The sequence below is a fragment of the Paraburkholderia graminis C4D1M genome (assembly GCF_000172415.1).
Taxonomy (GTDB): Bacteria; Pseudomonadota; Gammaproteobacteria; order Burkholderiales; family Burkholderiaceae; genus Paraburkholderia; species Paraburkholderia graminis.
In genome coordinates this window covers 55678-112378 of record NZ_ABLD01000023.1, presented here as the reverse complement: position 1 = coordinate 112378, position 56701 = coordinate 55678, and the positions used below count along the sequence as shown (strand labels likewise).

Genomic DNA, 56701 nt, shown 5'->3' with positions numbered 1-56701 from the left:
CCGTTGCATCAGCACCGAGCCCGAGCGCACCATGCTGACGCTTTCCGTCGACACCAGTTCGACATTGATGAGCGCCAACGTGCCCGCGACGCCCGCAAAAAACGCCGAGATCACGACGACGCCGTGGCGAATCCGTCGCGGATAGCAGCCGATGGCCGCGGCCCGCGCGGGGTTGTCGCGCACCGCATTGGCAAGCCGCATGAACGGCGAGCGCGACAGCGCGAACATCGCCGCGCTCGCGAGCAGGCACCACAGCGCGATCAGCGCATACGCCTCGCGAGCCGGGCCGAATGTGAAGGCGCCGAGCGGCGGACCGCTCGCGCGATCGATCGCGACGCCCGCCTCGCCGCCGAACCAGTCGGGCAAGGTCCACGCGGCCGCCGCCACGAGTTCGCCGATGCCGAGCGTGATCATCGCGAATGCGGTGCCGGCACGCCGCGTCGAGATGAAGCCGAGCAGCGCGCCGCATACCGCGGCCCCTGCTCCGCCGATCAGCGGCAGCAGTACGAGCGGCACGCCGGCGCGATTGAACAGATGCGCGGCGATCAGCGCGCCTAGGCCGGAATACGCTGCGTGTCCGAACGACAGCAATCCCGTTTCGCCGAGCAGCAGATTGTAGGAAAGCGCGAAGACGATCATCGTCGCGGTCTGCGCGAGATAGGCGAGCAGCCAGCTTTGCGGCGACAACAGCGGCGGCACAAGAAGCAGCAGGATTAGTGCGAGCCACGGTAATAGACTGCGCCAGAGTGCGCGTTGGGGCCGCATGTCGGATTCGGCGGAGTCGGCGGGCGTTATCGTCGAGGCGACTGCAGTTGCTGACTTCGAGACCTTACGCATGATCGTCGCGCCGTCCGAAGAGTCCGCGCGGGCGCAACGCCAGCATCGCGACGAGCAGCAGATACGGGATCAGCGGCGCAAGCTGCGCGAGCGTCAGCGCGTCCCATTCGCGCGGCAGCGAGGCGTCGAAAACGGCGAGCACGTCGCCGAGCGAAACGTCGCTCGCGACCGCGAGCGTCTGAATGCAGCCGATCAGCAGCGACGCCGCGAGCGCACCGCCGAGCGACCCGAGCCCGCCGATCACCACGACGACGAACACGATCGAGCCGAGCGATTCTGCCATCGACGGTTCGATGACGGAAAGCGGCGCGCCGATCACGCCGGCCAGCGCGGCCAACGCCGTGCCCGCCGCGAACACGCCGGTAAAGACGCGCGGCACGTTGTGGCCGAGCGCTTCGACGGCGCTCGCGTGCGTGAGCGCGGCGCGCACCACGAGCCCCGCCTTCGACACACGTAGCACCGCGTACAGCGCCGCCAGCATGACGAGTGAGAGCGCCATCATGAACGCGCGATAGCGCGCGAAGGTCGCGCCGTAAAGCGTGAAAAGCGGACCGTCGAGTACAGCCGGCACGCTCGCGCCGAGCGGGCTCAAGCCCCAGCCGAGCTTGACGAGTTCGCCGAGCACGTAGGCCGCGCCGAAGGTCAGCAGCAACTCGGCGAGATGTCCGTGACTTCGCACGCGACGCAACAGCCAGCGCTCGAGCGCCGCGCCGATCAGGCCGACGACGAGCGGCGCGATCACGAGCGCGGCCCAGAAACCGAAGCGCGCCGCCACCGAATAGCCGACGTAAGCGCCCAGCATGTAGAAGCTCGCGTGCGCGAAGTTGAGCACGCCGAGCATGCTGAAGATCAGCGTCAAGCCCGCCGACAGCATGAAGAGCAGCAGGCCGAAGCTGATTCCGTTCAGCAGATTGATGACGAACGACTGCACGCCTAGTCCGCGGTGCCGATGGCAACGCCGATCGGCTCGAGCGCCGCGCGCAGTGCGTCGGGCAGATTCACCGGACGGCGCGTCACGCGATCCACGTACACATGCACGAAGTGGCCTTGGGCGGCGGCTTCGTCGCTGCCTTCGCGGAACAGTCCGACTTCATAGCGCACGCTCGACGCACCGAGCCGCGTCACCCGCAAGCCTGCGTCGACGCGCTCCGGAAACACCAGCGGCGCGAAGTAGTTGCAATGCGTTTCCACCACGAGTCCGATGGTCGCACCGCGCTCGAAATCGAGCACGCCCGCGCGGATCAGATACTCGTTCACCACCGTATCGAAGTAGCTGTAGTAGACGACGTTGTTCACGTGACCGTAGACGTCGTTGTCCATCCAGCGCGTGGTGATGGTGAGGAAATGCGGATAGGCGCTTCGTGCGGTGGGTTGGGGTTTGGATGCGGTCGTGGACATGGGCGTTGGTTCGAACGAAGGTGGCTGTGGGGCGCTTTTGTTTATCGGTGCATCGCGGAGAGTCGTTGCTGTGGTGCCATTGGTGCCATTGGTGCCATTGGTGCCATTGGTGCCATTGGTGCCATTGGTGCCGTAGTGCCGTTCGTCGACGCCGCTGCGAGACCTGCTTGCGGCGAACTCGGCGAACGCGGCAAACGCACTTACTGTCCCGGCTTGTCGACGAATTCGAACGGCAGACCGCGCCGCCGCATCCATTCGCCGAGCGCCTGACCGGTGCCCGCGCGCCAGGGACGCAGATTCTCCGGTTCCACGAGCCGGTATTCGAGCAGTTCGGGCGACAGCGAAATGGTGCCATGCGCCTTCACGTGATACGCGATGATCAGTTCGTTCTTGCGGATGAATTCATACACGCCGATCAGTTCAACCGACTCCGCGTGCAACGACGTCTCCTCCCACACCTCGCGCGCAATGCCCTCCTCCGGCGTCTCGCCGTTTTCGAGGAAGCCGGTGATCAGCGCGAACACACCCTCGGCCCATGCGGCGTTGCGCGCGAGCAGAATCTTGCCTTCGTATTCGACGATCGCGGCAACCACCGGCAGCGGATTGTTCCAGTGGACGTAGCCGCATTGCTCGTCGGGACAGGTCTGGCGGATGCGCCCGCCTTCATGCTCGGCGTCGGCTCGCTCGATCAGAGGCGTCGAGCAGCGCGGGCAGAATCGGTAGTCGGTCATGGTGAGTGGTTTTTTGTGGGGTTTGTCGCGGTCGGCGGTGGGTATGTTGGGTGCGTTGGGCTGCGTGGGCCTCGGTCGCTATTGTGCGGGCCTCGCCGGTTCACGGGCTCTGCGGACTGGCGAGGCCGGCTTGGCGCAGCGCAGATCGTGTGGCATTGTGGGTTGCGCGGCTCGTCGCTTTCATGGGTTGAGGCAGCATGGCCCGAGGGTTTGCGTGCGTGGTGTGCGTAGCTTGTGCGGCCTGCCGCGCGTGGGTGGCCTGCATGGCTTGCATAGCTCGCGCACCTTGCATCGCTTGCGCACCTTGCATCGCTTGCGCACCTTGCATCGCTCGCGCACCTTGCATCGCTCGCGCACCTTGCATCGCTCGCGTGGCTTGCATGGCCTGCGGCGCTCGCCGCCGCGCCCACTTCGCCCACCTGCAGCGCCCTCCGCGCCTTACGCGACGCACGCCATCTTACGCCGCGCATAGCTCGCGCACTTCCGCTACGAAGCGCTCGACCGTTTCCGGCTGCGTGTCCCACGCGCACATCAGCCGGCAGCCGCCCGCGCCGATGAACTCGTAGAACTTCCAGCCGCGCTCGCGCATGGCCTTCGCGGCTCGCGCGGGCAACTGCGCGAACACCGCGTTCGACTCGCGCGGAAACATGATGCTCACGCCGGGAATGTCCTGCAAGCGCGTTTGCAGCAGCTCGGCCATCGCGTTCGCATGACGCGCGTTGCGCAGCCACACGTCGTTATCGAGCAGACCGAGCCACGGTGCGGAAATGAAGCGCATCTTCGACGCAAGCTGGCCGGCCTGCTTCAGGCGGTAAGCGAAGTCGTCGGCGAGCGTTCTGTCGAAGAACACCACCGCCTCGCCCACCGGCAAGCCGTTCTTGGTGCCGCCGAAACACAGCACGTCGACGCCCGCGCGCCACGTAATCTCCGAAGGATGCACGTTCAGCGCGGCGACCGCATTCGCAAAGCGCGCACCGTCCATATGCACTTTCAGACGATGCCGCCTCGCGACCTCCGCGATCGCGCGCACTTCGTCGACGCTGTACACGGTGCCGACTTCCGTCGACTGCGTCAGCGTGACGACCTTGGGCTTCGGATAATGGATGTCGGCGCGGCGCGTGACCACGGCCTCGATGGCGTCCGGCGTGAGCTTGCCGCCAACGCCCGGCGCCGTCAGCAGCTTCGAGCCGCCGGAGAAGAATTCGGGGCCGCCGCACTCGTCGGTTTCGATGTGCGCGAGTTCATGGCAGATCACCGAGTGGTACGACTGGCACAGCGACGCCAGCGCGAGCGAGTTGGCCGCCGTGCCGTTGAACACGAAGAACACCTCGCAGTCGGTCTGAAACAGATCACGCAGACGGTCGCAGACCTGGCTGGTCCAGGAGTCGTCGCCGTAGGCCGGTTCGTGGCCGCTGTTATTGGCGGCGATCAGCGCGTCGAGCGCCTCGGGGCAGATGCCGGCGTAGTTGTCGGACGCGAAATGTTGCATGCTGGGCGGCGCGGCCGGCGACAGGCGCGCGGGGATGACGGAAAGCGCTCATTTTAGTGCGCCCGGCGGCCGTTTGTTGTATCGGTTCGCTTCGCTGAAGTGGCAGCGGGGCTGAGGCGGGGCCCAGGGTTAGAGAGGTATCGGTGCGCGGGTCGGGTACGGCCGCGTCGAGGAAGCCGAATCGCCGTTCCGTCGTGGGACGACCGATGGGACTTCCTCTAGCCGAAGCACTGGGCGCAAAGCGCTAGGGCTTTTCGCCGTAGGGCGTCGCCGATAGCAGTTGGCGGTTGGCGTGTCGCTCCTTTTTGTTCATCAACCGTAGCCGACATGGCCGCCAAGTCCGACCCGCAGCAGCAAAAGCCTGCAGACGGACAATTCCGCCTTCTTCCTGGGCGGCATCGTTGCCGCGGCCGCGTGCGTTCAACCGCAGCCGCAGTCCGGCATCCGCCCTCGCCCACGCGGCATCCGCGCGACGACGACAAGGCCCGCCGCGCCCACCAGCAGCGCGCCGGCGGCCAGCCACAACGCGAGCGAAAACGAGCCGGTGTGCGCGGCGATCGGCGCGGCGACCAGCGGGCCCACGATCTGACCGAGGCCATAAGCGGCCGTCGCGTAGCCCATCAGGCCGGCTGCATCGTCGCCGCGCAGACGCCGCGCCTCGCGCATCGCGAACAGGGTGATCGCGGTGAACGGCACGCCGATCAAAATGCTGCCGAGCGAGAAACCGCCCGCCGTCGGCCAGACGATCCCAAGCGCGATACCCGCGGCTTGCAGAACGTAGCTGCCCGCCAGCAGCACGCGGTTATCGAGATGCAACGGCAGGCGCGCTGCGAGCAATGCGCCGACCATCAGCGCCGCGCCGAACATCGGCCAGAACAGGTCGGGCCACGGCGAGCCGGGCAACGCGTGACGCGCGATAACAGGCAAAAACGTCGCGGTGATGATGTAGCCGAAGCCCGGCACGCCGTACAGGACGACCAGCCAGAAGGCGTCCGCGCGATGCGTGGCAGGCGCGCTGTTGACGGTTGGATGTCGCGTTGTGGCGGCGCCCGCACGGCTTGCGCCGGTTTCGTCCGACGTCGCGGCGGCCACGTCGCTGGCTCTCCGTTCTGTCGCAGATGACGCCGACGCGCGCCCTGCCGCCTTACGATCAGACGCGGCCGCATTGCCGAACGCCGGCCACACCGCTGCCGCCAGCACCGCCGAAATCAGGCCGAAGCCGATCCAGCCCGCCGTCGCGCCATAACCGCCCGCCGCGCTCACCAGCAGCCCCGTTCCGACGATGCCGACGCCCGGCCCCGTATAAATCACGCCGCTCCACGCAGGTTGACGGAGCTCGGCGAGCCGCCGCAAGCCCCACTGCGACGCGAAAACGAAAGTCCACGCGCTGACCGCGCCCGCGACGAAGCGCACCACCGCCCACACCCAGAACTGGCTCGTGACGCCCATCGCGAGCGTCAACAGCACGGTCAGTGCGAGCCCCGCGCGCACCACCCGTGCAGGTTCCACGCGCAACGCCGCGCACGTGAGCGCGCCGACAAAGTAGCCCGCGTAGTTGAACGACGCGAGCCAGCCGCCGTGCTCGATGTCGATTGGCGGCTGACCGAACGCGCCGCCGTGCAGCATCAGCGGCAAAAGCGGCGTGAAGGCGAACCGCCCGACGCCGAGCGCGACGGCGAGCGTCACCATGCACGCAAGCGCCGCACGCCGGGCCGCATGAGATTCGGTGGGAAGGCGGTGGGCGTCGGAAGCGAGATCGTTCATGGGCGGCCATTCGAAAGGCGAGGGAGCGGTGGAAACCGCGTCGGGATCGCGGGCCCGGTGAGTCGCACCGGTAGTCTCATATTAGCTTGACGATCCAATCATGAAAAATGAATAATTTGGATACCATCCATCGCTAGGAGAGAATCGTGGACCTGGCCGCCTTGACGATTTTTCGGGCCGTCGTACGCGAGAACGGCGTGACGCGCGCCGCCGCGAAGCTCAACCGCGTGCAATCGAACGTCACCACGCGCATCAAGCAGCTCGAAGAGCAGCTCGGCGCGGAACTGTTTATCCGCGACGGGCGGCGTCTTGTGCTGACGCCCGCCGGTGAAACGCTGCTGCCCTACGCCGAACGCCTCCTCGCTCTCGCCGACGAAGCGCGCCACGCGGTGCGCGCCGACCGTCCCCGCGGACGCCTGCGTCTGGGCACGATGGAGAGCGTCGCGGCCACGCGTCTTCCGGGCCTGCTCGCGCAGTATCACCAGCAATGGCCGGATGTCGCGCTCGAACTGGAGACCGGCACGACCGGCAAGCTGATCGAGCGCGTGCGCGAATTCGACGTCGACGCCGCTCTGGTGGCTACGCCGTTCGACCCGGCGGTCCTCGGCGATGTGTTCGAGACGGTGCCGGTGTTCAAGGAGGAACTCGTGATGCTGACGCCGCGCGGGCATCGGCCGATCCGCGAAGTGCGCGACATCGCGCTGTCGACACTGGTTGCGTTCGAGCGCGGCTGCGCGTATCGGACCTACATCGAGAACTGGTATCTGGAGCACGGCGTGAGGCCGGCGCGCGTGCTGGAACTCGGCTCGTATCACGCGATCGTGGCTTGCGTCGCGGCGGGCGCGGGCGTTGCGGTGGCGCCGCGGTCGGTGCTCGGCTTGGCCGCCGACGCGAGCAATATCGCCGTGCATGACTTGCCGGACATCGGCGCGATCGAAACGCTGCTCGTCTGGCGACGCGGACATTTTTCGTCGGCGCTTAATGCGTTGAAGCAGACGCTGTTGGGGCAGGAGAATGTGCGGGGTTTGGGGGAAGCCGGGGGCGTTGATGTGGCGGATGTGGCTGGCGATGCCGAAGCGCATGCACGCGTTCAGGCTGACGTGGGCGCGGACGTCGCGTGATTTTGCGCCGAAGGAAGCGCTGCGTGGTTTGCGGCTGTTTCAGTGAGCGATTGCGGTTCACGCCGAAGTGAGGCGTTCACAACCGGCTCCGAACCGGCAAGCAACCGCTTGCGCAAAGCCGCTCGTGCAAAAAAATCGGGCCACGCACCACGCCGACAATCCGGCGCGCTACGTGGCCCTCTTTCTGAACTCTACAGCCGGCCTTAAAACAGCCAACCGCAGCTCACCAGCGAATCAGAATCAAAGCTGCGCTTCGACCCAGCCCTTCACGCCAGCCAGCGCTGCCGGCAGATTGGCCGGCTCGGTGCCACCGGCCTGAGCCATATCCGGCCGGCCGCCACCCTTGCCGCCAACCTGCTGCGCGACAAAATTGACCAGTTCACCGGCCTTGACCTTCTTGCTCGCGTCCGCCGTCACGCCGGCAATCAGACTGACCTTGCCGCCTTCGACGGAAGCCAGCACGATCGCCGCGCTCTTCAGCTTGTCCTTGAGCTTGTCCACCGTTTCGCGCAGCGTCTTCACGTCCGCGCCTTCCAGCGTTGCCGCGAGAACCTGCACGCCGGCGACTTCGATTGCCTGACCGGCCAGTTCGTCGCCCTGGCTCGACGCCATCTTCGACTTGAGCGCGCTCAGTTCTTTCTCGAGCTGCTTCACCTGGTCCTGCACCTGCGTGATGCGTTGCGTCAGCTCGGACGGCTGCGCCTTCAGCACCGCAGCCGCGGCGTTGATGCGCGCGTCGAGGTCCTGCACGAAGCGCACAGCGTTATCGCCGGTAATGGCTTCCACGCGACGAATACCCGCGGCCACACCGCCTTCCATCACGATCTTGAAAAGACCGATGTCGCCCGTGCGATGCACGTGCGTGCCGCCACACAATTCGCGCGAGAAGCCGAGATCGAGCACGCGCACTTCGTCGCCGTATTTTTCGCCGAACAGCGCCATCGCGCCGCCCTTCACCGCTTCGTCGAACGGCATGACGCGCACGATGCCCGGCGCGTTCGCCAGCACCTCGGCGTTGACGATTTGCTCGACGCGGCGGATCTGTTCGTCCGTCATGGGCGCGTTGTGCGCGAAGTCGAAGCGCGTCTTGTCCGGATCGACGAGCGAGCCCTTCTGCTGCACGTGCGAACCGAGCACTTCGCGCAGCGCCTTGTGCATCAGGTGCGTGGCCGAGTGATTGCGAGCCGTGCGCGCGCGGCGCACTGCGTCGATCTCGGCCTTCACCACGTCGCCGACCTTCAGCGTGCCCTGTTCGAGCGTGCCGTGATGACCGACCACGTCGGCCTGGACCTTCAACGTGTCCGCGACGGCGAAGCGCACGCTTGCGTTGGCGAGCAAGCCCTGGTCGCCGACCTGGCCGCCCGATTCCGCGTAGAACGGCGTATGGTCGAGCACGACGACGGCCTGCTGGCCGTGCGTGACTTGCTGCACCGACGCGCCGTCCACATACAGCGCCACGACCTTCGCGTCGTCGAAAACGATTTCTTCGTAGCCGTGGAACGTGGTCTTCGCGCCCGAGTATTCGAGGCCCTGCGCCATCTTGAACTTGCCGGCCGCGCGCGCCTGTTCGCGCTGACGCGCCATGGCTTCGTCGAACGCTGCTTCGTCCACCGTCACTTCGCGCTCGCGGCACACGTCGGCCGTGAGGTCGAGCGGGAAGCCGTACGTGTCGTGCAGCTTGAACGCCAGTTCGCCGTCGAGCGTCTTGCCGCCCTTCTTGTCCAGCTCGGCGAGCGCGTTGTCGAGGATCGACATGCCATGCTCGATGGTCTCGAAGAAGCGCTCTTCTTCCTGACGCAGCACGTCGGTCACGCGTTGTTCCGCGTCCTTCAGTTCGGGGTAAGCGCCGCCCATTTGCGCGACGAGGTCGGCCACCATGCGATGAAAGAACGAACCCTTCTTGCCGAGCTTGTAGCCGTGACGGATCGCGCGGCGCACGATACGGCGCAGCACGTAGCCGCGGCCTTCGTTGCCGGGAATCACGCCGTCGACGATCAGGAACGAGCACGCGCGGATGTGATCGGCGATCACCTTCAGCGAGTTATTCGTCAGATCGCTCACGCCGGTTTCGCGCGCCGCAGCGTTGATGAGCGCCTGGAACAGATCGATTTCGTAATTGCTGTGCACGTGCTGCAAGACAGCGGCAATACGCTCGAGGCCCATGCCGGTGTCGACGCACTGCTTGGGCAGCGGCGTCATGTTGCCTTGGGCGTCACGGTTGAACTGCATGAACACGAGATTCCAGATCTCGATGTAGCGGTCGCCGTCTTCGTCCGGCGATCCCGGCGGGCCGCCCCACACGTCCGGGCCGTGGTCATAGAAAATTTCCGAGCACGGGCCGCACGGGCCGGTGTCGGCCATTTGCCAGAAATTGTCCGACGCGTAACGTGCGCCCTTGTTGTCGCCGATGCGGATGATGCGCTCGACCGGCACGCCGACTTCTTTCGCCCAGATGTCGTGCGCTTCGTCGTCTTCGTGATAGACGGTGACCCACAGCTTGTCTTTGGGCAACTGGTAGACGCCCGTCAGCAACTCCCACGCATAGTGGATTGCGTCGCGCTTGAAATAGTCGCCGAACGAGAAATTGCCCAGCATTTCGAAGAACGTGTGGTGACGCGCGGTGTAGCCGACGTTTTCGAGGTCGTTGTGCTTGCCGCCTGCGCGCACGCTGCGCTGCGCGGTCGTGGCGCGCGAATACGGACGCGATTCCGCGCCGAGGAACACATCTTTGAACTGCACCATTCCCGAATTGGTGAAGAGCAGTGTCGGGTCGTTGCCGGGCACAAGGCTCGACGAGCGAACGATCGTATGGCCCTTCGATTCGAAGAACTTGAGGAATTTCTCGCGGATTTCGGCGGCTTTCATGGCGTGCGGGGGACGGTCCTGACTATTCCAGACTTCTACCGGCGGCATCGTGAGATGCGCCAACTGTTTGTTTCTTAAACGACTGATTATACGGGATCGGCGCCCTTGCGCGGCAGCGCGGCGGGCCCGTTAGCCATTCGGCCAGGTTTGACCGGGCAGCATGGGACATCGGCATGCGTCTGATGCGTCTGATGCGTCTTATGACGTTCGGCCGACTGCGCCAGCCCGCGCCAATCGCTTAAGATTGCCCACATCCGCGGTGCCTCGCGCGCCGCCCAACTGGATTGGAGACATCGACAAACATGGGCGCTCTCAGTCATATCCGCGTGCTGGATCTCACCCGCGTGCTCGCCGGTCCCTGGTGCGCGCAGACGCTTGCCGATTTCGGCGCCGACGTGATCAAGATAGAACGGCCGGACGTGGGCGACGACACGCGCCACTGGGGGCCGCCGTACCTGAAGACGCCCGACGGCGCGGACACGCACGAGGCCGCGTACTACCTCGCGGCGAACCGCAACAAGCGCTCGGTGACCGTCGACATCGCATCGCCCGAAGGCCAGCGGATCATTCGCGAGCTGGCCGCGCAAAGCGACGTGGTGCTCGAGAACTACAAGGTCGGGCAGTGAAGAAATACGGCCTCGATTACGCGTCGCTAAAAGAAGTGAAGCCCGATCTCATCTACTGTTCGGTGACGGGTTTCGGGCAAACTGGACCGTATGCGCAGCGCGCGGGCTACGACTTCATCGTGCAAGGCATCGGCGGATTCATGAGCATTACCGGCGAGCGCGACGGTCAGCCAGGCGGCGGCCCGCAAAAGGCGGGCGTGGCGATTGCCGACCTGATGACCGGCATGTATTCGACCATCGCGGTGCTCACCGCGCTCACGCACCGCGACCGCACGGGCGAAGGCCAATATATCGACATGGCGTTGCTCGACGTTCAGGTCGCGATGCTCGCCAACATGAATTCCAACTACCTCGCGAGCGGTCAGCCGCCGGTGCGCTGGGGCAATGCGCATCCGAACATCGTGCCGTACCAGACCTTCCAGACGAGCGATGGCTGGATCATCGTCGCGGTGGGCAACGACGGGCAGTTCCGCAAGTTCGTCGAAGTGGGCCGGCGTCCCGATCTTGCCGATGACGAGCGTTTCGCGACCAACCCCGCGCGCGTGCGCAACCGCGACGTGCTCGTGCCGATTCTCGCGGAGATGGTCCGCCTGCAGGGCAAGCAACACTGGATCGCGGCGCTGGAGGCCGCGGGCGTGCCGTGCGGTCCGATCAACGATCTCGCCGAAGTGTTCGAGAACGAGCAGGTGGTGGCGCGCGGCATGCAGGTCGATCTGCCGCATCCGTCGGGCGGCACCGTCAAGCTGGTGCGCAATCCGATCAATATGACGGGCACGCCGCCGCAGGCGCTCACTCATCCGCCGACGCTCGGCGAACACACGGAGAGCGTGCTGCGCGAGGTGCTCGGTTACGACGATGCGCGGATCGCGGCGTTGCGGAATCAGGCGGTGATTTGAAGCATGCCGTCGACGGGCGGTTGCGATCGAGCGATGTAGTCGCGATTGCGGCGAGCGTCGTGTCGACGGTTCGGCGCGCGTGCTACGGAGAGCCGCGCGGACCAATGTCTCGACGCATCTAGCGCGGCTGCCTCGCGTTCACGCTTATGGCGGCCATGCGCTTTCATGCTCACTTGCCGAGCGACGCCAGCCAGTCGCGCGCGTCCTGCCAGTCACCGAGTCCGCTGTCGGCATTGATGTGCCCGCGCGGGCCGACGTCGATCCAGCGGCTGCCCCAAGCTTTCGCGCAGGCTTGCGAGAACGGCACGCCGCCGTACGGGTCGTCCGTACTCGCGACGACGATGCTCGCGAACGGCAGGCGCTCGAGCGGTACGGGGGCAAAGCCGACGGCGTCCTGCGGAAAGTGCGCTTCGGCGGGATCGGGTACGGCGACCAGCAGCACACCGGCGACCTTGGCGAGCTGCGCGGCGCTCGCGTACTGCGACGCCCAGAACGCGACTGTCAGGCAGCCGAGGCTGTGGGCCGCGAAGACGATCGGCGCGTCGGCGGCAGGGACGGCTGCGACCGCGGCGTCGAGCGCGCGGCACCACGCGTCGCGCACGGGATGATCCCAGTCAGGCATCTGCACGCGAGTGAATGCCGGATCGAGCGCCTCCCAGCGAGTCTGCCAATGCCCGGCACCGGAGTTCTGGTAGCCGGGCAGGATGAGTGCGTTGAGTTTTCGTGCGTTCATGGTGTTCCCCGTCGTGTTGTTTTTGGCTAGGCGATCGTGAATGCGGCCGAGCGCGCTTAACGTCGCGCTTAACGTCGCGCTTACCGTGGCATTTAACGTATCACGCGCCCCACTCCTATACCGCGCGGATCGGCAGCGGGCTCGGGCGTCGTGCCGTCGATGCGGATCATCTGCACGTCGCCGTTGAACGATTGTGCTTCGAGCGCGTAGCCCATCGCTTGCAACTGCTCGGCCAGTTCGCCGGTAATCGGCCGGTAGGGCTCGAAGTAGATCGTCTTTTGCGGCAGCAACTGGTGATGAAAGCGCATCGCCGCGAGCGCGTCGGCGGGCGTCATGTTGAAGTCGTACAGATCGGTCATCACCTGGAAAATCGAGGTCGGAATGCGCGAGCCGCCAGGCGTGCCGATCACGAGCGACACTTTGTTGTCCTTGAGGACGATGGTCGGTGTCATCGACGAAAGCGGGCGGCGGCCCGGCAATATCGTGTTGAGTTCGGCGCCGGACTGGCCCGCCGTGCCGGGCTTCGTCACGAAGTCGTCCATCGCGTCGTTCAACAGGAAGCCCGCGCCGTCGACCACCACGCCGGAGCCGAATTCGCCGTCGAGCGTCGTCGTGTTCGACACCGCGTTGCCCCATTTGTCGACGACCGAAAAGTGCGTCGTCTGCGCCTTTTCCGGCGGCGCTTCGCCAAGGCCCGGCTTGACGGGCGTCGCGCCCGGCACCTCGTCGGCTTTGACTTCGTCGGCGCGTTGGGCGAGGTAGGCGTCGTCGAGCAGCTTGTCGACCGGCGGTTTGTACGAGTCGGGGTCGCCCAGGTATTGCTGCCGGTCGGCGAACACGCGGTCCTCGATTTGCGCGATCAGATGAATGTACGGCGCGGAATTCACTTCAAGGCCGTCGAAAGCCTGCTTCAGATTGGCCTTCATCTTGAGCATCTGTATCAATCCGACGCCGCCCGAACCCGGCGGCGGCGCGGTGAGCACCTGATAGCCGTTCCAGTTCGCGGCGAGCGGCTGGCGCCAGACGGCCTTGTATTGAAGCAGATCGGCGCGGGTGACGAGGCCGTGGCCGTACATCTGCTGCGCGATCAGATCGGCGGTGCGCCCTTCGTAAAACTCGCGGCCGCCGTCGCTGGCAATGCGCGCGAGCGTTTGCGCGAGTTCCGGCTGTCGATACGTGGCGCCGGCCTTCAGGCTCGAGAAATAGGCATCGAAGTTGGTCTTGCCGGCAAAATTTTTCGCCGTGGCGTCGCGCCGCTGCTGAAGCCAGGGGTCGACCTGAAAGCCGTCGGTGGCATAACGGATTGCGGGCGCGAGCACCTGCTTCCACTTGAGCTTGCCGAAACGCTGCTGCGCCTGCCACATACCGTCGACGGTTCCCGGCACCGCGACCGCGCGATGCCCGACGACGCTCATGCCCGGCACCACGTTGCCCTTGTCGTCGAGATACATGTCGCGGGTCGCCTGTTGCGGCGCGCGCTCGCGGTAATCGAGGAAATACGGCTTGCCGTCGACGAAGAGCGTCATAAACCCGCCGCCGCCGAGATTGCCCGCGTCGGGGCGCGTGACGGCCAGCGTGAAGGCGATGGCTACCGCGGCATCGACCGCGTTGCCGCCCGCGGCAAAGATCTGCTGCGCGGCGTCGGCGCTGAAGCGGTCCGGCGTCGCAACGGCGGATGCATCGAAGACGGCTTTGGGCAGTGGCGTTTTTGCGAGCGCCGGAGCGGGCGCGAGTACGCCGGCGGTGAGCGTGGTGAGCGCGGCGAATAGCGCCGCGGCCGCGGCCCGCCGCCAGAAAAAGGTGAAAGGCGCGCGAGGCGCGCCGTGCGTCGGCATTGGCATCCGAGAAACTCCGGCATTGAGGACGAACTGAGGGCGCCATGTTGCACGAACAGCAACGGCCGGTGCAAGCCGGCGATAGCCGGCGCGGTTCGCGCGCGCGGCGGCGAACGAGGGGCACATGCGCCGTGAGGCCGTGAAGCCGTGAAGCCGTGAGGCCGTAAAGCCGCGAGGCCGCGAAGCCGTCAAGCCGCGGGGCCGCGAGCCCAGCGGCCACCACGCCTCCGACGATCGGCCCCGTGTCAGCGAGCCGACGGCCGCGCACCCGCCCGCGAGACCTGCGCAAAAAACAAAAAAGCGCAGCATTCCCGCCGGCCTCAGCGCTTTCCCGCGCGCCCTAGAATCCCCACAACCGCACACGAACCGCGCTCAAACGTCGGCCACGGCCCGCACTCGCCTGCCGCATCGAGCCTCGTCAGGTAGAATTGTCGGATAAGTGAGCGCACCGCGCGCCCCCGACAGACTTTCACCATCTCGCATGAATACCGAACGCAACGACGCGCCAGCGGCATCCAATTTCATCCGCAACATCATTGACGACGACAACCGCACCGGCAAGTGGAGCCAGCGCGTCGAAACGCGCTTTCCGCCCGAGCCGAACGGCTATCTGCACATTGGTCACGCGAAGAGCATCTGCCTGAACTTCGGCGTCGCGCGCAGCTATGGCGGCGTGTGCCATCTGCGCTTTGACGACACCAATCCGGAAAAGGAAAGCGTCGAATACGTCGAGTCGATCATCGACGCCGTGCGCTGGCTCGGCTTCGAGTGGCAGAAAGACGGCAAGGAACACCTGTACTACGCGAGCGACTACTACGACAAGCTGTACGAATTCGCCGAGCTGCTGATCCAGCGCGGCAAGGCGTATGTGGACAGCCAGTCGGCGGAAGAAATGCGCGCGAACCGCGGCTCGGCCACCGAAGTCGGCACGCCGTCGCCGTTCCGCGAGCGTTCGGTGGAAGAGAACCTCGACCTGTTCCGCCGCATGAAGGCGGGCGAGTTCAAGGAAGGCGAGCACGTGCTGCGCGCGAAGATCGACATGTCGTCGCCGAACTTCAACATGCGCGACCCGGTGCTGTACCGCATTCGCTTCGCGCATCATTACCGCACCGGCGATACGTGGTGCGTGTACCCGATGTACGACTACACGCACTGCATCTCGGACGCGCTCGAAAACATCACGCATTCGCTGTGCACGCTCGAATTCGAAGACCATCGTCCGTTGTACGACTGGATTCTGAACGAGCTCGCCGATGCCGGCATTTTCACGCGTCCGCTGCCGCAGCAAATCGAATTCTCGCGACTGAACCTCACGTACGCGATCACCAGCAAGCGCAAGCTGCTGCAACTCGTGAACGAAGGCCACGTCGACGGTTGGGACGACCCGCGCTTGCCGACCATCGTCGGCGTGCGCCGGCGCGGCTTTACGCCGGAGTCGATCCAGTTGTTCTGCGAGCGCATCGGCGTGACGAAGGTCGATTCGTGGATCGACATGAGCGTGTTCGAAGGCGCGCTGCGCGACGATCTCGACGAGAAAGCGCCGCGCATCGCCGCGGTGCTCGACCCGCTGAAGCTGATCATCGACAACTTCCCGGTTGGCCTCACCGAGCCCTGCAGCGCGCCGGTGCATCCGCATCATCCGGAACAAGGCGTGCGCGAGTTTCCGATTTCGCGTGAGCTGTGGATCGAGCGCGACGACTTCACCGAGACGCCGCCGAAGGGCTATTTCCGCCTGTTCCCCGGCAACAAGGTGCGTCTGCGCTACGGTTATGTGATCGAGTGCACGAGCGCGGAGAAGGACGAGAACGGCAACATCGTCGCGGTGCATTGCAATTACTTCCCGGACAGCAAGTCGGGCACCGAAGGCGCGAACAACTACAAGGTCAAGGGCAACATTCACTGGGTCAGCGCGGCAGCCGCGTGCCCGGCCGAAGTGCGCATCTACGACCGTCTGTTCAAGGAGCCGCAACCGGACGCCGGCGGCCGCGATTTCCTCGAAGCGCTGAACCCGGATTCGAAGCGCGTGGTCAACGCGTACCTCGAGCCGGGCGCGCACGGTACGTTGCCGGAGCAGCGCTATCAGTTCGAGCGGCACGGCTACTTCGTCGCGGACCGCGTCGATTCGAAACCGGGCAAGCCGGTGTTCAACCGGATCGTGAGCTTGCGCGATAGTTGGGGCAAGCCGGCCTAAGCTGCTATGGCCTGAGAGCGCGCTAGTCGCGCATCTGGTGGTCCACTAAGGCGTGCATCGGTTTCATCCGATGCACGCCTTTTGTTTTTGCATCTGTCGGCGCTCGCCGCTACAGCGCCCGATGCAGCGACCGATGCAGCTCCGTCAGCGAAAGCGTTGTGTGAAAGAGCCGCGCGAGGCTGCGGCTCGCGTACTTGTCCACTTCGTCGGGTGCGGTCCAGCGATACGCGTCCATCTCGGGAATCAGCGTGCCGTCCGAGCGGCGCGGAAACAGCGACGTGCAGGTGCATGAACTCAGATCGAGTTCGTCCGCGGTCGCGCGCGCCGCAAACAGATGCAGATCCTTGTCGCGGCGATACACAAAAAGGCCCAGGTCTTTCAGACGCTCGGGCTCAATGGCGATTCCCGTCTCCTCGACCATCTCACGCAGCGCGGTGATGTGCCGCGCCTCGCCTTCCTCGCCGTGACCTTTGGGAATGTCCCAGTGCGATGTTTCGGTGGCGTGCGCGAGCAGCACGCGCCCCTCTGGATCGAGCAGGACGATGCCGCACGAGACGACCCGCGGACTCATCGCCGCGCGCGCCGCGCCCGGCTTGCGGCTTGCCCGCGCGTGTGGTCGATCAGCACTGCCTGCATGCTCAATGCTTTTTCTGCAATTGCCAGGTGCCGCTGCCCTGTTTGCAGAATTGCGGGTGCAGGTTCATCGACTGCCCCTTCGCGTTCAGAACGATGCCGAGGTCGCGACAGGTGCGCGCGCCTTCCTTGGACGTCTTCACGACCTGAATGGTCGCGTCGATCTTCACGCTGTTGCGCGTGCCTTCGTTGACCCAGGTGGTGGTTTCGCCGTCCTGCTTTTGATCGAGCGTGGTAAAGACGGCCTGCCTGACCGAGTCGACGTCGCGCTGCTTCATGTAGCTGATCGGCGTGTCGTTCAGGAAGCCCAGATTCGCTGCCTGGGCGCCAATCGCCGCGCCAAGCAGCAGACCGGCGGCGGTCAGTTGACGGAAAGCACGGGTTCGCATCGACATGAAGGGTTCTCCTCGGAAACGTTTCGGGCGGTCATGAGCGCAGCTTGTACGGCTTGTGAAGCTTATGCGGCTCTTGATCTGGACCCCAAAAGCATAGCATGTCCGTTTCCAACAGCCTGGCGTCGCGTCGCCTCATAGGCCGCAATGAGCCCGTCGGCAGCGACAGTTGGCCGCAAGCACGCAAAGGTCGGCATTTTTAGGATAGCTCCCATATCCCCGCGTAACCCGCATTCCTATGATTGGCCGTATTGCGTCTTCACGCTGAACGACTTCAAACGCCCCATGATGGAACTCTCCGTTGCGCTGGAAACCTCCGCTGTCTCACTCGCGCTGCTTTGCCTTGCGCTCGTGCCCGTCGCGATTCGCCGCGACCCCGGTCTCGCGCGCCCTATCGTCCGCATCGACGGACTTCGCCGGCCGCGCTGGCCCAACTTCGTGACGCGCGCCGGCATTGCGTGTCTGCTCGTCTCTTTTGCGATGCTGCTGTCGGCCTGCTACTTGATGCTCGCTGACGCACGCGTCTAAATCCGGCGCGCTGCCGGCGCCAATCGATTCATGCGGGCCACGCGCTCGCACGCAAGTAGCACTTCCATCCCGCAAGGCCCGTCGCTTTAATTCCCCGCTTTATACCCATCGGTGAGCGTATTCAGAAACGCCACCACGTCCTTGATTTCCGCATCGTCGAGCGCGGGTTTGTCGCCCGGCTTCCGATCGAACGGCGGCTCCGTGTTCAGATTCGCCCAATAGCGCCGCGGCAAATCGTCGAACTTCTGCACCTTGCCTTTGACAACCGGATAAAACTTCTCCGGATTCGTGTCGCGCTCGGCATAGAAGTGCAGCACGTCTTCGAGCGAGTGATAGATGCCGTTGTGAAAGAAGCTCTTTTTCAACGCGACGTTGCGCAACGTCGGCGTACGGAAGATGCCGCAGAACTCCGAGCGTCCCTTCAGATCGGTACGCTCCGGGCCGCACGCGCCGAGATCGTAAAAGCGCGAATCGCGATTCACCGGCAGCGCGCGATTGCGCGGCACGCCGATCGCGATCAGGCCGAAGTCGCTGAACTGCGGCGGCGCGCCGTCCATCGTGCGCTGACTGATGTGGCAGCTCGCGCAGTTGCCCTTCTTCTCGTCGTTGAAAAGTTGCAGGCCGTGCAGCTCGGCTTGCGTGAGCTGCGCGTTGCCCGCCAGATAGGCGTCGTACTTGCTGCTGTACGGATAGAACAGCTCGGGCGTCTGCTCGAAGGTCTCGAGCGCTTGCAGCACCGCCTTGAAGGTCGCGTCGTCGTTATCCAAAACGTCTTTGCCGAACGCGTCGCGGAAATCGCCGGCGTACGGCGCGGCCTTGACCGCCGCGGTGACTTTCGCCGGCGAGCTGCCCATTTCAAACGACGACAACAGCGGAATTCGCGCCTGGTCGCCGCCGCGATCCACGCGGCCGTCCCACGTCAGTCCGCCGGTCGGGCCCGCGTCGACGCTTTCGTCGCCTTCGTCGTCGGACTCGTGATAGTGCTCGGCGAACGCGGGCACCGATTGCAAGTATTTGAGCGTCGGCGCCGCACGCATGCCGACGCGATGCATGTCGCTGCCGCCCAGTTGCACGGACAGCGCGTTGGCAGGCGAGAACGCGTGGTCGGGACTGTGGCACGACGCGCACGCGAGCTTGCCCGAGCCGGATAGCGACGGATCGAAGAACAGTCGCTTGCCAAGCGCGCTCACCTTGCGCACCGATTCGTAGACTTGCGCGCGCGTTTGGCCGCCGGCCGGCGCGGCTTCATGTGCGGCCACTTTCATCGGCTGCGCAGCGGAGGCGGCGGCCGACGCCGACGCGGAACCCGACTGCGCGTTCGCGCCCGAATCGCAACCTGCAAGCCCCGCGCTTACCACCACGGCTGCCAATGCAACCGTCGACGCCAATCCAGACCCCAGCCCGCGAGCACCCGCCACCGCGCGCTCAGCGTGGACCGCATCGGCATCCGCTTGCACGCCGCGCCGCGCCGTCACGCGCCCTACCGTCTTCCTGATCCCCGACAAACCGAGCCGCATATGAATGATGTGAATGTGCGCTATTGAAGTCCGCGAGGGTATTTCATCTGTATGTCGTCGAAATGACATCCAGCCGACGGCCATCGCCGATTCAAAGCGATCCGTAATGAATACATCTTTCTGTCAAATTGCGTTGCCACACTTTTGCGCGCGGTCATCGGGTTAAGGAATGCCCGAGGCCCGTCCCCAACGCGAGAGAGAGAATCCAGATAAATGAACAAGAAACTGATCTGCGCCACGCCGTTGGCGATCGCCGCAGCGTTAAGCCTGTATGCGTGCGGCGGCAACGAGGTCGCGCAACCCGACATCGCCTCGATCAAGACGGTCGTCGTGATCTACGCCGAAAACCGCAGCTTCGACAATCTGTATGGCAACTTCCCGGGCGCGAACGGTTTGCAGAACGTCAGCGCGACCGCTGCGAAGCAGTTGGACCGCGACGGCTCGACACTCGCGACGCTGCCGCAAGTCTGGAACGGTCTCACGCAAACGGGCGTGACGCCGGTCGTCACGCAAGCGATGACCGCCAACTTGCCGAACAGCCCGTTCGCCATCGACGACCCCAACGGCTTCAACACGCCGATCACGAAGACGACGCGCGATCTGTATCACCGCTTCTATGAAAACCAGATGCAGATCGACGGCGGCAAGAACGACAAGTTCGCCGCATGGGCCGATTCGGGCGGCCTGGTGATGGGCCACTACACGCTCGACGCCGACAAGCTACCGCTGTGGAAAATCGCCCAGCAATACACGCTGGCCGACAACTTCTTCATGGGCGCATTCGGCGGCTCGTTCCTGAATCACCAGTGGCTCGTGTGCGCGTGCACGCCGGTCTATCCGAACGCGGACAAGAGCCCGGCGGCCGGCTCGATTTCGGCAGTCGAAAGCGACGGCGTGACGCTCAAGCTCGCGTCGAACTCGCCGGCTTCGTCGCTCAACGGCCCGCCGAAGTTCGTGCTGTCGGGCAACCTCACGCCCGACTTCTTCGCGATCAACACGATGCAGCCGCCGTATCAGCCGAGCGGCAACAAGGCGGCCTCGGGCGGCGACGCGAATCTCGCCGACGCAGGCGCGGCCACGACGTTGCCAGCGCAGACGCAGCAGCACATCGGCGATCTGCTGAACAACGCGAAGGTGTCGTGGGCGTGGTACGGCGGCGCGTGGGGCGCGGCGTTGTCGGCGGCGCAGAACGGCACGTCGAATGTGATTTACGGCGCGAATCTGACGGCGCCGAACCTCCAGCCGCATCATCAGCCGTTCAACTACTTCGCCGACCTCGCGCCGGGCAGCGCGAACCGCGCGCAGCATCTGCTCGACGGCGGCCTCGGCGGCTCGGAGTTCATTAAGGCGATCGACAGCGGCACGCTGCCGCAAGTCACGTTCTACAAGCCGCAGGGCAACCTGAACGAGCACCCTGGCTATACCGACGTCGCGTCGGGCGACCAGCACATCGCCGATGTCATCTCGCATCTGCAAAAAAGCCCGCAGTGGAACAACATGCTGGTGGTCGTGACTTACGACGAAAACGGCGGCTTCTGGGATCACGTCGCGCCGCCGAAGGCCGACCGCTGGGGTCCGGGCACGCGTATTCCGGCGCTCATCATCTCGCCGTTCGCGAAGAAGGGTTTCGTCGATCACACGCAATACGACACGACGTCGATCCTGCGCTTCATCACGCATCGCTTCTCGCTGCCGACGCTGCCGGGCATCGCGGCCCGCGACGCCGCGCTCGTCGCCAACGGCGGCAAGCCGATGGGCGACCTGACCGCCGCGCTGAACATCAGGCAGTGAAAGTGAACGCGCGAAACATGCGGAACACGCGATAGCGAGCCACAACGGTAAGCAACAGCCGGCCTGCGCGGTGCGGCTTTCGACGGGCAGCTTCGGCTGCCCTTTTTTATTGGCGCAAGGGTTGACGAAAACGCGGGCGAAAAAAAATCCCATCGCCGGATAGTCGGTAGATGGGATTCTTCATGCAGACGATGGCGCGGCGGGCGAGGATCGAACTCACAACCTCAGGTTTAGAAGACCTGTGCTCTATCCAATTGAGCTACCGCCGCACACGACTGGGCCCGGATTATAACCGATCGCCCCGCGCCCGCCAGAACGCGGCGGGCATCCTTAACATTATCAGACCGGCTGCGGATGCAATGCGAACCAGCCGAGGAACACGATGCCCGCGATCACGCAGTACACGCCGAACGAAGCAAGGCGTCCGCGGCCTTCGAAATAGCGCATCAGGAAACGCACGCTCAGATACGCGGCGATAGCGGTCAGCACGCCGCCGAGCAGTGCGTCCGCAAGCTGGCCCGGCGCATGGAAGAGCTTCGGCAGTTCGAGCAGCCCGGCCGCGAAAATGATCGGCGTGCCGAGCAGGAACGAGAACTCCGCGGCCTTCTCGGCGGTGAGACCCGCTGCGTTGCCGGCGATCATCGTGAGACCGCTGCGCGAGAAGCCCGGAATCAGCGCGCCGACCTGCGCGAGGCCGACAAAAAACGCCTGGCGGAAGGTCATCTTCTCCGGCGCCTGATGCGCGCGCGAGCGTTGCAGGCGGTCGCCCACCCACAACAGCACGCCGTTGACGATCAGCGCGATCGCGACAATGCGCAGATCGTGAAAGATGCGCTCGAGCCGCTTTTCCAGCAGCAGGCCGACGAGTCCCGCCGGAATCGTGCCGATGATGAGCGCCCACATCATGTGCGCGTCGTCGTTGCGGCGTCCGCCGAATGACGCGAAGAAGCCGCGCACCAGCGCGCACCAGCGCTCGCGGAAATACCACAGCAGCGCGAACGCCGTGCCCAGATGCAGCGCGACGAGAAACGGCAGCAACTGCGGCGCGTGCTTATCGATATGCATGCCGAACAATGCGGGAATGAGCAGCGTATGCCCGAGACTGCTCACGGGGAAGAGTTCGGTCACGCCTTGCAGCACGCTCAGGAAGATCAGAAACGACAGATTCACGCGGCAGTCCTTGTAAGGAAGATGTCGGGGACAGCGCGCCGCACAACGAATCAGCCGGCGCGTCAAAAAGCGCACCGATTATGCCTGGGTGGCAAGTCAGCGCCAAGCGCCTCGGCCACATTCGGGGAAATTTTGACGCGCTGCGTCACAACTCGATACAGTTGTCAGCCAAACGCAAACGAAAAGGGCCGCCGACCAGCAGCAGCCCTTTCAATCGTCTGACGGCGAGACGTGCGATCAGCGCGCCTGGAAGCGCGCGAAGCTTACGGATCGCAAGCCGCGCGTCGCGCAGCGAGCGGACGCCCGGATCAGCGCTCGAGCTTGTAGAAGAAGTAGACGGTACTTGCGGTGAACATGCCGAAGAGCGCGACACCCATTGCCATTGCGAGATCCATGACGCCTCCTGAGCGATCTCGCCCGGCGGTAGAAGTCACCGGGCAGTGAGACGGATTATCGGCAACAACCGCCAACTCGCGACACTCGCAATTTCCCGAGAAGGGTTTCCCCGTACGCCAAAGCAGAGCAAAATCGTCGTCTCGGCCGGCGGGGCTTGCGCCGGCTCAACACTTACTGATCACGCCATCGACCATGCCTCTTTCTCCGCAGCAGGACATTCTCGAAATCGCCCAGGACGCCTCCGTGCTCCGTTTTGCGCCGCAAGCCGGCGGCCGTCTGCTTTCGTGGCTCATCGACGGCGAGGAGGTGATTCATTGGCCGGAACACGCCGACTGGAGCCAGCCGGCGCGCATCCGCGGCGGCAATCCGCTGCTGTTTCCGTTTCTCGGACGCCATCGCGTGGACGGCAAGATCGGTTATTGGCGCGACGCACAGGGCACGGTGCGCGAGCTGCCCATGCACGGCTTCGCGCGCGACCTGCCGTTCGACGCCCACGCCGACGTGCACGGCGCCGGCCTGCGCCTCGTGCTGACCGACAGCGAGGCGACGCGCGGCGGCTATCCGTTCGGCTTTCGCTTCGAAGCCGCGTACACGCTGATCGACGCGCAAACGCTCGACGTCACGCTCACCACCACCAATACCGGCGATGCCCCGTTGCCCTACTACGCCGGCCATCACTTTTACTTCACGCTGCCGCACACGCAGCGCGGCGAGACGTCGCTGGAATTGCCGCCCACCGAGCGGCGTTTCCAGCAGGCCGACGGTTCGATCAGCGCCGCCGAGCCGGGCGAAGCGCGCTACACGCTCGACGAAGCGCGCATTCACGACCGCTTCCATTGCCTGACCGGCGAGCCGAAGCAACCGGTGCGGCTGATCGCGCCGGGCCTCGGCCGCGTCATCACGATCGATCTCCAACGACCGAACTCCGTGCCCTGGTATGCGGTGACGACCTGGACGGAAGCGCCGGAGTCGGACTTCTATTGCGTCGAGCCGTGGCTCGGCTTGCCCGATGCGATTCACAACGGCATGGGCCTGCGCTGGCTCCAGCCGGGCAAAACCGAGGCGGCTGCTTTGCGCATCCATGTAGGCAAACTGGGCTGAGCGCGGCGGAGTTTGTGGCCTGAGCGGGACGGAGCATGCGTCGTTAGAAGGTGGGCGACGTCATCCTTCCTGGCCGCTTTTCCGATGCTGCAACGCAAAACCGTTAGAATCGGACGCTTTGTATCCACCTGCCGCGTGATCGGGATCGGCGCGCGGCAGCGCTTTGCGAGGTCCAATGCCTGAAACAACAAGAATGATCAAACGACTCGCGTGCGTGTCGTTGGTGGCGCTCATCGCCGCGTGCGGGTCTGCGCCGGTGGGTCCGGGTTTTTATCGCGTCGAACGGGGCGACACGCTGTCGAAGATCGCGCGCAGTCACCGGCAATCGGTGCAAAGCATCACGCGCTGGAACAACCTGACGAACCCCGACAGCATCGAAGTCGGACAAGTGCTGCGTGTCGAGCCGCCCAACGGTGTGGCCTCGACGAGCGGCGCCGTGCGCAGCAACGGCAACGGCAATGGCAGCGCGAGTGCGTCCGCCGCGCCGCGTCCCGCGCCGGGCGACAATGCGCCGTCGTCCGCGCCGGCGTCGTCGATTTCGCTCATCTGGCCGACGAGCGGCAGCGTCATTCGCGGCTTCGACGGCTCGAGTTCGAAGGGCATCGACATTGCCGCGCCGGCGGGCACACCCGTCGTCGCGGCGGCGGCCGGCACCGTCGTCTATGCCGGCAACGGACTGCGCGGCTACGGCAATCTGCTGATTCTCAAGCACAACGCCGAGTATCTGACCGCCTACGCGCACAATCGCGCGCTGCTCGTGAAGGAAGGCGAAACCGTCACGCAAGGTCAGAAAATCGCGGAGATCGGCGACACCGATACCAACCGCGTGATGCTGCATTTCGAGCTGCGTTATCAGGGCCGCTCGATCGACCCGTCGCGCGCACTGCCGCCGCGCTAGGCGCGCCGCGGCGTGGGTGGCGCGGGGACCCCGCGTGCTATAAACGCTCAATCCGGCAGACGTGGCCACCCGTCACGTCTGCCACGTCATCTGTAAGGAAAACCGTAATGAAGAGCGCATTGGCGTCCGTGGCGACGGCCGCGGCGATCGGTGTCGGCGTGCTGACACTGGGCAGCCTGGCCGGCTGTTCCACGACCACCACCATGACCTACTTGCCGAGCGGCGACACCGGGTTCGCGATCAACTGCAGCGGCAGCGACGCGAGCACGAGCTGGGCCGAATGCTATAAACGCGCGGGCGAAGTCTGCGGCAATTACGGCTACGACGTCGTCTCGAAAGATGTGGATAACGGCGCCACCTCGGGCGGCACCGTGGGCGGCATTTTCGGCGCGAACGTGAAAAACCGGTCGATGGTCGTCCGCTGCAAGCAATAAGCCGCGCTGGCCGCGCCGCCCGATTGCGGTGAATCCAGCCGACGGCGCAGCCAGCGCCCTGAACGCGGTTCGATGCGTGCAGCGAAGGCCAGCAAAGCCGCGAATGCAATCGGCCACAGCGCGACGAAAATGATTACCCCGTTCATAATCGACGAAAGGAAAGGTAAGTTTAATGATCCGCGCGAGGTATGTCGTCGCGGTGACCGCGGTTAAAAAGCAGGCAAAAAAAAGCCCGGCGCGAGGCCGGGCTAACGGGGGTTCGGCGCATATCGGCAAAGGACCGGTTCACCATGCGCCAGAACGAAATTTAACAACCGGCTTTTACAAGCGCAATATATTAATTATCCGAACAGTGTGATGCGACGCACGGATTCCGCATTATGTGAACGCAAAGCTCGGTGAATAAAAGCCGTGCACGGGGCTCTTATCTGTTGATCAACGGGCTCTTTAATTCATAAGCTAATTTGCCTAATGCGCCCGAGACCCGCATGGAGCAATGCTCGTGCCGGGCCGCGCGTATTGGGCTGAGGAAAGTTTTACAGCGATCGTGAGCGGACACGCCGGACGTGATCTCATCGGGCAGTGCCGCGAAAAGCGCTTAGTGCGCCACCGCACCATTTCTATTAACTAGCGTGATTGACCGCGCCTGTGCCGACCGAATATCCTCCACAGAAGTTCGCAATTGGCGAAATGTCCCAATTTTAAATAGACAGAACCGCATGATTAAAATCGTCTGCTCATAATTAATAATCAGATGTTAATCGTTTGAACGTCGCTGCACAAGTCTGCCGAAAGTCATAATCCGTTCGCGCGGCAATGGTTTTTATGAGCCGCTCGCGCCGTTGAACCGCGCGACATGAAGGTTCAGAATCGAATCACTGCCCAACGGCCCGGCGCCGCGGAACGCTGCGCGCCGCGCAGGCTGCCCGCGCCGATGGTTTATAGTATCGACCCCCGCCAGAACCCCGCTTACGATGACTTCCAACGACGCGACCCACAGCCCTCTGTACACCAAACTGCTCGCCGAAACCGCGAAAATCGGCTGGCCGGAGCTGGAACGCTTTTTTGCGCGCGGCATGCTGCTGCGCGTCGCGAGCGACCTCGATCTGGTGAGCGTGGCCGAAGCCATCGCCAGCGACGACACCACGCAGGTCACGCAATGGCTGTCGTCCGGACTGGTCGAGCGTGTGCAAGCGGAAACCGCCGCCGACTTCGCCGCGCGCGATCCTGACCTGTGGGCCGTGGTCGTGTCGCCGTGGGTGTGCGTGCAGGAACGCCATTGAGCGAAGCCGCGCAGCCGGTGCCCGCGCCCGCGTCCGCCTCGCCGGTGCGCTGGCACCGCCGCGTGCTTGCGCTTGCGTTTCCGATCGTCCTCGCGAATTTGACGCAGCCGATTCTCGGCGCCGTCGATACCGCCGTCGCCGGACACCTGGACGGCGCGTCGTATCTGGGCGGCGTCGCGCTCGGCGGGCTCTTTTTCAACTTCGTGTTCTGGGGTTTCGGCTTTCTGCGCATGGGCACGACGGGCCTCGTCGCGCAGTCGCACGGCGCCCGCGACGATGCGGGGCTACGCGATAACGTCGTGCGCGCGCTGTTGCTCGCGGTCCTGATCGGCGCGGCGGTGCTCGCGCTGCAAGCGCCGCTCCTCGATTACGCGCTGCGCGCCATCGGCGGCAGCGAGGCCGTGCAGCGCAACGCGCGGCTTTACTGCCATGCGCGCATCTGGGCGGCGCCGCTCGCGCTCGGCAACTACGTGGTGCTTGGCTGGCTGCTGGGGACGCAGCGCGTGCGGCTCGCGTTGCTGTCGCAGGTATTCATCAACGGTGTGAACATTGTCGCCGTCTTCGTGTACGTGCATGCGTTCGATTGGGGCGTCGCCGGAATCGGCGCGGCCACCGCCACCGCGGACGCGCTCGGCTTCGTGCTCGGTGCGGCGCTGCTGTGGCACGGCAGGCCGCGCGGTCTGCCTGCGCTGAACCGCCAAGCGCTCTTCGACGCCGCGGCGCTGCGGCGGCTCGTCGTGCTCAATCGCGACATCTTCGTGCGCACGCTGTGTTTGCTGCTGTCGTTCGGATGGTTTGCGCATCTCGGCGCGCGGCAAGGCGACGCGACGCTCGCCGCGAATGCGCTGCTGCTGAATTTTCAGACCTTCATGGCTTACGGGCTCGATGGTTTCGCGCACGCGGCCGAGGCGCTCGTCGGTGCCGCGATCGGCGCGCGCGACCGGCATGCGTTCGTGCAGGCGGTCAAGGTGACGGTGCTGTGGTCGGCGCTCGGCGCGTGCGGCTTCGCGCTGGTGTATGCGGGCGCGGGTTCGTGGATCGTCGAAGGTCTCACCGATCAGGCCAGCGTGCGCGCCACGGCCGAGCTGTATCTGCCGTGGGCGGCGCTTTCGCCGGTGGTGTCGGTGGCGGGTTATGTGCTCGACGGCGTGTTTATCGGCGCGACGCGGACGCGCGAACTGATGACGTCGATGATCGTGTCGTTCGCGGTTTTCGTCGGCGCGTCGTGGCCGCTGCTCGCGCTGTGCGGCAACCACGGACTGTGGGCCGCGATGCTCGTCTTCATGGCCGCGCGCGGTGTGACGCTCGGGCGGTATTTGCCGGGGCTGGTGCGTGGGGTCGGGGGCGCGGGGGTGTAGGGGGCTTGTTCTGGCGATGTGGCGTTGCGTCGCGCCGACGGCGTTGACGCTTGGAAGCGCTGGTCGTTCGTCGGGGGCGTGTCGTGCTAATGCGAGCGTGTAGCGGGGTTACGTTGCTTCGTCGCTGCTTCCTCGTTGCCCCGCCGTTGCTTCGTCATTGCCTCGCCCACAAAAGTGCGGATACGCTCTGCGCTGCGGTTGCATCGCCGCTGTATCGGGGCTGCATCGTCGTTGGCTCGTGGTTGCCTCGCCCCTGCTCGTCGTTGCCTCGTCGTTGCCTCGTCGTTGCCTCGTTGTTGCCTCGTTGTTGCCTCGTTGTTGCCTCGTTGTTGTCTCGCCATTGCCTCCCCATTGGCCGGCCCTCGCTTCGCCGCCTTCCCCGTTACGCCTTGAAACAAGCGCACACATATCCCGCAGGGACGCGGCTCTAGAATGCCTGCAGCCCTCGCATTCCGCGCAAACAGTGTGCGTGGGTCAGAAGCGCCGGTGTGCCCGCATCGACGCTTCGCTTTATCGCAGACGCAAACTTAACGAACACTCAACTCAGGCTCAGCGCGCGACGGGCGCGGGCACCATCGCGGGCGGGTGGGTGTCGGTGGGCACGCCGTGATAATCGGCGGGGTCCTGCGGCGGGCCGGCGTGATGGGCGGACGGTCCATCCGCACAGCCGGCGACACCGGCGGCGAGCAGCAATGCAATCATCGAAACGCGGAACATAGACACTAATCTCTCTAACGAAAAGGTGTGCACGACGGGAGCGCGGAAGTCTACCCGCAACGCGCATTCCATGACGCCGCGCGCGCAGCCGGCTCTGCCATTTCGCGATGCTTGACCTACTATAAAGTCACAGCCGAACGTGAAAGGAGACTGCCATGGACGCTGAATCGATCGCCGGTCTGGTCGGACTCGGAGTAGGCCTCGCGGTGCTGCTGGCACTATCCATCTTCGAATCGAGAACCTATCGACGCGAACATGGCGAAGGCATGCTGCATCACTGGATAAGTCACCAACATCCGCATATGCCGCATTGGATGCGTCGCCGGCATTGAAACCGCGGCTGGCGCCGCTCGTTTGCAGATGAGCCCGCGCTCGCGGGACGGTGTCGTTTTGTTCGCGTGATTTTGTTTCTTGAAGGCGTTCGCTGGAGCTGGCGCCTGATCCGTTTGTGATGGTCGAGTGATCTCGTCCGCGTGGCCGTGCGCGCCAAGCCGCGCTCTTGCCCGTCGCTCCGCCCTCGCCCCTCGTCGCGCCTCCCCGTCAACTCCCTGGGCACGCGCGTTGCTGATTCGCAGGCTGCAAGGAGCGCGTGCGTTGCGCGTCGCCTGTCGCGACAAGCAATGTGCGCCGGATCAACCAGACTGCGGCCCAGCACCCTTTCGGGCCGAGAGGGAGAACTCAAATGACGATCGGAACCATCCTGCTCATCGTGCTTATCCTGCTGCTGATCGGTGCGCTGCCGACCTGGCCGTATAGCAGCGGTTGGGGCTACCGCCCGACCGGCGTGCTCGGCGTCGTGCTGATCATCGTCATCGTGTTGCTGGTGCTCGGGCGCATATGACGCGGCTAACTTTGCTCCGACGCAATTCGCGATTGACTCTGGCACCTAAAGCCACGTAGAATCTCGGATTCGTCGGAGCGTAGCGCAGCCTGGTAGCGCATCTGATTTGGGATCAGAGGGTCGAAGGTTCGAATCCTTTCGCTCCGACCACGAAATTGGCATCAAGCATTAAGCGCATCACAGAACCCGCGTAGCCTTCGGCTTCGCGGGTTTTTGCTTTTTGGGCGTCCGCCGCCGCCGGCATTCAGGACCGCGATCTGCTAGTAAGACATTCGAACGCTCGACGCGAGCAACGAGACGAGACGAGGTGACAAGGCAAGCCGCCTCACCCGCCTTGCAACCCGCCGCACCCGCATGCGACAGTGGACACGGACAGAGCACACCGCCAAACCCGCCCCTCCGCGCGCCCTCGCCGCACTCAGACTCGAGAAAAGGAGCCCGCATGAATCTGATTCTCTGGCGTCACGCCGAAGCCGAAGACTACGCCTCCACGGATCTCGCCCGCGCGCTGACCACGCGTGGCCGCAAGCAGGCGCAAAACGTCGCGAAGTGGCTGCGCACGCGCCTGCCCGACGACGCCGTGATCCTCGCGAGCCCCGCCGTGCGCACCATCCAGACCGCGGAGACGCTGAGCGACCAGTACCGCGTCGTGCGCGAACTCGCGCCGAATGCCAGTGCGCTCGATGTGCTGACCGCCGCCGGCTGGCCGAAAGGCATCGCCGAAACGGTGGTGATCGTCGGTCATCAGCCGACGCTCGGCCACGTCGCCGCCAGACTGCTCGCGAGCAGCGACGCAAGCTGGCCAATCAAGAAAGCCGGCCTATGGTGGATCGCGAGCCGCGAGCGCCACGGCGACGATCAGGCGGTGCTGCACGCGGCCATCACGCCCGAGCTGGTCTGAACCAGTTCACAGGCCGCGCGCAAACCGCGGCCGCAAACCGCAAACCGCAAAGACCGCAGCGGCAGCACCGCAGCACATAAAACAAGCGCGCATGCGCCTCAAGGAGCGCCTCACAAACCGCCTCCCCGCACGATTCCTCCGCTGCCCCTTACAGGCAGTCATCCAATCGTCACAGCTTTGCCATGCGAGCGTCACCACGCGTTACTACATTGGCGAAAAAAGACTCATCCTTTTTTCGACCAGGACGCCCAATGCGAGAACTGCCGACGCCTACCCTGCCCCTCGCTTCGATCTTCGAGTCCCGCCGCCTGCCCCGCGCTGAAGAGACGGTCACCGCGCAGCATCGGCTGCGAGTCACGTGGGCTCGCACCGACGAAGAACTCCGCGAGGCGCAGCGTCTGCGTTACCGTGTGTTCGCCGATGAAATGGGCGCACGCCTTTCCGGTCCCGCCGGTCTCGACGTGGATTCGTTCGATCCGTATTGCGATCACCTGCTGGTGCGCGATCTCGACACGCTGAAGGTGGTCGGCACGTATCGCGCATTGCCGCCGCACCAGGCGGCGCGCATCGGGCGTCTGTATGCGGAAAGCGAGTTCGACGTCTCGCGTCTCACGCACCTGCGCGCGAAGATGGTCGAAGTAGGCCGCTCGTGCGTGCATCCCGACTATCGCAGCGGCTCGGTGATCATGTCGCTGTGGGCGGGCCTCGCGGCTTACATGCAGCACAACGGCTACGAGACGATGCTCGGCTGCGCGAGCGTCGCGATGGTCGACGGCGGCCACTACGCCGCGAACCTGTATTGCTCGCTGCGCGACAGCGCGCTGACCGCGCCCGAATATCGCGCGTTTCCCCACACGCCGTTGCCCGTCGACGAACTGCAAACCGGCGCCAACGTGGCGCCGCCGCCGCTCGTCAAAGGCTATCTGCGTCTCGGCGCGAAAATTTGCGGTGCGCCGGCATGGGACCCCGACTTCAACACGGCCGATTTCCTGACGCTGTTCCGTCTGTCCGACATCAATGCGCGCTACGCGCGGCACTTCCTCGGCGATGCCATGCCGCGCTGAGCGCACAACCTCCGCATGGACAGAAAAGCCCGGTAAAAACCGGGCTTTTCTTCATCTGCTCGCTGCTTTGCCAAAGACTGGCAAACTAAGAACGGACGCGTCACTCGTCCGTATAAACCACTCGATACGGAATCCCAACCTTTTCCCACTCCGCCGCTTCCTGGATCAGGCTGTAGTCGGTCAACGGATTATTAGCGACCCACTCATTCGGTAAACGCACTTCATAACCGCCGTTAGCCTGCGCGACCGAGATGCCAGGCAGACCCACATCCGCGCGCCGTCGGCACAACAGCGCCGCGAGCCGCAAGCAGAACAGCAGCGGCCACTCGACCTCGCGCGTTTGCGACAGCTTGCCGAGCTTGCCCGCGTGACCGAGCACGAGCGCCGCGAGCCGCGCCTGGTCGGTGCGCGAAAAACCGGGCATGTCCGCGTTGCTCGCGATGTACGCCGAATGCTTGTGATACGCGCTGTGCGAGATCGACAAGCCGATCTCATGCAGCGCCGCCGCCCAGCCGAGGAACATGCGATTCTCGACGCGACGTTCTTCGTCCGGTTCGTCGAACTGATCGTAGAAGCGCACGGCAAGCTCGCCGATGCGCCCCGCCTGCGCGCGATCCACGCCATAGCGGCGCATGAAGCCTTCGACGGTGACCGTGCGCATGTCTTCGTGCTGCGAACGGCCGAGCAGGTCGTAGAGCACGCCCAGACGCAATGCGCCGTCCGTCGTATCGACGTAATCGACGCCCAGTTCGTCGAACACCGCGATCATGATCGACAGACCGCCGGCCAGCACCGGAATGCGGTCGCCCTTCAGCGCGACGAGCTTCAGCCGGTTGACGTTCTCCGCCTTGATCAGCGCGCGCTTCAGACGCTCGAGGCCGCCGCGCGAAATGCCGTGCGTGACACCTGCATCGTTGAAGCCGTTTGCCTCGACCAGTTCGGCGAGCGCGCGCGCGGTGCCCGACGAACCAATGGCCTGCTCCCAACCGGTCTTCTTGTATTCGGACGAAATGATCTGGATTTCCCGGCCCGCGGCGAGTTCGGCCTGACGCATCGTGTATTCGTCGACGTTGCCTGCCGGGAAAAACGTGCGGCTATGGCTCACGCAGCCGATATACAGGCTCTCCATCTTGATCGGCGTGTAATGCGAACCGATGATGAACTCCGTCGACCCGCCGCCGATGTCCACCACGAGCCGCTTGCCCGCACTCGCCGGCACCGAGTGCGCAGCGCCGGCGTAAATCAGCCGCGCTTCCTCGCGGCCCGCGATCACTTCGATCGGGAAGCCGAGCGCCGCTTGCGCCTCGCCGAGGAATTCGCCGGCATTCTTCGCGATGCGCAGCGTGTTGGTTGCGACGGCGCGCACGTGATCGGGATGAAAGTCGCGCAGCCGCTCGCCGAAGCGTTTCAGCGCGTCCCAGCCGCGCACCTGCGACGCGCGGTCGAGCATTTTGTCGCGCGACAATCCGGCGGCGAGCCGCACCGGCTCGCGCAACGCATCGACCTGATAGATCTGGCTGCCGGCGTCGGTTTCCTCGACGCGGCCGACGATCAGCCGGAAGCTATTCGAACCGAGATCGACGGCGGCAAGGAGTTGTGGGGTATTGACCATCGGGTATGCGGACTCCATGCGCGCGAGCGCGGCAGCGGTGGATGTGAGCAAGGCGGAACCTCCGCCCGGGGCTCCGGGCGCCTTGCGACCGGCCGCGCTGTTCAAAGACGCCATTCTAAGCGTACCGGAGCTCACGATGTCCACCTCGCGAAAATGGGGTTGCCCCATGGTCCCATACTCACTGCGTCAGCTTGACGACACGCGAGGAAGACAGCGTAGAATTTATAACATTGAGAATGTCATAACAATGTCATCATATTGTGAGAATTTCCGAGCGTCTTTCCGCCCCTATCCCCGAAATTCCATTCTCGCTGCCGATGTCCATCCGCTACCCCTTATTGAATCGCGAGCTGGGCATTCTGGGTTTCAACGAGCGTGTGTTGGCGCAAGCCGCCGACCCCGCCGTTCCTTTGCTCGAACGCCTGCGTTTCATCTGCATCACCAGTAGCAATCTCGACGAATTCTTCGAAGTCCGCATGGCCGGATTGCAGGAGCAGATGCGCGACAACCCAGGCGCACTGTCGCCGGACGGCATGTCGCTGCAGCATGTGTACGACCTTGTGGTCGAGCGTGCGCAAAAGCTCGTGCATCGGCAGTACACGATGTTGCACGACACCGTGCTTACCGCGCTCGAAGCGGAAGGCATCTATTTTCACGGCACCGAAGCATGGAACGAGGCGCAGACCGAATGGGCGCGCAATTATTTCTTCGACGAACTGCTGCCGGTGCTCACGCCGATCGGCCTCGATCCGGCGCATCCGTTTCCGCGCGTGCTCAACAAGAGCCTGAACTTCGTCGTTGAACTGGAAGGCAAGGACGCCTTCGGCCGTCAGGCGATGATGGGCATCGTGCAGGCGCCGCGCGCGTTGCCGCGGCTGGTGCGCATGCCGCAGGAACTGTCGGGCTATCCGCATGGTTTCGTTCTGCTGAGCTCGCTGCTGCAACGCTTTGTCGGCGAGCTGTTTCCGAATCTCGTCGTGCGTAGCTGCAATCAGTTTCGCATCACGCGCAATAGCGAACTCTTCGTCGATGAAGACGAAATCACCAATCTGCGTGTCGCGCTGCAGGGCGAGTTGCCCGCGCGGCATCTGGGCAATGCGGTGCGGCTCGAAGTATCGGCGGAAACGCCAGCGCATGTCGTGCGGCGTCTGCTCGACGAAAGCAGCCTCTCGAACAAGGACTGTTATTACGCGGACGGTCCGGTTAATCTCGTGCGTTTGATGCAGTTGCCGGAGATGGTCGATCGGCCGGACCTCAAGTTCGTGCCGCACATTCCGGCTATTCCCGCGCATATCGCGAATGCCGCGAGCATGTTCGACGTGATCGATCAGGGCGACGTGCTGCTGCATCATCCGTATGAGAGTTTTCAGCCGGTGCTCGAACTGTTGTTGCAGGCGGCCAAGGATCCGAACGTGGTCGCGATCAAGCAGACCATCTACCGCACGGGCACCGATTCGCCGTTGATGGACGCGCTCATGCAAGCCGCGCGCAACGGCAAGGAAGTGACGGTCGTGGTCGAACTGCTTGCGCGCTTCGACGAAGAAACGAATATCAACTGGGCTTCGCAACTCGAAGCGGTCGGCGCGCATGTGGTGTACGGCGTGGTCGGCCACAAGTGCCACGCGAAGATGATGCTGATCGTGCGGCGCGCGACGGTGGGCGGCAAGACGACGCTCAAGCGTTACGTGCATCTCGGCACCGGCAATTATCATCCGCGCACCGCGCGTCTTTATACCGACTTCGGCCTGATGACCGCGGACCAGAAGATCTGCGAGGACGTGCATCACGTTTTTCAGCAGCTGACCGGCATTGGCGGCGAACTGAAGCTGCACGAGTTGTGGCAATCGCCGTTCACGCTGCATCCGAAACTGGTCGAGGCGATTCGTGCCGAAGCCGAGCATGCGCGTGCGGGCAAGAAGGCGCGCATCGTCGCGAAGATGAACGCGTTGCTCGAACCCACGGTGATCGCGGAGTTGTACGAAGCGTCGCAGGCGGGCGTGAAGATCGATCTGATCGTGCGCGGCGTATGCTCGTTGCAGCCGGGCGTGCCGGGTTTGTCGGAGAACATCACGGTGCGCTCGATTGTCGGGCGCTTTCTCGAACATCATCGCATCTATTATTTCTACGACGACGGCCGCGAGCAGGTGTATCTGTCGAGTGCGGACTGGATGGATCGCAACTTCTTCCGCCGCGTCGAAGTCTCGTTCCCGGTTAATAACCGGCGGCTGAAGCGGCGCGTGATCGCCGAGGGGCTGTCGGCATTTCTCGGCGACAATCAGTCGGCGTGGCTCATGCAAAGCGACGGGCATTATCGTCGGCGGCGGCCCGGCAAGTCGTCGCGCAACGCGCAGATGAGTCTGCTGGCGAAGTTCTGCTCGTGAGTGCTGCACCCGCCACATGCGGGTGCGTTGATGCATAAAAAAAGCCCGCTTGGTTAGCGGGCTTCGTTAGCGGGCTTTGTCTTTGACAGCGGCGCTGTCATGCATGTGCCGGTTGCCGGCGCGTCGTGCGATACAACGGAAACTTCACGCTAAACGTGCTGCCGCGCCCTTCCTCGCTTTTCACGTCGAGCTGCGCGTCGTGCCGTTGCAGCACATGCTTGACGATCGCGAGTCCGAGGCCCGTGCCGCCGGTGTCGCGCGAGCGGCTGCGATCCACGCGATAAAAGCGCTCCGTGAGCCGCGGAATGTCCGCGGCCGGAATGCCGAGGCCGCTGTCGGTCACCGAGAACACCGCGGCGCCGCCTTGCGTCTGCCAGCTCACCCTGATCGCGCCGCCGTCGGGCGTATAACGAATCGCGTTGGTCACGAGATTGCCGAACGCACTCAGAAGCTCGGTTTCGACGCCCGTCACGGTCAGCCCTTCGTCCGCTTCGAATGTGATGATGTGGTGGTCGCTCGACAGGCTCTCGGCGTCGTCGCGCAGATGCCGCAACACCGCGCGCATGTCGATCATCTGATCGCTCGGCGGCTTGTTGTCGCCCTCGAGTTTGGCGAGCACCAGCAGATCGTTCACGATATGGCGCATGCGCGACGCCTGCTGCTCCATCAGTTCCAGATAACGCGCGCGTTCCGCTTCGCTTAACGGCAGCTCGCGCATCGTTTCGAGAAAGCCCGACAGAACCGTAAGCGGCGTCTTCAGTTCATGCGATACGTTGGCGACGAAATCGCGGCGCATCGCGTCGGTGCGCTCGAGCTCGGTGATGTCTTGCGACAGCACCAGCTTGCGATTCTCGCCATAAGGAAACACCTGCACGGACAGCACGTTCTGCCGCTTCTCGCCCATGCCGCGCATGATCAGCATCTGCTCGTACTGGTGCGAATTCAGATAGCGCACGAAGTCAGGCTGACGCACCAGATGCGTGATGTGCTGACGCAAATCGCGCTTCGCGTCGAGCCCGAAATGTTCTTCGGAAATGGCATTGCACCACTCGATCTGATCGTGATCGTCGAGCATCGCGACGCCGTTCGGCGACGCCTGAATAGCCTGAATGAAGCGCGAATGCTGCTGCTCGACCTGGCGCACCTGCGCATGCCAGCGCTTCGCGAGCTTATGCAAACGGTAGTAGATTTCGCCCCAGATGCCGGGGGCGCTCGGCACTTCGCCGTACACCGGCGCGTCGAGCAAACGCCACAAACGCTCTTTATGGAAAGTGCCGAAGAGGCTCTGCAAAAGCAGCATGACGACCGCAAGGATCAATGCCGCCTTCACGTTCACTAATGCGCCGACCACCACGCACAGGATGGCGAGCAGCACGATCGAAACGACGGAGCGCGCCCAGATGATGTTCATGGTCTAAAACGATCGAAGAAAACGGCGTGCGCGCCGCCGCTGCAAGAGATCGCGCAGGATCAAGCTGAGATCAGGCGCTCTTGGCCAGGCGGTAGCCGCTGCCGCGGACCGTCTCGATCATAGCATCGCAACCTGCCGGCTTGAGCGCCGCGCGCAGACGCTTGATATGCACGTCGACGGTACGCTCTTCGACGAACACGTGATCGCCCCACACCTGATCGAGCAGTTGCGTGCGGCTGTGCACGCGCTCCGGGTGCGTCATGAAAAAGTGCAGCAGACGGAACTCGGTCGGGCCGAGATCGAGCTTGATCTCGCTGCCTTCGGCATGCGCGGCTACGCGATGCGTTGCCGGATCGAGTTTTAACCCGTTGATCGCGACCACGTCTTCGGTCAATTGCGGCGCGCGGCGGCGCAGCACCGCCTTGATGCGCGCCATCAGTTCCTTCGGCGAAAACGGTTTGGTGACGTAGTCGTCCGCGCCGATTTCGAGGCCGAGCACTTTGTCCTGCTCGTCGCCGCGCGCGGTCAGCATGATGATCGGAATGTGCTTCGTGCGCTCGTTGTTGCGCAGGTCGCGCGCGAACGCAATGCCCGACTTGCCCGGCAGCATCCAGTCGAGCAGCACGAGGTCAGGCAGTACGTCGCTGATCAGGTTCTGCGCCTGTTCCGCGTTGTACGCGCGAATCGGGCAGTGTCCGGCGTGTTGAAGATTCACCGAAATCAGTTCGGAAATGGCGGGCTCATCTTCAATGACGAGAATGCTGCTGGGCATCGGCACCTCTGGTCCTTATCTCTGGATTAACTGAGCGCTTCGCGTTCGAGCGCGTCGCGCGACTTGTGCCGCACGTCCGTGCCCTTCACGATGTAAATAATAAATTCGGCGATGTTCTTCGCGTGGTCGCCGATCCGTTCGATCGCCTTCGCAATGAACAGAAAATCGAGGCCCACCGAAATGGAGCGCGGATCTTCGGTCATGTACGAAATCAGCTTGCGCACGAACGCGCGGAATTCTTCGTCGATCGCTTTATCGTCGCGCACGATCTGCGCGGCGGCCACCGTGTCGAGACGCGCGAACGCGTCGAGCGCGCGGCGCAGAATCGACACCGCCATTTCGCCCGACAATTTGATCTCGGCGATATTGATGGTGCGCGACGCGCCGTCTTCCATCAGACGCTTGGTGCGCTTGGCGATTTTCTCGGCTTCGTCGCCGGCGCGCTCGAGGTTCGTGATGGTCTTCGAGATCGCGATCAACAGACGCAAGTCACGCGCGGCCGGCTGACGGCGCGCGATGATGTTGCTGCATTCCTCGTCGATCTCGACTTCCATTTTGTTCAGACGCTCTTCGGCGGCGATCACCTGCTCGGCGATGTCGAGGTCGAATTCGTTGAGCGCCTGCATCGCGTTGACGATCTGCGATTCGACGAGGCCGCCCATTTCGAGCACCTTCGAGGAAACCAGGTTCAGGTCGGCGTCGAACTGGCTGGACAAATGTTTATCGGACATGTCGTACTCCGTTGTTTTGCCCGGCGAATTAGCCGAAGCGGCCTGTAATGTAGTCTTCCGTTTCTTTACGGACCGGCTTGATGAAGATCTTTTCGGTGTCGCCGAATTCGATCAGTTCGCCCAGGTACATATAGGCAGTGTAGTCCGAACAGCGGGCCGCCTGTTGCATGTTGTGCGTGACGATCACGACCGTGTAATCGCTCTTCAATTCGGCGATCAGTTCTTCGATACGGCCTGTCGAAATCGGGTCCAGCGCCGAGCAAGGCTCGTCGAGCAGCAGCACTTCAGGACGGATCGCAATGCCGCGCGCGATGCACAAACGCTGCTGCTGGCCGCCCGACAAACCGTAGCCGCTCTGGCCGAGCTTGTCCTTCACTTCGTTCCAGAGCGCGGCCTTCGTGAGCGCCCATTCGACGCGGTCGTCCATTTCCGAGCGCGGCAGCGATTCGAACATCTTCACGCCGAACGCGATGTTGTCGTAGATCGACATCGGGAACGGTGTCGGCTTCTGAAACACCATGCCGATGCGCGCGCGCAGCAGCGAAATATCGCGCTTGGACGTCAGCAGGTTTTCGCCGTCCATCAGGATCTCGCCTTCGGCGCGTTGCTCGGGATACAGCGCGTACATCTTGTTGAACGTGCGCAGCAGCGTCGACTTTCCGCAGCCCGACGGACCGATGAACGCGGTCACCTTTCCTTCGGGAATCTGCAGGTTGATGTTCTTCAGCGCGTGATACTTGCCGTAGAAGAAGTTCAGGTCGTTGACCTCGATCTTCGGACGCGACGGCGACGGCTCCTGGCCGCTTTGTGCAGGATCGAAACCGGCGGGCGCAGTGGGACGCGAGATCGGATTGAGTTGAGTTTCTGCCATGTTCATCGGATTACACTCCGCCCTTACTTGTTCGAAAAGATCGTGCGCGCGAGGATGTTCAGTCCGAGCACCGCGAGCGTGATCAGGAAGACGCCGGCCCACGCGAGCGATTGCCACTGCGCGAACGGGCTCATCGCAAACTTGTAGATCGTGACGGGCAGATTGGCCACCGGCTGGCTCATATCCGCCGAGAAAAACTGGTTCGACAACGCGGTGAAAAGCAGCGGCGCCGTTTCGCCTGCAATGCGTGCAACCGCGAGCAGCACGCCGGTGACGATGCCCGCAATCGACGCCTTCAACGTGATCGACAGCACCATCTTCCACTTCGGCGTGCCGAGTGCGAACGCCGCTTCACGCAGCGCGTTCGGCACGAGTTTCAGCATGTTTTCGGTGGTGCGGATCACGATCGGAATCTGCAGCAGCGCGAGCGCGAACACGCCGGCCCAGCCGCTGAAGTGGCCCATCTTCGCCACGACGAGCGCATAGACGAAGAGACCGACGACGATCGACGGCGCCGACAACAGAATGTCGTTGATGAAGCGCGTGACGCTCGCTAGCCAGCCCTTCTGCCCGTATTCCGCAAGATAGACGCCGGCGAGAATGCCGATCGGCGTGCCGACGAATGTTGCGAGCACAACCAGCATCAAGCTGCCGACAATCGCGTTGGCGAGACCGCCGCCATCGGTATTCGGCGGCGGCGTGGACTGCGTGAACAGTTCGACCGACAAGCCGCCGATGCCGAGGCGCAGCGTCGTGTACAGAATCCAGACCAGCCACAGCAGACCGAAGGCCATTGCCGCGAGCGACAGCGTCAACGCGATCGCGTTTTGCAGGCGGCGGCGTCCTTGCAGACGCACGCGCATTTTTTCGAGCGCGGCCGCGTCGTTCGAACCCGGCATGTTCAAGGTGGTCCGGCTCATTTCGCGCCCTCCCCTTTCTCGAGACGCAGCAGCATGACCTTGGAAATCGCCAGCACGATAAAGGTAATCACAAAGAGGATCAGGCCGAGCTCCATCAGCGCCGACGTATGCAGGCCCGGATCGGCTTCGGCGAATTCATTCGCGAGCGCCGACGTAATGCTGTTGCCCGGCGAAAAGAGCGACACGTTGTCGAGCAGATTCGTATTGCCGATCACGAAGGTCACGGCCATCGTTTCGCCGAGCGCGCGGCCGAGGCCGAGCATCACGCCGCCGATCACACCGCTCTTCGTGAAGGGCAGCACGATCTTCCACATCACTTCCCACGTCGTGCAGCCGATGCCGTACGCCGATTCCTTCAGCAGCACGGGCGTGACTTCGAAGACGTCGCGCATCACCGAAGCGATGTACGGAATAATCATGATCGCGAGGATCACGCCGGCGCACAGAATGCCGATGCCGATGGGCGCGCCCTGGAACAGCGCGCCGATCACCGGAATGCCGCCGAGCACCGCGCCGAGCGGCTTCTCGAACCACGTCGCGAAGATCGGTGCGAACACGAGCAGGCCCCACATGCCGTAGACGATCGACGGAATCGCGGCCAGCAGTTCGATCGCGATGCCGAGCGGCCGGCGCAGCCACGCGGGCGAGAGTTCGGTCAGAAAGAGCGCGATGCCGAAGCTCACAGGCACCGCGATGATGAGTGCAATGATCGACGTGGCGATCGTGCCGTAGATCGGCACCAGCGCGCCGAACTGCTTGCTGGGCGGGTCCCATTCGGCGTTCCAGAGGAAGCTGAGGCCGAACTGCCTGATCGACGGCATGGAGGCGACGACGAGCGACACAATGATGCCGCCGAGCAGCAACAGCGTAACGATGGCGGCAAGGCGCGCAAGGCCGCCGAAGATCACGTCGCCGGCGCGGCTAGGCGCTTTCTGCTGCGAGGCGCTGCCTGGCGGCGTCGCTCCCGGTGCGCCTGACGCTAATTGGATGTCGGACATAAGAGCCTGATGGACCTTTTCCAGTTGCCATGCGACGTATGTCGCGCGGCGGATGATGCAGGTGGTGCGTACATGCACTGATGACACTAGCGCCCGCCGGGTTCGGCCGATGAAAGCGGCGCCGGTCAATGCCATTGGCCGTCCTCACGCGAGGACGGCCAATGTGTTACGTGAAGCGGTTGCCCATTACTGCGGGGGCGGTGCTTACTCGGCGATCGGCTTGCCCGAAGCGTCCTTCACCTTCGACTTCCACTGCGTCTTGATTTCCGACACGACCGATTCCGGCAGCGAGATGTAGTCCAGATCGTTCGCGGCCTGCGTGCCGTTCTTGAACGCCCAGTCGAAGAACTTCAGCGTTTCGCTGCCTTGCGGCGCCTTTTCCTGCGTCGTGTGCAACAGCACGAAGGTTGCGCCGACGATCGGCCATGCGTTCTTGCCCGGCTCGTTCGTCAGGATCTGATAGAACGACTTCGACCAGTCCGCGCCCGCTGCCGCTGCCTTGAACGTGTCCGTCTTCGGCTCGACCACCGTGCCCGTCGAATTCTTCAGCGCGACGTAGGTCATGTGGTTCTGCTTCGCGTACGCCCATTCGACGTAACCGATTGCGCCCGGCAGGCGTTGCACGAAAGCCGCGACGCCGTCGTTGCCCTTGCCGCCCGTGCCCGTCGGCCAGTTGACCGTCGAACCTTCACCGACCTTCGACTTCCATTCCGTGTTGACCTTCGACAGGTAGTTCGTCCAGATGAAGCTCGTGCCCGAACCGTCGGCGCGGCGCACCACGGCGATGTCCGTGTCGGGCAGCTTGACCTTCGGGTTCAGTGCAACGATCGCCGGATCGTTCCACTTCTTGATCTTGCCCAGATAGATGTCGCCCAGCACTTCGCCCGACAGCACCAGTTCAGCCGGCTTCACGCCCGGCACGTTGACGACCGGCACCACGCCGCCCACCACCGTCGGGAACTGGAACAGGCCGTCTTTCGCGAGTTCGTCGTCCTTCAGCGGAGCGTCGGAACCGGCGAAATCGACCGTCTTGGCGATGATCTGCTTCACGCCGCCCGACGAGCCGATGCCCTGGTAGTTAACCTTGCCGCCGCCGGACTTCTGATAGGCGTCGGCCCACTTCGTGTAGATCGGTGCTGCGAAGGTGCTGCCCGCGCCGGTGATGTCTGCTGCGTTTGCGGCCATCGCGAAGAACGCGCCAGCGACGCCAGCGAACACGGTTTGCATCAATTTCATCGAAACCTCCAAGGTGTGAGCGGTGTGAGCGGATAACTGAACACCGCGAAGCTTAGGGTCTCTTTGTGACAGTAACGTGACTAACCGTGAAACGCGTGTGACAGTGGGGTTACTAATGTGAAAGGCGTTTGCGCGAGTAGATCGGTGGTCGGGCGGCGGTTTGGCCGTGCCTTGTAGAGATTAGGCGAAAAAGATGGGGCGCGAACGTTTGCGGTTGCGACCAGGACGGGACGGTCCGGCTGGAAGGCGCTCTTGCGCCGGGGCAGAGAGGCGGGTGTGGCGGCTGCGGGCTTCCGGGTACGCCAGTGGGCGAATGCACGCGTGCCGGCCGAGCGCGGCGACCGCGAATGAGTAGAAAGATCCGTAGACGCGCCTAAGCCAGGGCAGATATGCGGTTTGGCGGGCGCGTTCCGTCAGGCAACTGCGGCGGAAAACGCCCACGGTCCTACAGATAAGCAGGGCGACACACAGCCGCCACGCTCGCAGGTGAGTGACCGCTTACGCCGTCGCCTGCTTCACCGCGGCCGCGATTGCTTCCGCGTGCCGCAGCGCATCGTCGACGTGTTCCGCCTCGACCATCACGCGCAGCACCGGCTCCGTGCCCGACGCGCGAATCAGCACGCGCCCGCGGCCATTGAGCGCGTCTTCCGCGCTCGCAATCGCGCGCCGGATAGCGTCGCTGCCCTTCCAGTCAGCGTCCGGCTTCATGCGCACATTGATCAGCTTCTGCGGGAACAGCGTGACGCCGTCGAGCAGTTCGGAAAGCGTTCTTTCGCTGCGCTTCATCGCGGCGAGCACGAGAAGCGCGGAGACGATGCCGTCGCCCGTCGAATGGCGGTCGAGCGACAGAATGTGGCCGGACCCCTCCGCGCCGAGCTGCCAGCCGTGCTCGCGCAACTGCTCGAGCACGTAGCGGTCGCCGACTGCCGCGCGCACGAACTTGACGCCCGCCGCCTGCAACGCGACCTCGACGGCCATATTGGTCATCAAGGTTCCGACCGCGCCTTCCACTTTGCCGTCGGTCGCGATGCGGTCCTTCACCAGCACGTACAGCAGTTCGTCGCCGTTATAGAGACGTCCTGCCGCGTCGACGACCTGCAGACGGTCGGCGTCGCCGTCCAGCGCGATGCCGAGGTCCGCGTGATTCGCCCGCACCGCGCGCACCAGCGCATCGGGCGCGGTCGCGCCGACGCCGTCGTTGATATTGAAGCCGTTCGGCGCGACGCCGATCGGAATGACCTCGGCGCCCAGCTCGTGAAAGACGTGCGGCGCGACGTCATACGCGGCGCCGTGCGCGCAATCGACCACCAGCTTCAGCCCGCGCAGATCGAACGCGGCCGGAAACGTGCTCTTGCAGAACTCGATGTAGCGGCCCGCTGCGTCGTCGAGACGCCGCGCCTTGCCGAGCTGTTCCGACGCCGCGCAGGCGAGCGGCAACTCGAGGTGCTCTTCGATCTGCGATTCGACGTCGTCCGGCAGCTTGTTGCCGTCGGCGGAAAAGAACTTGATGCCGTTGTCGTAATACGGATTGTGCGACGCGCTGATCACGACGCCGGCCGCGAGCCGCAGCGCGCGCGTCAGATACGCGATGCCCGGCGTCGGCATCGGGCCCGCCAGCATCACATCGACACCGGCCGCCGAGAAACCCGCCTCGAGCGCGGCCTCGAGCATGTAGCCCGACACCCGCGTGTCCTTACCGATCAGCACCGTGGGCCGCGTGCCCGTGCGCGCCCAGCGGTCCGCGCCGACGAGCACCTTGCCCGCTGCATAGCCGAGCCGCAATACAAATTCCGGCGTAATAGGCCCTTCGCCGACCTTGCCCCGAATACCGTCCGTGCCGAAATAACGACGTGCCATCTTTTATATTCCTCCTTGCTTTGGGCTCATCCGCGCGGGCCGGCGCCATTCGCCGCGTCGCGCAGTGCTGCCCAGACTTTCAATGCGTCTACTGTTTGCGCGACGTCGTGCACGCGCAGGATTGCCGCGCCGCGTTCCGCAGCCAACACCGCCGCGGCGATGCTGCCCGCGACGCGCTCCGGCGCCGCGCGACCGGTGACGGCGCCGATCATCGATTTGCGCGACATGCCCGCGAGGATCGGATACGGCGGCTCTGCCCGCGGCGCGGTGTCCGCGAGCCGCGCGAGCAGCGCGTAATTGTGCTCGACCACGGCCTTGCCGAAACCAAAACCGGGGTCCACGCTGATCCGGCCACGCGCGATGCCCGCCTGCGTAAGCACCGCCACGCGTTCCTCCAGAAACTGCCTGACTTCGCCGACGACATCGCCGTAAGCCGGCTCGCCGAGCTGCATCGTCTGCGGCTCGCCCAGCATGTGCATCACGCACAGGCCGCAGTCGCTGTCGCGCACCGCATCCACGGCACCGGGCATGCGAAAGCCCCAGATGTCGTTGATCAGATCGGCGCCCGCGCTCAGTGCATGCCGCATCACTTCGGGCTTGTAGGTGTCGACCGAGAGCGGCACGTTGGCGCCACGCAGTTGCTCGATAAGCGGGATCACGCGCTCGAGTTCTTCGTCGAGCGGCACGGGCGGCGCGCCGGGGCGCGTAGATTCGCCGCCAATGTCGATGATGTCCGCGCCTTCGAGCATCATGCGCTCCGCCTGGCGCAACGCATCGGCGCGCATCGCGTACTGGCCGCCGTCGGAGAAAGAATCGGGCGTGACGTTCAGGATGCCCATGACCAACGGGCGTTCGAAGCTCAGCTTGAACCGCCCGCACTGCAACGGCTCGGGGATGGTGGAAGGAGAGAAAGCGGCGGTAGACACGTAGCGTGAAGGCGAATAGGCGGATAAATGCAAAACGGGCCGGTGTGAAACACACCGGCCCGCACTTTCTACTGCCAGCCGATCAGGCCGGCGCGGTCGCGCTACCCGGCTTGACTTCGGTACCGGGACTGCCGCCCGACGACGCGTCGCTTGCCGACGGCGGCGAGCTCTTCGGCGAGCGCGGCGGACGTCCTGCCATGATGTCGTTGATCTGATCGGCGTCGATCGTTTCCCACTCCATCAGCGCGGCGGTCATTGCCTCGACCTTGTCGCGGTTTTCGTCCAGCAGGCGCTTCGCGAGGTTGTACTGCTCGTCCAGCACGCGGCGGATTTCCGCGTCGACCTTCTGCTGCGTGGCTTCCGAAATGGTCCGCGTGAAGCCGCGACCGAACGGCGTCGCATCGTTTTCGTCGTCCACGTAGACCATCGGTCCCAACGCGTCGGTCATGCCGAAGCGAGCGACCATGGCGCGCGCGGTTTGCGTGGCCTTGTTGAAGTCGTCCGACGCGCCCGTGCTGATCAGGTTCAGGAACAACTCTTCCGCAACGCGGCCGCCGAACAGAATCGCAAGACGGTCAAGCAGATAGTCTTTCGAGTACGTTTCGTTGTCGTGTTCCGGCAACTGCCACGTGACGCCCAATGCCCGGCCACGCGGAATGATCGTGACCTTGTGCACCGGGTCGGCCTTCGGCAGCAGCTTCGCGATGACTGCGTGGCCCGACTCGTGATACGCCGTAGCGCGCTTCGACTCTTCGCGGATTACGGCCGACTTGCGCTCCGGACCCATGAAGATCTTGTCCTTCGCGTCTTCGAAATCCGTCATTTCGACGATGCGCTTGCCGCGGCGTGCCGCGAACAATGCCGCTTCGTTCACGAGGTTCGCCAGATCGGCGCCCGAAAAGCCCGGCGTGCCGCGCGCGATGACCGCGGCGTCGACGTCGTTCGAGATCGGCACCTTGCGCAGGTGAACCTTCATGATGTGTTCGCGGCCGCGAATATCCGGCAGACCGACGTACACCTGGCGGTCGAAACGGCCCGGACGCAGCAGCGCCTTGTCGAGCACGTCCGAACGGTTCGTTGCGGCAATCACGATCACGCCCGAGTTCGCCTCGAAGCCGTCCATTTCAACGAGCATCTGATTCAGCGTCTGCTCGCGCTCGTCGTTACCGCCGCCCATGCCGGCGCCGCGATGACGGCCGACCGCGTCGATTTCGTCGATGAACACGATGCACGGTGCGTGCTTCTTCGCCTGCTCAAACATGTCGCGCACACGAGCCGCGCCGACGCCGACGAACATTTCGACGAAGTCCGAACCCGAGATGCTGAAGAACGGCACTTTCGCTTCGCCCGCGATGGCGCGAGCAAGCAGCGTCTTACCCGTTCCCGGTGGGCCGACGAGCAGCACGCCACGCGGAATACGGCCACCGAGCTTCTGAAACTTCTGCGGGTCGCGCAGGAAATCGACCAGTTCGGAGACTTCTTCCTTCGCTTCGTCGCAACCGGCGACGTCGGTGAAATTGATTGCGTTGTTGTTTTCGTCGATCAGACGCGCGCGCGACTTGCCGAACGAGAAGGCACCGCCTTTCCCGCCTCCCTGCATCTGTCGCATCATGTAGAACCAGAAACCGATAATGAGGATCGTCGGCCCGAGGTAATACAGCGCGGAAACCAGCGCATTGGGTTCGTCGTCAGCCTTGCCGCTTACCTGAACGCCGTACTTCATCAGATCGCCGACCATCCAGATGTCGCCCGGCGACACGATCTGGTACTTCTGGCCGTCTGCTGGAGTGACCGTGAGGTTCCGCCCCTGGACAATGACGTTCTTGACTTTGCCGTTCTTCGCGTCGTCCATGAACTGCGAATAGGAAACGCCTTCCTGGACACGGGGCTTGTCGAACTGCTTGAACACCGTAAATAGCACCAGTGCGATAACCAGCCACACTGCTGCCTTCGAAAACATATTGTTGTTCAAAGCACCACTCCTTCACTTAGACGGGCGCCTACATTTGCCTTGCGGCACCACGAAAGCATTCTAATCCAGTCCGCAGACCCCTGCCATAAGGTTTCGCTACCACAGAAATAGCATGGCGGGGACTACGCGGCGCCCTACGCGGGCCTTTTCAGATGCTTACCCAAAATAAACGTTTCCGACGACTTGTCCCGCGAAGCCTTGGGCTTGCGGGCAGCCACCACCTTGAACTGGCGCTTGAACTTTTCGACAATCTGGCTGTAACCGCTGCCGTGAAAGCATTTGACTAAAAGGGCTCCATCCGGTTTCAGGTGATTTTGCGAAAATTCCAGCGCGAGATCGCACAAATGCTCGATTCGCGCCGCATCCGCCAATGCCACTCCCGACAGGTTGGGCGCCATATCCGAAATTACAAGATCGACTTGCCGCTCTCCGACTAATTCTTCCAGTTGGCCGAGCACGGCTTCCTCGCGGAAGTCGCCCTGAATGAAGTGGACGTCGGCGACGGGTTCCATCGGCAGAAGATCGAGCGCGATGATCGTGCCGTCGATCCCGCCCTGACGTTCCGCGTCGCGCTGCGACCCTTTTGCCAGTTTGTTGCGCGCGTACTGGCTCCAACTGCCCGGCGTCGAACCGAGATCGACGATGACCTGCCCCGGCCGGATCAGCTTGTCCTGCTCATCGATTTCCTTCAGCTTGTAGGCGGCGCGGGCGCGATAGCCTTCCCGCTGCGCCATTTTCACGTAGGGATCGTTGATGTGGTCGTGCAGCCACGCCGTATTAAACTTGTTTTTTGCCATTAAACGTTGAACTCTTGCTGCGTCATGTCACGCTTTAGCGGATAATACGCGGTTAATTCGCGCGGCTCCCGCCAGAAAACTGGCAGTTATCCGCGATTCTGTTGTCCTGACGCGCCGCCTGCCGCAGTGTCCCAATCGTGTTCCGCTCCAATTCGCCGAAAGACGGACTGGGGAGCGCAGGTGCCGCCATTTTAGTCGAGTCTCCCACTTCACATGCCCGCCCTCAAAGTCTCTTCCGACCAACGCGCCGAGTTGCGCTCCCAGGCACATGCGCTCAAACCGGTCGTGCTCGTCGGCGCCGAAGGTTTGACCGACGCCGTGCTCGCCGAGATCAAGGTCCACCTCGCCGCTCATCAGCTGATCAAGATCCGCGTGTTCGGCGACGAACGCGAAGAGCGCATCGCGATTTACGAACAGATCTGCGACAAGCTGAACGCCGCGCCGATCCAGCATATCGGCAAGCTGCTGGTCATCTGGAAGCCCGAAGCCGCCGCGCAACCCGCGATAAAAGGCAAACGCGGCGCACTGCCGAGCGCCCGCGAAGCCGCCGTCGAAGCCAACCCCGGCAAGGGCCGCGCGCCGCGCGTCGTCAAGGTCGTGAAGCCGAGCGAAGTGCCCATGCGCAAGCCGAAGGCGAAAGCCGTGCTGGTACGCGGCAACGAGCGCGTCACGCAAGGCGGCAACATCAAGCGCGCGAAGAAGCGGCAAACCAGCGCGAAGCGCGCGCATCAGTCGAAATAAGCAGTCGAAATAATCGATTGAAACAAGCAGGCGGATTAACGGTGCGGCGCGAGCTGCACCTTGCCTGCGCTGCGTGCGGCGCCTGCCGCAACCGCCAGCCTTCCTAGCCCGCTACTTTTCCGGACACATCGTCGCGAGCGCCCTGCTGCGCGGCGCCGGCTCCCGTGCCCACGGGCAATTTCCACACGAGCACAATGCCCAGCAGGCTTTCGATCAGGTAGAACACGCTCGAAACGCCGTGCAGCATGCCGAAGCGTGCCGCATAGGCGGAATGCGCGATGTCCGTGCCCGCTTCCAGCGCGGCCACGCGCATCGCGTTCATGAACGGCTGCAACGCGAAATAACCGACCAGCACACAGACCAGCATGCCGGCCACCAGCCAGCGTAAGCGCCGGTACGCGTTGCCGCCGCGCCGGATCACCACGTTGGCGAGACCGAGCAGCAAAATGCCGCAGACCGCGCCAAGCACACCTTCAATGCGAAACAGTTGCGCCGCCACTGCGCCCGCCGTCGACCGGTCGAGCGACGTGAACAGCACCGGCGCGACTGCATAGCCGATAGTGAGCAGACTGCCGACCCACACGACCGTCAGCAGACGAAAGACTCGATGCGGCATCAGTGACACCTGAGTCGCCTTCAAACGTAGCTGACCGCGATGATTTCGTACTCGCGCACGCCGCCTGGCGCCTGCACGGACGCGACATCGCCTTCGGACTTGCCGATCAGCGCGCGCGCAATCGGCGAGCTGATGGAGATGAGGCCGTGGTCGATGTCCGCTTCGTCGTCGCCGACGATCTGATATTTGACCGATGCGCCCGAGTCCAGGTCTTCCAGTTCGACGGTGGCGCCGAACACCACGCGGCCGTCGGCCTCAACTTGCGACGGGTCGATCACCTGCGCGCCCGCCAGCTTCGATTCGATCTCGGCGATGCGGCCTTCGATGAAGCCCTGCTTCTCTTTCGCGGCATCGTATTCCGCGTTTTCGGACAGATCGCCCTGCGCGCGCGCTTCCGCGATCGAGTTGATCACGGCGGGACGCTCGACCGATTTCAGCCGCTGCATTCGTCGCGCAGCATGTCTGCGCCGCGCTTGGTCAATGGAATAGTGCTCATAAACAACTCTCGAAAAAACGCCGGGCCGCTCCAAACCCTCCCGGCCCTTTTTGGGATCTGGCGCTAAAGCGGCAGATGGGAGCGCTTTGGAACAAAAAACGGCCGTAAAAAAAATCACCGCGGTTAAGTGCATTTCGCGGGAGCCGGCGGCCGGGGGAAAACCCGGACCACAGCACCTGCGAAACGCCGCTTAACCGCGGCACTTACATCCTGGACAGGTATTCGAAGCCTTAGTTTAGGCGAGCGTGCAAACCTTGTAAATCATAGACTTCCAGGTCCTTCAGGTAGCGCAAGCCTTCGACCGCCGCGCGCGCGCCCGACATCGTCGTGTAGTACGTGACCTTGTTGGCCTGCGCGCTCATGCGGATCGAACGCGAATCGGCAATCGCCGCGCGCGTTTCGTCGACGGTCGTGAAGACCAGCGCGATCTCGCCGTTCTTGATCATGTCGACGATGTGCGGACGGCCGTCCTTCACCTTGTTGACGACCTTCACCGGCACGCCGGCCGCTTCGATCGCGGCTGCCGTGCCCTTGGTGGCGACGATCGGATAACCGAGTTCGTGCAGCATGCGCGCGACTTCGACGGCCTTCGGCTTGTCGGCGTCCATCACCGTCAGCAGCACCGTGCCCGACTCCGGCAGACGCGAGCCCGCCGCGAGCTGCGACTTGAAGAGCGCTTCGCCGAACGTGCGGCCCACGCCCATCACTTCGCCGGTCGAACGCATTTCGGGTCCGAGCACCGGATCGACTGCCGGGAACTTGACGAACGGGAACACCGCTTCCTTCACGCTGAAATACGGCGGCTCGATTTCCTTCGTCACGCCTTGCTGCGCGAGCTTCTGGCCGACCATTGCTCGCGCCGCGATCTTGGCGAGCGGCAGGCTGGTTGCCTTCGACACGTACGGCACTGTGCGCGAGGCGCGCGGGTTCACTTCCAGCACGTAGATGACGTCTTCTTTCGAGCCGTCCGCCTGCGGCACTTGCTGAATCGCGAACTGCACGTTCATCAGACCGATCACGTTCAGCGCCTTCGCCATCGCGCCGGTCTGGCGCTTGAGCTCAGCCACGGTTTCCTTCGACAGCGAGTACGGCGGCAGCGAGCAAGCCGAGTCGCCCGAGTGCACGCCCGCCTGTTCGATGTGCTCCATCACGCCGCCGATGAACACCGCCTCGCCGTCCGAAATGCAGTCCACGTCGCATTCGATGGCGTCGTTCAGGAAGCGGTCGAGCAGCACCGGCGAATCGTTCGATACCTTCACGGCCTCGCGCATGTAGCGCTCGAGGTCGCGCGGCTCGTGGACGATTTCCATCGCGCGGCCGCCCAGCACGTACGACGGACGCACGACGAGCGGATAGCCGATTTCGTCGGCGAGCTTCAGCGCTTCGTCTTCGGCGCGCGCGGTGCGGTTCGGCGGCTGACGCAGGCCGAGGTCTTGCAGCAGCTTCTGGAAACGCTCGCGGTCTTCGGCGGCGTCGATCATGTCCGGCGACGTGCCGATGATCGGCACTCCGTTCGCTTCAAGGTCGAGCGCGAGCTTCAGCGGCGTCTGGCCGCCGTATTGCACGATCACGCCGACCGGCTTTTCCTTGTCGACGATTTCGAGCACGTCTTCAAGCGTGAGCGATTCGAAGTACAGACGGTCGGACGTGTCGTAGTCGGTCGAAACGGTTTCAGGGTTGCAGTTGACCATGATCGTTTCGTAGCCGTCTTCGCGCATGGCGAGCGCGGCGTGCACGCAGCAGTAGTCGAACTCGATGCCCTGGCCGATCCGGTTCGGGCCGCCGCCCAGCACCATGATCTTCTTGTTGTTCGTCGGGTTCGCTTCGCACTCTTCCTCGTAGGTCGAGTACATGTACGCGGTTTTCGTCGCGAACTCCGCCGCGCACGTGTCGACGCGCTTGTACACCGGACGCACATTCAACTCGATGCGGCGCGCGCGCACTTCAGCGGGCTTCGCGCCGACGAGCTTCGCGAGACGCCGGTCGGAGAAGCCGCTCTGCTTCAGATACTTGAGCTCTTCCTTCGAAAGGCTCGCGAGCGTGCGGCCGGCCAGCGCCTTTTCCTTCAGCACGACCTGTTCGATCTGCGCGAGGAACCACGGGTCGATAGACGTCTCTTCGAAAATTTCATGCGCCGTCATGCCGATACGGAACGCGTCGCCCACGTACCAGATACGGTCCGGGCCGGCTTCGCCGATTTCGCGGATGATCTCGTCGCGGTTCGTGGTCTTTTCGTCCAGACCGTCGACGCCGACTTCAAGACCGCGCAGCGCCTTCTGGAACGACTCCTGGAAGGTGCGGCCAATCGCCATGACTTCGCCGACCGACTTCATCTGCGTGGTCAGGCGCGAATCGGCTTCGCGGAATTTCTCGAACGCAAAGCGCGGAATCTTGGTGACGACGTAGTCGATAGTCGGTTCGAACGATGCCGGCGTCTGGCCGCCGGTGATTTCGTTCTTGAGCTCGTCGAGCGTGTAGCCGACTGCCAGCTTGGCCGCGACCTTGGCGATCGGGAAGCCGGTGGCCTTCGACGCCAATGCCGACGAACGCGACACGCGCGGGTTCATTTCGATTACGATCATCCGGCCGTCTTTCGGATTGATCGAGAACTGCACGTTCGAGCCGCCCGTGTCCACGCCGATTTCGCGCAACACAGCGAGCGACGCGTTACGCAGCACCTGATATTCCTTATCGGTGAGCGTTTGCGCCGGCGCGACGGTGATCGAGTCGCCGGTGTGGATGCCCATCGGGTCCAGATTTTCGATCGAGCAGACGATGATGCAGTTGTCCTTCTTGTCGCGGACCACTTCCATCTCGTACTCTTTCCAGCCGAGCAGCGATTCTTCGATCAGCAGCTCGCGCGTGGGCGACAGATCGAGGCCGCGCTTGCAGATCTCTTCGAACTCTTCGCGGTTGTACGCAATGCCGCCGCCCGAGCCGCCCAGCGTGAACGACGGACGGATCACGACCGGATAGCCGCCGCTGCCGGTTTGTGCCGCGATGTCTGCTTGCACCGACAGCGCTTCTTCCATCGAATGCGCGGTGCCCGACTTGGCCGAACCGAGGCCGATCTTCGTCATCGCGTCTTTGAATTTCTGGCGGTCTTCCGCCTTGTCGATGGCTTCCGGCGACGCGCCGATCAGCTCGACGTTGTACTTCGTGAGCACGCCATGCGCGTGGAGATCGAGCGCGCAGTTCAGCGCGGTCTGGCCGCCCATGGTCGGCAAGATTGCGTCCGGGCGCTCCTTCGCGATGATGCGCTCAACCACTTCCCACGTAATCGGCTCGATGTAGGTCACGTCGGCCGTGTTCGGGTCGGTCATGATCGTCGCGGGATTGCTGTTGACGAGGATGACCTTGTAGCCTTCCTCACGCAGCGCCTTGCATGCCTGCGCGCCCGAGTAATCGAACTCGCACGCCTGGCCGATGATGATCGGACCCGCGCCGATAATGAGAATGCTCTTGATGTCTGTCCGCTTGGGCATAACGCTCTCGCTAATGTATTCCTGAATTCTTTCCGTCGGCGCGCGCCGCGTGGGCGTTGCGCGCGCTTTGCTTCTGGCTGCTTGCTGCGGGGCTTGCCGCGGCGTGCGTTCTTACGCCGCCGCGGTCTTGCCGGCCTTCTTCGCGTCCATCAATCCGGTAAAGCGGTCGAACAGATACGCGATGTCGTGCGGACCCGGCGATGCTTCCGGGTGACCCTGGAAGCAGAAAGCCGGCTTGTCGGAGAGCGCGAAGCCTTGCAGCGTGCCGTCGAAGAGCGACACATGCGTAACGCGGGCGTTGGCGGGCAGCGTGTTCGCATCGACAGCAAAACCGTGGTTCTGCGACGTGATGACCACGCGGCCGTCTTCCAGGTCTTTCACCGGATGATTCGCGCCGTGGTGACCGGTCTTCATCTTCACGGTTTTCGCGCCGAGCGCGAGGCCCATGATCTGATGGCCGAGGCAGATGCCGAAGGTCGGAATGCCGCGCTCGATCAACTCTTTGGTTGCCTTGATCGCGTAGTCGCACGGCTCCGGGTCGCCGGGGCCGTTCGACAGGAAGATGCCGTCCGGATTGAGCGCGAGCGCATCAGCCGCGGTAGCTTGCGCCGGCAGCACGGTGACGTGGCAACCGCGCTCCGCCAGCATGCGAAGGATGTTGTACTTGACGCCGTAATCGAACGCGACGACGCGGTACTTCGGCGCGTTCTGCTTGCCGTAGCCGTTGCCGAGACGCCATTCGGTTTGCGTCCACTCATAGGTTTCCTTCGTCGACACGACCTTCGCGAGGTCCATGCCCGAGAGGCCCGGGAACGAGCGTGCGAGTTCGATAGCCTTTGCTTCGTCGTCCGAACCGGCGAGAATCGCGCCGTTCTGCGCGCCCTTGTCGCGCAGAACGCGGGTCAGCTTGCGGGTGTCGAGGCCGGCGATGGCGACCACGCCTTCGTCCTGCAGATACTGGCTGAGCGTGCGCTCCATGCGGAAGTTCGACGCGAGGACCGGCAGATCGCGAATGATCAGCCCAGCGGCATGGACTTTCGTCGCCTCGACGTCTTCGGCGTTGACGCCGACATTGCCGATGTGCGGATACGTGAGGGTGACGATCTGGCGCGCGTAGCTCGGGTCAGTCAGGATTTCCTGATAGCCGGTGATAGCCGTGTTGAACACGACTTCGCCGATGGTATGCCCGGGGGCGCCGATCGAATAACCACGAAAGACCGTGCCGTCGGCGAGCGCGAGCAGAGCGGGAGAAAATGACGGCAACACGGGAGACTCCTTGGGGGAACACCCTGTTGCCGACCTGCCTATCCGGTTTGCGAGCCGCAGCGAACAGCATCACGGGATGCGCGCGCAGACTCGCTCGCGTACTGCCGTTGACGTCGCAAGGGGCGCACGATGGGTCCATTGTGTGGACGGATCGGCGAGGTGCGGGCCCTTCTTGCTACGCCTGTGGCGCGCGGCGGATGAACGGTATGGGAGAGGTAGGCGCTAGGGTGCGGGTTGATAAGCTCAAACCTTGGAATTATAGCCGGAAACCGCCGTTCTCTCCAAATCCGAGATGGCTGGGCGGGGGCGTGGCGGTGCTCGCCCGGCGGGTCAAAGCCTTGCTGCGAGCGGCTTGCGCGGTTGCCGGGCTTATGCGCGGCGGCCGTTTCGGGATAGCGTCAAGACGCCCGGCGGCGGGATCGAAATCGCGGAGGAAAGATTCGCGCATCGTCGCGCCTGGCGCCCGACGGCAGTAGCACGCCCCGGCTCGTAGGCAAGCACCAGTTGCCGGACGGCGCACAATGAAAAACGCCGTCACCACAGGGTGACGGCGTCGAAAACTCATTTCATGTCGGAGCGCGGCAGGCTCTGCGTCGATCGGAAGCCCGATCGGCGCATCAACCAGCATTAATCTGCATCAGTTGCTCTTCTTCGTGCTCTTGCTGCTCTTGCTGGAAGTGGAAGCCGATACCTTCGTCACCTTGCCGGCAGGCGCCGCGGACGCTTTCGACTTGCCGCCCTTCGCCACCGGCTCGGACACCTTCACCACCGCCGCCGAATGTCCGCGCCCTTTCGTCCTCTCGCTGCGCGCTTCGCGCTTCGAGCCGCCGACGCGCGTGCCGATCTTCTGGACGCCGCCACCTTCGACATCGGTCGCGATGCGCTCCGGCCCCGGTTCGCTCGGGACCGCCCGGCCGACCGGCACGTGCAGCACGACGACCTGGCCGCGTGAGACGCTGTCGCGATGCGTGCGGTTCCACGCCTTCAACTGGCCGACGGACACGCCGTAGCGCAGCGCGATAGCCGCCATCGACTGATTGCGGCGCACGCGGATCAGCATCTTGCGCGTGTCGGGGACGTCCGGCTCCATCGCGAGCACGGCGCTTTCCGCGACGTCCGCGCTGATGTCCTCGTCGTCGTCCGAACCGCGCGGCACGACAATCGTGGAGCCCGGCTTAAGACGCATGCCGACCGGAATCTTGTTCACTTCCATCAGCGTGTCGGCGTCGACACCGATCTTTTGCGCGATCGCCGCCGGCGCCGAACGCTCGGTGACCGTGTACGTGGTCCACGACGACAGCGAACCCGAATACGTTTTCAGATTGCGCTCGAACGCGCTCGCATTGTCGAACGGCAGCAGGATTTGCGGCTGCGTCGCGCCGAGAATGACCGGCTTCCTGAACGACGGGTTCAGCGAGCGGAATTCGTCGAGCGGCAGATTGGCCAGTTTGGCCGCCATGTCCACGTCGATATCGTGCGACGTGGTGACGGTCACGAAATACGGGTGATTCGGAATGGACGGCAGCGCGAGCCCGTACATCTGCGGGTTCATCACGATGTTCTTGACGGCCTGCAGCTTCGGCACGTAGTTGCGCGTCTCGTTCGGCATGCGCAGGCTCAGGTAGTCGGTCGGCAAGCCCGCCGCTTCGTTACGCGCGATGGCGCGCTGCACGTTACCCTCGCCCCAGTTGTACGCCGCGAGCGCGAGCTGCCAGTCGCCGAACATGTCATGCAGACGCGACAGATAGTCGAGCGCGGCGCTGGTCGACGCCAGCACGTCGCGGCGCTCGTCCTGCCACATGTTCTGCTTGAGGTTGTAGGTGCGGCCGGTGCCCGGCATGAACTGCCACATGCCGGCCGCCTTCGCCACCGACAACGCCTGCGGGCTGTACGCCGACTCGATGAACGGCAGCAACGCGAGCTCGGTCGGCATATGGCGCGCCTCGAGTTCCTCGACGATGTGGTACAGGTACTTCTGCGAGCGCTCGGTCATGCGCTGCACGTAATCGGGACGCTGCGCATACCAGTTGACCTGCATGTCGACCAGGTCGGTCTGCAGGTCGGGCATCTGGAAACCACGGCGAATACGGCCCCACAAGTCGG

The 56701-nt window shown here is 63.9% G+C and carries 46 protein-coding genes, 2 tRNA genes and 2 pseudogenes (1 of these 50 cut by a window edge); 17 read left to right on the top strand and 33 right to left on the bottom strand.

What is annotated here, in order from left to right; all coding sequences use genetic code 11:
* The 6 genes from BGRAMDRAFT_RS26795 to BGRAMDRAFT_RS26770 form a co-directional block, all read right to left on the bottom strand.
* Positions 1-765: branched-chain amino acid ABC transporter permease (locus BGRAMDRAFT_RS26795; RefSeq protein ID WP_232292374.1), on the bottom strand; the 765-nt coding region annotated here is incomplete at its 3' end.
* A 64-nt stretch (positions 766-829) separates the two neighbouring features.
* Complete coding sequence (locus tag BGRAMDRAFT_RS26790; protein ID WP_006052024.1) at positions 830-1768, bottom strand: branched-chain amino acid ABC transporter permease; 939 nt, start codon at positions 1766-1768, stop codon at positions 830-832.
* A gap of 2 nt (positions 1769-1770) precedes the next feature.
* A complete protein-coding gene (locus BGRAMDRAFT_RS26785; protein WP_029967703.1) occupies positions 1771-2235 on the bottom strand; it encodes an acyl-CoA thioesterase in 465 nt (154 codons plus the stop codon).
* Between the two features lie 200 nt (positions 2236-2435).
* A complete protein-coding gene (locus BGRAMDRAFT_RS26780) occupies positions 2436-2966 on the bottom strand; it encodes an NUDIX domain-containing protein (RefSeq protein WP_006052022.1) in 531 nt (176 codons plus the stop codon).
* A gap of 457 nt (positions 2967-3423) precedes the next feature.
* The gene (locus tag BGRAMDRAFT_RS26775; RefSeq protein WP_006052021.1) at positions 3424-4455 is read right to left on the bottom strand and encodes a threonine aldolase family protein; all 1032 of its coding nucleotides are present in this window, start codon (positions 4453-4455) and stop codon (positions 3424-3426) included.
* 420 nt (positions 4456-4875) lie between these two features.
* Positions 4876-6219 carry a YbfB/YjiJ family MFS transporter gene (locus tag BGRAMDRAFT_RS26770; RefSeq protein WP_044021892.1) on the bottom strand — a complete coding sequence of 448 codons (1344 nt, stop codon included), beginning with the start codon at positions 6217-6219 and terminating at the stop codon, positions 4876-4878.
* Positions 6220-6365: 146 nt separating this feature from the next.
* Between BGRAMDRAFT_RS26770 and BGRAMDRAFT_RS26765 the strand changes: the two genes are divergently transcribed.
* Positions 6366-7340 carry a LysR family transcriptional regulator gene (locus BGRAMDRAFT_RS26765; RefSeq protein WP_006052019.1) on the top strand — a complete coding sequence of 325 codons (975 nt, stop codon included), beginning with the start codon at positions 6366-6368 and terminating at the stop codon, positions 7338-7340.
* A gap of 240 nt (positions 7341-7580) precedes the next feature.
* Here BGRAMDRAFT_RS26765 and alaS read toward each other — a convergent pair whose 3' ends face one another.
* The gene (gene alaS / locus BGRAMDRAFT_RS26760) at positions 7581-10205 is read right to left on the bottom strand and encodes an alanine--tRNA ligase (RefSeq protein ID WP_044021891.1); all 2625 of its coding nucleotides are present in this window, start codon (positions 10203-10205) and stop codon (positions 7581-7583) included.
* Positions 10206-10507: 302 nt separating this feature from the next.
* On the opposite strand from alaS, the pseudogene BGRAMDRAFT_RS26755 reads away from it, so the two are divergent.
* Positions 10508-11727 (top strand): annotated as a pseudogene (locus BGRAMDRAFT_RS26755) (CaiB/BaiF CoA transferase family protein).
* Between the two features lie 169 nt (positions 11728-11896).
* Here the strand turns inward: BGRAMDRAFT_RS26755 and BGRAMDRAFT_RS26750 are convergent.
* On the bottom strand, positions 11897-12460 hold the full coding sequence (locus tag BGRAMDRAFT_RS26750; protein WP_006052014.1) for an RBBP9/YdeN family alpha/beta hydrolase: 564 nt from the start codon (positions 12458-12460) through the stop codon (positions 11897-11899).
* 92 nt (positions 12461-12552) lie between these two features.
* Positions 12553-14301 carry a gamma-glutamyltransferase gene (gene ggt, locus BGRAMDRAFT_RS26745; protein ID WP_006052013.1) on the bottom strand — a complete coding sequence of 583 codons (1749 nt, stop codon included), beginning with the start codon at positions 14299-14301 and terminating at the stop codon, positions 12553-12555.
* 475 nt (positions 14302-14776) lie between these two features.
* Here ggt and BGRAMDRAFT_RS26740 point away from each other — a divergent pair, with 475 nt between their 5' ends.
* Positions 14777-16486 (top strand): glutamine--tRNA ligase/YqeY domain fusion protein, encoded by a 1710-nt coding sequence (locus tag BGRAMDRAFT_RS26740; RefSeq protein ID WP_006052012.1) that lies wholly within the window; start codon positions 14777-14779, stop codon positions 16484-16486.
* A gap of 109 nt (positions 16487-16595) precedes the next feature.
* On the opposite strand, the gene BGRAMDRAFT_RS26735 is transcribed toward BGRAMDRAFT_RS26740, so the two are convergent.
* Positions 16596-17057, bottom strand: coding sequence for an NUDIX hydrolase (locus tag BGRAMDRAFT_RS26735; protein ID WP_006052011.1), 462 nt, complete (start codon positions 17055-17057; stop codon positions 16596-16598).
* 67 nt (positions 17058-17124) lie between these two features.
* Positions 17125-17514, bottom strand: a complete 390-nt coding sequence (locus BGRAMDRAFT_RS26730; RefSeq protein ID WP_006052010.1) for a hypothetical protein — start codon at positions 17512-17514, stop codon at positions 17125-17127.
* Between the two features lie 282 nt (positions 17515-17796).
* On the opposite strand from BGRAMDRAFT_RS26730, the gene BGRAMDRAFT_RS26725 reads away from it, so the two are divergent.
* Positions 17797-18039 (top strand): hypothetical protein, encoded by a 243-nt coding sequence (locus BGRAMDRAFT_RS26725; RefSeq protein ID WP_322789599.1) that lies wholly within the window; start codon positions 17797-17799, stop codon positions 18037-18039.
* 86 nt (positions 18040-18125) lie between these two features.
* Here the strand turns inward: BGRAMDRAFT_RS26725 and BGRAMDRAFT_RS26720 are convergent, their stop codons facing one another.
* On the bottom strand, positions 18126-19556 hold the full coding sequence (locus tag BGRAMDRAFT_RS26720; RefSeq protein ID WP_006052008.1) for a cytochrome-c peroxidase: 1431 nt from the start codon (positions 19554-19556) through the stop codon (positions 18126-18128).
* 213 nt (positions 19557-19769) lie between these two features.
* On the opposite strand from BGRAMDRAFT_RS26720, the gene BGRAMDRAFT_RS26715 reads away from it, so the two are divergent.
* Complete coding sequence (locus tag BGRAMDRAFT_RS26715; protein WP_006052007.1) at positions 19770-21347, top strand: acid phosphatase; 1578 nt, start codon at positions 19770-19772, stop codon at positions 21345-21347.
* 192 nt (positions 21348-21539) lie between these two features.
* Here the strand turns inward: BGRAMDRAFT_RS26715 and BGRAMDRAFT_RS26710 are convergent.
* The 3 genes from BGRAMDRAFT_RS26710 to BGRAMDRAFT_RS35680 all read right to left on the bottom strand — a co-directional run bounded on the left by BGRAMDRAFT_RS26710 (position 21540) and on the right by BGRAMDRAFT_RS35680 (position 22951).
* Positions 21540-21616: transfer RNA gene (locus BGRAMDRAFT_RS26710), tRNA-Arg, on the bottom strand.
* 70 nt (positions 21617-21686) lie between these two features.
* Positions 21687-22517, bottom strand: a complete 831-nt coding sequence (locus tag BGRAMDRAFT_RS26705) for an undecaprenyl-diphosphate phosphatase (protein WP_006052006.1) — start codon at positions 22515-22517, stop codon at positions 21687-21689.
* A gap of 308 nt (positions 22518-22825) precedes the next feature.
* On the bottom strand, positions 22826-22951 hold the full coding sequence (locus tag BGRAMDRAFT_RS35680; RefSeq protein WP_208716164.1) for a UDP pyrophosphate phosphatase: 126 nt from the start codon (positions 22949-22951) through the stop codon (positions 22826-22828).
* Positions 22952-23105: 154 nt separating this feature from the next.
* Between BGRAMDRAFT_RS35680 and BGRAMDRAFT_RS26700 the strand changes: the two genes are divergently transcribed.
* The 5 genes from BGRAMDRAFT_RS26700 (at position 23106) to BGRAMDRAFT_RS26680 (ending at position 27987) form a co-directional block, all read left to right on the top strand.
* Positions 23106-24014 carry an aldose epimerase family protein gene (locus tag BGRAMDRAFT_RS26700; RefSeq protein WP_006052005.1) on the top strand — a complete coding sequence of 303 codons (909 nt, stop codon included), beginning with the start codon at positions 23106-23108 and terminating at the stop codon, positions 24012-24014.
* Positions 24015-24189: 175 nt separating this feature from the next.
* Entirely contained in the window at positions 24190-24912 is a 723-nt protein-coding gene (locus BGRAMDRAFT_RS26695) for a peptidoglycan DD-metalloendopeptidase family protein (RefSeq protein ID WP_006052004.1), read from the top strand.
* A gap of 107 nt (positions 24913-25019) precedes the next feature.
* Positions 25020-25346 carry a hypothetical protein gene (locus BGRAMDRAFT_RS26690; RefSeq protein ID WP_006052003.1) on the top strand — a complete coding sequence of 109 codons (327 nt, stop codon included), beginning with the start codon at positions 25020-25022 and terminating at the stop codon, positions 25344-25346.
* A 974-nt stretch (positions 25347-26320) separates the two neighbouring features.
* Entirely contained in the window at positions 26321-26629 is a 309-nt protein-coding gene (locus tag BGRAMDRAFT_RS26685) for a DUF2288 domain-containing protein (RefSeq protein ID WP_006052001.1), read from the top strand.
* Positions 26626-27987, top strand: a complete 1362-nt coding sequence (locus tag BGRAMDRAFT_RS26680; RefSeq protein ID WP_006052000.1) for an MATE family efflux transporter — start codon at positions 26626-26628, stop codon at positions 27985-27987. The genes BGRAMDRAFT_RS26685 and BGRAMDRAFT_RS26680 overlap by 4 nt, the downstream gene beginning before the upstream one ends.
* A gap of 549 nt (positions 27988-28536) precedes the next feature.
* Here the strand turns inward: BGRAMDRAFT_RS26680 and BGRAMDRAFT_RS35090 are convergent.
* On the bottom strand, positions 28537-28710 hold the full coding sequence (locus BGRAMDRAFT_RS35090) for a hypothetical protein (RefSeq protein ID WP_232292375.1): 174 nt from the start codon (positions 28708-28710) through the stop codon (positions 28537-28539).
* A gap of 149 nt (positions 28711-28859) precedes the next feature.
* Here BGRAMDRAFT_RS35090 and BGRAMDRAFT_RS35085 point away from each other — a divergent pair, with 149 nt between their 5' ends.
* The 5 genes from BGRAMDRAFT_RS35085 (at position 28860) to BGRAMDRAFT_RS26660 (ending at position 31510) form a co-directional block, all read left to right on the top strand.
* Positions 28860-29036: a hypothetical protein gene (locus BGRAMDRAFT_RS35085; protein WP_006051998.1), complete on the top strand. Its 177-nt coding sequence runs from the start codon at positions 28860-28862 to the stop codon at positions 29034-29036.
* 350 nt (positions 29037-29386) lie between these two features.
* Positions 29387-29545 carry a DUF3309 family protein gene (locus tag BGRAMDRAFT_RS34055; RefSeq protein WP_006051997.1) on the top strand — a complete coding sequence of 53 codons (159 nt, stop codon included), beginning with the start codon at positions 29387-29389 and terminating at the stop codon, positions 29543-29545.
* Positions 29546-29618: 73 nt separating this feature from the next.
* Positions 29619-29695, top strand: a tRNA-Pro gene (locus BGRAMDRAFT_RS26670).
* Between the two features lie 292 nt (positions 29696-29987).
* Positions 29988-30446: a SixA phosphatase family protein gene (locus tag BGRAMDRAFT_RS26665; RefSeq protein ID WP_006051996.1), complete on the top strand. Its 459-nt coding sequence runs from the start codon at positions 29988-29990 to the stop codon at positions 30444-30446.
* 251 nt (positions 30447-30697) lie between these two features.
* A complete protein-coding gene (locus BGRAMDRAFT_RS26660) occupies positions 30698-31510 on the top strand; it encodes a GNAT family N-acetyltransferase (RefSeq protein WP_006051995.1) in 813 nt (270 codons plus the stop codon).
* Positions 31511-31610: 100 nt separating this feature from the next.
* Here the strand turns inward: BGRAMDRAFT_RS26660 and ppx are convergent, their stop codons facing one another.
* A complete protein-coding gene (gene ppx / locus BGRAMDRAFT_RS26655) occupies positions 31611-33236 on the bottom strand; it encodes an exopolyphosphatase (protein WP_044021890.1) in 1626 nt (541 codons plus the stop codon).
* Between the two features lie 203 nt (positions 33237-33439).
* On the opposite strand from ppx, the gene ppk1 reads away from it, so the two are divergent.
* Positions 33440-35503: a polyphosphate kinase 1 gene (gene ppk1 / locus BGRAMDRAFT_RS26650; protein WP_006051993.1), complete on the top strand. Its 2064-nt coding sequence runs from the start codon at positions 33440-33442 to the stop codon at positions 35501-35503.
* A 97-nt stretch (positions 35504-35600) separates the two neighbouring features.
* Here ppk1 and phoR read toward each other — a convergent pair whose 3' ends face one another.
* The 11 genes from phoR to BGRAMDRAFT_RS26595 all read right to left on the bottom strand — a co-directional run bounded on the left by phoR (position 35601) and on the right by BGRAMDRAFT_RS26595 (position 47994).
* Positions 35601-36914 carry a phosphate regulon sensor histidine kinase PhoR gene (phoR, locus tag BGRAMDRAFT_RS26645; RefSeq protein WP_006051992.1) on the bottom strand — a complete coding sequence of 438 codons (1314 nt, stop codon included), beginning with the start codon at positions 36912-36914 and terminating at the stop codon, positions 35601-35603.
* Positions 36915-36984: 70 nt separating this feature from the next.
* On the bottom strand, positions 36985-37686 hold the full coding sequence (phoB, locus tag BGRAMDRAFT_RS26640; RefSeq protein WP_006051991.1) for a phosphate regulon transcriptional regulator PhoB: 702 nt from the start codon (positions 37684-37686) through the stop codon (positions 36985-36987).
* Between the two features lie 26 nt (positions 37687-37712).
* Complete coding sequence (phoU, locus tag BGRAMDRAFT_RS26635; protein ID WP_006051990.1) at positions 37713-38417, bottom strand: phosphate signaling complex protein PhoU; 705 nt, start codon at positions 38415-38417, stop codon at positions 37713-37715.
* Positions 38418-38445: 28 nt separating this feature from the next.
* Positions 38446-39294, bottom strand: a complete 849-nt coding sequence (pstB, locus tag BGRAMDRAFT_RS26630) for a phosphate ABC transporter ATP-binding protein PstB (protein ID WP_006051989.1) — start codon at positions 39292-39294, stop codon at positions 38446-38448.
* Between the two features lie 17 nt (positions 39295-39311).
* The gene (gene pstA, locus BGRAMDRAFT_RS26625; RefSeq protein WP_006051988.1) at positions 39312-40208 is read right to left on the bottom strand and encodes a phosphate ABC transporter permease PstA; all 897 of its coding nucleotides are present in this window, start codon (positions 40206-40208) and stop codon (positions 39312-39314) included.
* A complete protein-coding gene (pstC, locus tag BGRAMDRAFT_RS26620; protein WP_029967734.1) occupies positions 40205-41206 on the bottom strand; it encodes a phosphate ABC transporter permease PstC in 1002 nt (333 codons plus the stop codon). Before pstC ends, pstA begins: the two co-directional genes overlap by 4 nt.
* A 204-nt stretch (positions 41207-41410) precedes the next feature.
* Positions 41411-42442 carry a phosphate ABC transporter substrate-binding protein PstS gene (gene pstS, locus BGRAMDRAFT_RS26615; protein ID WP_006051986.1) on the bottom strand — a complete coding sequence of 344 codons (1032 nt, stop codon included), beginning with the start codon at positions 42440-42442 and terminating at the stop codon, positions 41411-41413.
* A 498-nt stretch (positions 42443-42940) separates the two neighbouring features.
* Positions 42941-44299 (bottom strand): phosphoglucosamine mutase, encoded by a 1359-nt coding sequence (glmM, locus tag BGRAMDRAFT_RS26610; RefSeq protein WP_006051985.1) that lies wholly within the window; start codon positions 44297-44299, stop codon positions 42941-42943.
* A 26-nt stretch (positions 44300-44325) separates the two neighbouring features.
* Positions 44326-45225, bottom strand: coding sequence for a dihydropteroate synthase (folP, locus tag BGRAMDRAFT_RS26605; protein WP_083803855.1), 900 nt, complete (start codon positions 45223-45225; stop codon positions 44326-44328).
* Between the two features lie 82 nt (positions 45226-45307).
* The gene (gene ftsH / locus BGRAMDRAFT_RS26600; RefSeq protein WP_006051983.1) at positions 45308-47197 is read right to left on the bottom strand and encodes an ATP-dependent zinc metalloprotease FtsH; all 1890 of its coding nucleotides are present in this window, start codon (positions 47195-47197) and stop codon (positions 45308-45310) included.
* 134 nt (positions 47198-47331) lie between these two features.
* Positions 47332-47994, bottom strand: a complete 663-nt coding sequence (locus BGRAMDRAFT_RS26595; RefSeq protein WP_006051982.1) for an RlmE family RNA methyltransferase — start codon at positions 47992-47994, stop codon at positions 47332-47334.
* Positions 47995-48207: 213 nt separating this feature from the next.
* On the opposite strand from BGRAMDRAFT_RS26595, the gene BGRAMDRAFT_RS26590 reads away from it, so the two are divergent.
* Positions 48208-48735 (top strand): YhbY family RNA-binding protein, encoded by a 528-nt coding sequence (locus BGRAMDRAFT_RS26590; RefSeq protein WP_006051981.1) that lies wholly within the window; start codon positions 48208-48210, stop codon positions 48733-48735.
* 103 nt (positions 48736-48838) lie between these two features.
* Here BGRAMDRAFT_RS26590 and BGRAMDRAFT_RS26585 read toward each other — a convergent pair whose 3' ends face one another.
* The 5 genes and pseudogenes from BGRAMDRAFT_RS26585 to BGRAMDRAFT_RS26565 form a co-directional block, all read right to left on the bottom strand.
* Positions 48839-49351 (bottom strand): DUF4149 domain-containing protein, encoded by a 513-nt coding sequence (locus tag BGRAMDRAFT_RS26585; RefSeq protein WP_006051980.1) that lies wholly within the window; start codon positions 49349-49351, stop codon positions 48839-48841.
* Positions 49352-49371: 20 nt separating this feature from the next.
* Positions 49372-49847, bottom strand: a pseudogene (greA, locus tag BGRAMDRAFT_RS26580) (transcription elongation factor GreA).
* Between the two features lie 230 nt (positions 49848-50077).
* A complete protein-coding gene (carB, locus tag BGRAMDRAFT_RS26575) occupies positions 50078-53332 on the bottom strand; it encodes a carbamoyl-phosphate synthase large subunit (RefSeq protein WP_006051978.1) in 3255 nt (1084 codons plus the stop codon).
* Between the two features lie 111 nt (positions 53333-53443).
* The gene (gene carA / locus BGRAMDRAFT_RS26570) at positions 53444-54598 is read right to left on the bottom strand and encodes a glutamine-hydrolyzing carbamoyl-phosphate synthase small subunit (RefSeq protein ID WP_006051977.1); all 1155 of its coding nucleotides are present in this window, start codon (positions 54596-54598) and stop codon (positions 53444-53446) included.
* Positions 54599-55235: 637 nt separating this feature from the next.
* Positions 55236-56701, bottom strand: the 3' portion of a protein-coding gene (locus BGRAMDRAFT_RS26565) for a transglycosylase SLT domain-containing protein (protein ID WP_006051976.1). Its footprint extends 199 nt past the window's final position; 1466 of the gene's 1665 nt are visible here — the last part of the coding sequence; its start codon lies off the right edge, out of view — the gene reads right to left on this strand; its stop codon occupies positions 55236-55238.

What these genes read in the sequence shown, in the direction of transcription:
- BGRAMDRAFT_RS26725 (WP_322789599.1), top strand. Translation starts at nt 17,797, where the DNA reads ATGATGGAACTCTCCGTTGCGCTGGAAACCTCCGCTGTCTCACTCGCG.
- phoU (WP_006051990.1), bottom strand. Translation starts at nt 38,417, where the DNA reads ATGTCCGATAAACATTTGTCCAGCCAGTTCGACGCCGACCTGAACCTG.
- alaS (WP_044021891.1), bottom strand. Translation starts at nt 10,205, where the DNA reads ATGAAAGCCGCCGAAATCCGCGAGAAATTCCTCAAGTTCTTCGAATCG.
- ppx (WP_044021890.1), bottom strand. Translation starts at nt 33,236, where the DNA reads ATGGCGTCTTTGAACAGCGCGGCCGGTCGCAAGGCGCCCGGAGCCCCG.
- BGRAMDRAFT_RS26785 (WP_029967703.1), bottom strand. Translation starts at nt 2,235, where the DNA reads ATGTCCACGACCGCATCCAAACCCCAACCCACCGCACGAAGCGCCTAT.
- BGRAMDRAFT_RS26740 (WP_006052012.1), top strand. Translation starts at nt 14,777, where the DNA reads ATGAATACCGAACGCAACGACGCGCCAGCGGCATCCAATTTCATCCGC.
- BGRAMDRAFT_RS26730 (WP_006052010.1), bottom strand. Translation starts at nt 17,514, where the DNA reads ATGTCGATGCGAACCCGTGCTTTCCGTCAACTGACCGCCGCCGGTCTG.
- BGRAMDRAFT_RS26770 (WP_044021892.1), bottom strand. Translation starts at nt 6,219, where the DNA reads ATGAACGATCTCGCTTCCGACGCCCACCGCCTTCCCACCGAATCTCAT.
- pstA (WP_006051988.1), bottom strand. Translation starts at nt 40,208, where the DNA reads ATGAGCCGGACCACCTTGAACATGCCGGGTTCGAACGACGCGGCCGCG.
- pstS (WP_006051986.1), bottom strand. Translation starts at nt 42,442, where the DNA reads ATGAAATTGATGCAAACCGTGTTCGCTGGCGTCGCTGGCGCGTTCTTC.
- BGRAMDRAFT_RS26660 (WP_006051995.1), top strand. Translation starts at nt 30,698, where the DNA reads ATGCGAGAACTGCCGACGCCTACCCTGCCCCTCGCTTCGATCTTCGAG.
- BGRAMDRAFT_RS35085 (WP_006051998.1), top strand. Translation starts at nt 28,860, where the DNA reads ATGGACGCTGAATCGATCGCCGGTCTGGTCGGACTCGGAGTAGGCCTC.
- glmM (WP_006051985.1), bottom strand. Translation starts at nt 44,299, where the DNA reads ATGGCACGTCGTTATTTCGGCACGGACGGTATTCGGGGCAAGGTCGGC.
- BGRAMDRAFT_RS26780 (WP_006052022.1), bottom strand. Translation starts at nt 2,966, where the DNA reads ATGACCGACTACCGATTCTGCCCGCGCTGCTCGACGCCTCTGATCGAG.
- BGRAMDRAFT_RS26690 (WP_006052003.1), top strand. Translation starts at nt 25,020, where the DNA reads ATGAAGAGCGCATTGGCGTCCGTGGCGACGGCCGCGGCGATCGGTGTC.
- BGRAMDRAFT_RS26595 (WP_006051982.1), bottom strand. Translation starts at nt 47,994, where the DNA reads ATGGCAAAAAACAAGTTTAATACGGCGTGGCTGCACGACCACATCAAC.
- carB (WP_006051978.1), bottom strand. Translation starts at nt 53,332, where the DNA reads ATGCCCAAGCGGACAGACATCAAGAGCATTCTCATTATCGGCGCGGGT.
- BGRAMDRAFT_RS26590 (WP_006051981.1), top strand. Translation starts at nt 48,208, where the DNA reads ATGCCCGCCCTCAAAGTCTCTTCCGACCAACGCGCCGAGTTGCGCTCC.
- BGRAMDRAFT_RS26720 (WP_006052008.1), bottom strand. Translation starts at nt 19,556, where the DNA reads ATGCGGCTCGGTTTGTCGGGGATCAGGAAGACGGTAGGGCGCGTGACG.
- BGRAMDRAFT_RS26735 (WP_006052011.1), bottom strand. Translation starts at nt 17,057, where the DNA reads ATGAGTCCGCGGGTCGTCTCGTGCGGCATCGTCCTGCTCGATCCAGAG.
- BGRAMDRAFT_RS26715 (WP_006052007.1), top strand. Translation starts at nt 19,770, where the DNA reads ATGAACAAGAAACTGATCTGCGCCACGCCGTTGGCGATCGCCGCAGCG.
- BGRAMDRAFT_RS26685 (WP_006052001.1), top strand. Translation starts at nt 26,321, where the DNA reads ATGACTTCCAACGACGCGACCCACAGCCCTCTGTACACCAAACTGCTC.
- phoR (WP_006051992.1), bottom strand. Translation starts at nt 36,914, where the DNA reads ATGAACATCATCTGGGCGCGCTCCGTCGTTTCGATCGTGCTGCTCGCC.
- BGRAMDRAFT_RS26700 (WP_006052005.1), top strand. Translation starts at nt 23,106, where the DNA reads ATGCCTCTTTCTCCGCAGCAGGACATTCTCGAAATCGCCCAGGACGCC.
- pstB (WP_006051989.1), bottom strand. Translation starts at nt 39,294, where the DNA reads ATGAACATGGCAGAAACTCAACTCAATCCGATCTCGCGTCCCACTGCG.
- BGRAMDRAFT_RS26695 (WP_006052004.1), top strand. Translation starts at nt 24,190, where the DNA reads ATGCCTGAAACAACAAGAATGATCAAACGACTCGCGTGCGTGTCGTTG.
- ppk1 (WP_006051993.1), top strand. Translation starts at nt 33,440, where the DNA reads ATGTCCATCCGCTACCCCTTATTGAATCGCGAGCTGGGCATTCTGGGT.
- BGRAMDRAFT_RS26750 (WP_006052014.1), bottom strand. Translation starts at nt 12,460, where the DNA reads ATGAACGCACGAAAACTCAACGCACTCATCCTGCCCGGCTACCAGAAC.
- BGRAMDRAFT_RS34055 (WP_006051997.1), top strand. Translation starts at nt 29,387, where the DNA reads ATGACGATCGGAACCATCCTGCTCATCGTGCTTATCCTGCTGCTGATC.
- BGRAMDRAFT_RS26665 (WP_006051996.1), top strand. Translation starts at nt 29,988, where the DNA reads ATGAATCTGATTCTCTGGCGTCACGCCGAAGCCGAAGACTACGCCTCC.
- pstC (WP_029967734.1), bottom strand. Translation starts at nt 41,206, where the DNA reads ATGTCCGACATCCAATTAGCGTCAGGCGCACCGGGAGCGACGCCGCCA.
- BGRAMDRAFT_RS26585 (WP_006051980.1), bottom strand. Translation starts at nt 49,351, where the DNA reads ATGCCGCATCGAGTCTTTCGTCTGCTGACGGTCGTGTGGGTCGGCAGT.
- BGRAMDRAFT_RS26775 (WP_006052021.1), bottom strand. Translation starts at nt 4,455, where the DNA reads ATGCAACATTTCGCGTCCGACAACTACGCCGGCATCTGCCCCGAGGCG.
- phoB (WP_006051991.1), bottom strand. Translation starts at nt 37,686, where the DNA reads ATGCCCAGCAGCATTCTCGTCATTGAAGATGAGCCCGCCATTTCCGAA.
- ggt (WP_006052013.1), bottom strand. Translation starts at nt 14,301, where the DNA reads ATGCCAATGCCGACGCACGGCGCGCCTCGCGCGCCTTTCACCTTTTTC.